A 57,671-nucleotide genomic window follows, 5' to 3' on the forward strand; every position below is an offset into this window, starting at 1 on the left:
CCGGCGCTGGTGGCGCGCATAGCCCAGGGCCTGGGCCTGCGCTACACGCCCGAAAAAGAAGCCACCCCCGGCACCTTTGCCCCCCTGGACCTGCTGGACTATATCTATGCCGTGCTGCACAGCCCCGCCTACCGAGAGACGTATAAGGAGTTTCTGAAGGTAGACTTCCCGCGCATCCCCTACCCTGCAGATGCGGCGGCCTTCGGGCAGCTGGCGGGCCTGGGGGCACAGCTGCGGCAGCTGCACCTGCTGCAGCACCCCGCGCTGGATGAGCCCCTGGCCAGCTATCCCCACCCGGGTACCGACCGGATAGAGACCAAAATAGCCCGCACAGACTGGGAGCTGTACGATGCCGGGCAGCAGCTGGGCCGCATCTGGCTGAATGGCACCCAGTGCTTTGAGGGCATCCCCCTGGTGGCCTGGCAGCACTACATAGGCGGCTACCAGCCCGCGCAGAAGTGGCTGAAAGACCGGCAGGGCCGCAGCCTGGGCTACGACGACATCCTGCACTACCAGCGCCTCATCGCTGCCCTGGCCCACACCCACCGCCTGATGCAGGAGGTAGACCGGGCCATAGACCCGGTGCTAAACCCGGCGGGCTAGCAGCACGGGGCCGGGTGCGGCAGGCGGGGCGGGCGTATTAGGCCGGGCAGGGGCTATTCGGTTGGTTTCTTGGGCAGCTTCTTTGCGTTCAGCTTCTTGTGTGCCTGCTCTATACTGGCAATAAACTGCTTTTCTACTTCAGACAGGTCTTCGGCGGCCTTGCGTGTGTAGGCTTCGTATTCGTCATGGGCCTTCTGCCTGGCCAGCTGTGCCGATATGCTGCCCGCATGGGTCAGCACATCCTGCCTGCTCATGCGGATGAAGCCGTCCAGCAGCGCTATCCAGTCCTGCATGTGCATGGGCCTACGCTGCATGGCGTTTATCTCGGCTATGTCCAGGTAGGCCGAAACAAGGCGGTTCAGCATGGCCAGCTCCTCCTCCGTCAGGTAGTTCTTGGCTATGCTTGTCTCTTGTTTGGTGGGGTGCTTCCCTTTGAATGCCTTTAGCCCCATAAAAGGCTCCTGCGCATTGGCCCGCTCATAGATGATTTCGGCTGCCGTATGCCCATGCGATGCCCAGTGCAGCTTGTTTTGCACGGTCTGGAAAAACTGCTGCGTTAGCTCGGCCCTTGGGTCATAGTCTATGCTGGTGGCGTATATCTCCAGCACCTTGCGGTAGAATATCTTCTCGGACGACCGGATGTCCCTGATGCGGTCGAGCAGCTCCTCAAAGTAGCCGCCCCCCTGCTTCAGCAGGTCGTCGTTCATGGTAAAGCCCTTGGTGAGGTACTCCCGCAGCCGCTGAGTGGCCCACATGCGGAACTGCGTACCCCGTAGCGACTTCACCCGATACCCTACCGAGATAATGACATCCAGGTTGTAGTGGTTGGTATCGTAGTTTTTGCCATCCGCCGCAGTTGTCCGGATTTTCCGGACAACTGCATCTTCCGAGAGTTCACCCTCTTGAAAGACGTTTGCTATGTGCTCCGATATGGTTCGCTTGTCCTTGTCAAACAGCGCTGCCATCTGCGCCTGTGTGAGCCACACGGTGTCTTCTTGCAGCCGCACCTGTATCTTCAGCTGCCCGTCATCGGCCTGGTAGAGGAGTATTTCGCTGGACATGGTTACTCGTTTGGTTTCTTGGGAGGGATGATTTGCCAGTATCCTTTTCTGGGTGTGCCCGTGCGTTGTATTCGCTTTTGGTCTTTAAGTGTTTTTAGGTTCTTTTCAATAGCTGTTGTGCTAATACCTATGTGTTGAGCCATCTCTGGTATAGATATAGCCGGGTTTTGTTGGATAAGCTGAAGTATCTGTGCTTGGCTATCACCCAACCCATCACCCAACCCCGCTAGCGTATGGTGTAGTGTAATGCGCATGCCGCCCTGTTCCGCCCGTATCTCCGGCTCGGGCAGGCCTGCCGCTTTGCAGGCTTCGATAATTTTGAGGGTGCCACGTCCCCACGAGTCAATATATCCAGCCTTGAAGCAGGCATCGGCAATAATGGGGTTGCGAGGGTGGGAGGTGTGCTCCTTGCGTAGGTCGTCCAGGCTCAGGCCCATTGGCAGGGTGCCTTCGTTCCAGATGGACAGGCGGTTGGCCTCTGCTACGCCCACTACTTTGCCCGCATCGTCTTTGCCTATGTAGATGATACCCCCCACCGCATTGGCAAAGCCGCATACCCACTTCAGGTAGTCGTCGTGCCAGTTTTGCTTGTATTCTATGTTGTGGGATTCGGGCATGGGGGATACCATTAGTGATTTTGCCGGGCCATTCGCTTGGGGTTCAGCCCCTGGCGGGGCTCATCGGCGCACAGCGGGGCTGGTGCTTACGGCCTCAAGGCCTATCAGCCGGTCGTAGCGGTCGGTAGGCTGGCGGTAGTATACCAGGATGTGGTAGGTATTACCCGTTTCGCTGAAGCTGCCCTCCAGCAGCTCGGTCTGCGGGCTGCCCTCGGGGGGCAGCAGCACGTACTCATAGTTGTAGATGCCCTGCTTCAGCTTGGTGGTGAGCAGGGCCATGTCGTCCAGGCGGAACAGGCGATAGGTGGGGTCTAGCTGCCACAGGCTGAAGGCACCCCGGATGTACAACTCGCCTGCGGGAAAGCTATCGGGCAGGCGCAGGCTGAAGGTGGTGCACAGGTAGTCGGCCTCCACATCGGCCATGGGGTACTGCCGGGTGCCAATGTAGTAGGCACCGTCGAAGTCGGGCTCGGTAAAGTAGGTGAGCTGCGGCCGGGCTTTGTCTTCCAGCAGCTGCACCTGGTCGCAGCTATCGGTGTAGGAGATGCTGGCCACGCGGTTGGTAGCACGGCTTACGTCTCTCAGGTCGAACCAGCGAAACTCATTTCCGCCGCTGTACTCCAGCTTTCTGTCGAACCGATACTCCAGGTGGTCCGGGTACTGGTAGGCGGGCTCTATGGGGGTGGCAGCGCCCTGCCAGCGGCCATTCTGCACCAGCTGGAACTGTAGCTCGCGGCTGGGGTCGCGCATGGGTACACGGGTGGGGTATAGGCTGAAGTTAACCGTTTGGTAGCCGCGTGTGGCCCCCCGGCTGGGCAGTGTTACCAGGTCGGGCACGATGCGGATGCCCTCCTCGGCCACCACAAAGCGGCGGGTGAGCAGCAGGTCTCGTTCGTTCCCATTTCGATACACCTTCAGCAGGTAGTTTCCGCTTACCTTGAATGCGGTGCCCTCTTTGGGTATCGTCAGCTGGTAGTGGATGTAGGGTGTGCGGGTATTCTGGCTACTGCGGTAGTCATTCATGGGGTTGCCCAGGAAGGAGGAGTAGTACTCGATGGGGATGAGCATGCTACGCTGCCAGTTGGCATCGCAGTGCTCGATGGTGTAAAACAGCTGCTCGGGCTGGGCCTGTAGCATGTCAAACTCCAGGTTCAGGTAGCTGCCCTGGCCCAGCACCAGGTAGGGAAAGCTTAGCTCGTCGTCTTGCCTATACAGCTGCACAGTCCGGATGTTTGCCTCATACACCTGGTCGGCGTACTGCAGCTCCTTGTTTTTCCAGGCCGGGCGCGGCTTTTCGCCACGCTGTGCCAGCATGGGCAGTGGGTGGTGCAGCTGGCACAGCAGCAGCAGGGTGGCTACAGCTGTGCCAGGGTGGCTTCGGCTTCGGCCCATTCGGTCATCAGTTGGTCCAGGGTCTTGCTCAGGGCATCGTGGCGCGCCTGTAGTTCGGCCAGCTTGCCAAAGTCGGACGCATGCTCGGGTCCGGCCATTTTTCCGGCCAGCTCGGCCAGCTGCGCCTCGGTCTGCTCCACCTGTCGCTCCAGGTTTTTCAGCCGGTTTTGGGCTGTTTTCAGCTGCTTGGGGTCGGGGCTTTCTTGGGTGGATTGTTTGGCTGGCTTCTCGGCTGCAGGGGGCTTCTGTGCGGGCTTGGCAGGTGCCGGGCTGGCTGTGGCCTGCCGGGCCTTCCAGGCTTCATATTCGCCAAAGGTGCCGGGGTACTCTCTTATCTGCTGGCCCTCTATGTACCATATCTTGTTCGTTACATGCTGCAGGAAGTATCGGTCGTGGCTCACCACCACATAGCTGCCGGCATAGGTGGCCAGGGCCTGCATCAGGATCTCGATGCTCTGCAGGTCCAGGTGGTTGGTGGGTTCATCCAGCAGCAGGAAGTTGGCCCGGCTCACCAGGGTTTTGGCCAAGGCTACGCGGCTTTTCTCGCCCCCGCTTAGTACTTTTATTTTCTTCTCCACGTCGTCGCCGGTGAAGAGGAAGCTACCCAGGATGGTGCGAATGTAGGTGTCGCCCTTGTGCGGTGCGTGGCTTCGCAGCTCGTCCAGGATGGTATTATCCAGGGTAAGCGACTCCAGCTGGTGCTGGGCAAAGAAGGTGCTGTGCACATTGTAGCCCTCCCGTCGGCTACCCTGGTGTGCCTCGGTGCCTGCCAGTATGCGCAGCACGGTGCTCTTTCCGGTGCCATTTGCGCCAATGAGTCCGATTTTGTCTCCCCGGCGCACCACGGCCTCGGCCTCGTTCAGGATGGGCCTATCGTAGGTTTTGCTTACCTGCTCCAGGGTCAGGATGTCGGCTCCGGGATTCACGTCTATGTCGAAGCGCAGGCTGATGCTGGTCTTGTCTTCCTCGGGGGCCTCCAGCCGGTCCAGTCTGTCCAGCATTTTCATGCGGCTCTGGGCCTGGCTGGCCTTGGTGGCCTTGGCGCGAAAGCGGTTGATAAAGCGCTCGCTCTCCGAGATAAATCGTTGCTGATTTTCGTAGGCCGACTTGTGTATGGCCATGCGTTCCTCCTTTTGCTCCAGAAACTGGCTGTAGTTTCCGGTATAGAAGTGCAGCCTGCTGTGCAGCACCTCCACCACCTCGGTCACCATACGGTCCAGGAAATAGCGGTCGTGGCTTACGATGATGTAGGTGCCGCCATAGCCCTGCAGGTACTGTTCTATCCACTCGATGGAGGGGAGGTCCAGGTGGTTGGTGGGTTCGTCCAGCAGCAGCAGGTTGGGCTTTGCCAGCAGGATTTTGGCCAGCATGACGCGCATGCGCCAGCCGCCGCTGAAGGCGTTGTAGGCCTTTTGGCGGTCGGCCTCGTCGAAGCCCAGGCCATTCAGCACCTCGTGGGCACGGGCCTCCATCTCGTAGCCACCCAGCAGCTCAAAGCGGGTTTGCTTCTCGGCCAGGTCGTGCAGCAGTTCTTCGCTCTGGTCGTGCTCCAGCTGCTGTAGCAGGGCCTCTATCTCCTGCTCCAGGCGCAGGGGCTCTTCAAAGGCGCCCATGGCTACCTCCAGTATATTGGCTGTGGAGCTGAAGGACAGCAGATCCTGATTCAGGAAGCCCAGGCGTAGCTCGCCCGATCGGGTGATCTTGCCCTCCACGGGGGTGTACTCGCCTGTTATCAGCCGCAGCAGCGTACTCTTGCCGGTGCCATTCTTGCCCACCAGGCCTATGCGCTGCCCCTCGCTGATCTGCCAGTTTACATCGCTGTAGAGCACCCGCCCTGCGAAGTCAAAACTTACCTGCTGAAACGTTATCATCTGGCTACAAAGATAGCGCACCCACGGGGGATGCACAAAAAAGGGGAGAAACACCCAGGCCTCTCCCCTACACGGTGCCTCCACCGGCCTGTCTTCTCTGCCCTGGCACTAGCCCGGCGAGGGCAGTACACGTCAGCTGGTGTGCATGGGCACCTGGATGGCCAGCAGCTGGCTGTCTTCCAGGGCATTTACGGTTACGGTCTGTGTCTCCCACACGCCCAGGGCATCCCGCTTATCCAGCGTGTGCGCACCTATCTGCACCCTGCCGTGCAGCAGGAAGAAGTATACACCATTCTGGCTAGCCTGTAGTGGGTATGCCAGGCTTGTGTCGGCTTTCAGGTCGGCGCGGTGAAACCAGGCATCCTGGTGGATCATCAGGCCCGCTTTGCCGGCCGGTTCTACCAGGGTTTGCCAGGCATTTGCGCGGGCTGTGGGCTCAAAGCGGCACTGGTCGTAGCGGGGCTTTACGCCCTTTTGGCGCGGAAAAACCCATACTTGCAGGAAGTTTACCTCTTCCGTCTTGCTGGGGTTGTACTCCGAGTGCTGGATACCGGTGCCAGCACTCATTACCTGAACATCGCCTGTATGAATCACCGAGCCGGTGCCCAGGGTGTCCTTATGCTCCAGGGCACCCCGTAGGGGGATAGAGATAATCTCCATATCCTCGTGGGGGTGGGTGCCAAAACCGGCCCCGCCCGCCACCACGTCATCATTCAGCACCCGCAGTGCGCCGAAGTGCACCCGATCGGGGTTGTAGTAGCCTGCAAAGCTGAAGCTGTGGTAGCTGTCCAGCCAGCCATGGTTGGCATGCCCGCGGCTATTGGCCGCATGAAAGACTGTTTTCATAATGAGGAAAAATCAATGTTCGTACATCAAAACCCCAAAACCTGAATCCTGGTTCCCGTATGATGGCCGTGGGTGCATGCGCCCCGGGCCTAGAATTTGAGGGGCTGGTGTGGAATGTTCCAGCGCAGGCTCAGGGTGGCCCAGGTGGTTCGGTCTGGCGGCGGGCCGGGCACGTCCTGGGCGCGTACAAAGAGTTCGGCATCTACGAATGCGTTTAGCCACCATATCTGGTAGCTTACGCGGCCCTGCACCTGCAGCTGGCGGTAGCGCAGGCCCTGGCCAATGGTGTTTCCGAAGTCATTGGGCTGGGTGCCATTGGCACGAAAGATATCGGCCCCCAGGTTCTGCCCGTTCTGATCCAGGCCCTGATCCAGCCACACTACGGTAGCCTGCACAAAAAAGCGCGGCAGGGGCTGGTAGCGCAGGATGCCGGTAAACTCTCGGAAGTTGGCACCCTGTGGGTGTGCCAGGGGCTGATTGTAGTGTGCGTAGTTGGCGCTGATATTGTAATGCGCGTAGGTGTAGGGGCGGGCCGTGTTGGCCTCCAATTGCATATCCAGGGTTTCTATCCCCAGCACGTCTATATACTTTAGCCCACCCTGTAGGCCGAACTTGTTTCCCCAATAGCCCGAGCCGTTGGCGCGCTGGGCAAAGTTGTAGTCGTCTATCATCAGCTGGCCATACAGCTGCAGGCGTCGCAGCACGTTTACCTTGCCCGTCAGGCCCAGGGTGCTGTTATCGGGGCTACCCACGTACTGCTCTATAGTGCGGTAGAAGATGAGCGGGTTCAGATACTGGATCTCAAATCCCCGGTTGCCATTGGGCAGCACAGGGGCATAGATGACAGACTCGAATATCCCGATGCTCCATTTCTTGTTTGGCCGGAAGGCCAAGTGGTGAAACACCCCATACTTGCGCGGCTGTGCGCCTATGGCGTCCGGCTTGTTGGGGATGAGGTCGATCATCTGGGTGAAGTGGTTCATGTACTCCAGCTTCCAGATGCGGGTGTGGAAGTTGAGCATGTAGTAGTCGGTGGCGTGGTCGCTGAGCAGCATGCTCTGGTAGCCATCGCCCCAGTGCACACGGTCTCGTCCCAGCTTGATGCGCACGGGCTTTACGGGGCTATAGGTCAGGTAGCCCTTGGCACTCAGATAGTCGTAGCCATCTGTCCGAAAAGTTTTGTAGAACCCCTCGCCGGGTATGGCCGATCGGGCACGCACGCGCTCCTGAAAAAAGACCGGAGGCCCTACCTGGTTATCCAGCACCTCGGTATACACACCCACCTTGCCAAACAGGCTGGCCCTCAGGCTGGCCCCTCGGCTATTGCGGTACACCGTTCGGCTGGACTCGGTGCCCAGGTCGGTCTGCTCCAGGCCGTAGCCGCCATACACCACGGGGTTTATAAACACCTTGGCGTTGAAGGGTCCGCCCTTGCGGGCGCGCTTCAGGCCTCGCTCGTCCAGGTAGATGCTGTCTGGCCCCTTGTACACCTGCCAGCTTATCAGGTCGCGGTGGTTGGTGAAGAAGGTGTAGCCCAGCCCCTCGCCTCCGTTTTCGCGGGCATAGTCATCGTCTACCAGTATGCGGCTCCGGTGCTGCCAGCTGAGTGCCCGCCTGCGCAGCCCGGTCTGGTCGGCCTGCCGCAGCCATTCAGTCACGACCTCCCGGCCATAGGGCTTCAGCGTGCTGGGGATAGCCTCGGGCAGGCGGCCCTGTATGTCATATCGGTCTATCAGGTGATAGACCTCGTCATTCAGCGGCAGATCCCCGTCTTGTGCAATACCCCGTGTGATACAGAGCGTAGGTATAAGTGCCAGCAGCAGGTAGCGTATGGGGCCCGACATGGCCGCAAAACTACTGAAAATAGAGACTTCGTGTACCGGAGCAAACCGGATGAAACCTGTACAGTGTTATGTTTGTGAATCTGATTCCAGGCAACCCATGCTTAACCTTATTAAACCCAGGCTGCATCGCTTTGACGCGCTGAGCAGCCTGCCCGAACTGAAGAGAGAGAGATCGGCTCTCGGCTAGATGCGTACAGCATCCTTTCCGATACCTGCGCCATCGAGCGTGTGAATCTGGCCTTTGGCATTATGACCGGCTATCTGCCCGACGAGCTGGACGGGCTGGCCTGGCAGGCGCTGCTAGACCCGGATGAGGTAGAACGCTTTGAGCAGCAGTGGCTACTGCTACGGCTAACGGGTGACTTGGCAGAGAGCAAGTGGCTGCTCCGGCGCAAGGATGATGCGGCTATTCCGGTCATTCTCACCGCGCAAAAATTATTGCTCTCCGATCAAGCCTACCTGATCCTGCTGGCTGAAGAGCTGGGAGAGGAGCACCCCCTGGATTTTGCCATTCTGTAGCCCGGCATGGCCCGGGTGCCTGTGCGGGCATAAAGGCTGCCGCGTATGAACACCCGTTTGCAGAACGCGTGCCGGACCATGGGCTACCAGGGCTGGTACGCAGGGTCTCTACCATCCGGCGTCGTGCGGGCTACGTCCTTGCGAGCCTGGTGAAAGTACTGGATTTTTTCCTTTGCCAGGCGCTGCATCATGGCTTCTATGTCATCCAGGCTCTGCGACTCGTAGGTGGCGCGTTTCCCGTTACCCTCGGTGGGCAGGGTTTGTGGCTGGGGGCTATCCGGCACCTCGGTGGCTGGCGGCGGTGGCGGGCTGGGCGGTGGCGGGTAGCGCCTTAGTAGCAGCTCCAGGTTGTATCGGGCCAGGTCATTATCGGGGTCCAGGCTTAGCGCCCGTATCAGTTGGTTTTTGGCGGCGCGTACGGCGGCCTCGTCGGGCTTAGCATCCTGCTGTAGTTGGGCCCACGCCTGGTTGTTGTGTACGGTAGCGCGGGCCGGGCCGGGCAGGCGCGCGTACAGGCGTGCGTAGCCACTTTCGGCCTGCGCATAGGCTCCGCTTTTCAGCAGCTTCTGGGCCCGGTTGAACTGCCGGGCCAGCTCGTCCTGCTGGGTGCCCACCTGTGCCGTACACAGCAGGTAGCAGCAGGCCAGGCCGAATAGGCGGCTGTAGGATAAAGGGGTGCGACACTGGCTACTCATGTACGCTTCGCTTGGGTACCGCCAGGAAAGATAGCAAAAAGCAGACAACGGCCAGTAGCAACGGATACTGATAGGCCGAAGCCACTGCCAGCCGCCCCGGGGGGTAGTAGCGGGGGGTAGCCAGCACCTCTTGGGCCAGGGCCTGCGCCAGGCTACTATCCCGCTGGCCCTGTAGCCGGTATACCTGCTGGCCAAAGCGCGCTGCCAGGCTGTCCAGCCTTAGCCTATCCGGGCGGCTGATGGCCGGGCTGCCATCTGCCAGCAGGTAGTAGCCAGTGCCATCTGGCCTGGGTACGGGCCCGCCGACCTCGGTGCCTACCAGTACGGGGATGAGCTTTACCCCCATGCCCGCTAGCCGCAATAGCCAGCTCTCATAGCTGGGCTCGCGGCTTTCGGCATCGGTAAACAGCAGCAGCACCCGGCCGCCATATTGCTGCTGGGCAGTGTCCAGGTTCAGGTAGTGGGCATAGGCCTGCCGCAGGGCATAGCGCAGCTGGGTGCGTCCGCTGGAAAACTGGCGGCTGTCCAGGTCCCTCAGGTGTAGCTCAAAGGCATCCAGATCTCGGGTAAAGGGCACATAGGTATAGGGGAAATCAGCAAAGCCAATGAGCCCGAGTTGTTGCCCCTCCAGCTGCCGGGCCACTTGCCACATCAGCTGCCGGGTGGCAGCCAGCCGGCTGGGCTGCAGGTCTTGCACCTCCATGCTCTGGCTGGCATCCAGGGCCATCATCACCTGTAGGGGGGCGGGTTGGCTGGCCGCTGGCTTGGACAGCTGCGGGTCCATCAGGGCCAGTACCGCACAGGCATAGGCCAGGAGTAGCAGCCCGTGCCGCACCCGGGCTAGCCGGAGCACCCGCGGATACAGGCTATAGTAGTGCTGCACCTGCTGCAGCCGCCTGTACTGCCAGCGGTAGGCCAGGAAAAGTAGTGGCAGGCCTGCAAAGGCCCAGGCCGCATGTAGCTGTCCCCACTGCATGGCTGTATCCTAGGGGGCTTGTGGGCTTGGTATGGGTTGAAAGGCGATAACCTCCTCATACTGGGGGGCTACCAGCCAGCTACCATCCTTTTTCAGCAGGCCCCACAGGCCATTCTCCTGTGCCGGGGCTATGCCGCCAGAAAAATTGCGTACTGCCTCAAACTTGAGGGGCACAATAGGCCGCCCATCCAGGTCTATATAGCCCCATTTGCCACGCAGCTTTACGGCCGCTACTGCCTCGGAGTAGTCCAGCACCTGGTCAAAGGCGGCGGGCACTGCTTCGGCCCCCTCCACCGATAGGTAGCCCCAGCTGCCATGCTGCTGGTAGCGTATGCGGCCCTCCACGGGCCACCCACAGTGCTGGTAGCGCAGGCTCCTCAGCCGGTGGCCCTGTGGGTCCATCAGGTGCCAGCCATCTGTGGCCTGCACCACCGTGACGGCCTGGACAAAAGGGGCTGTGCGCCGCAGATCCAGTGGAATGCGCACGGTGCCCGCCGTATCCAGGTAGCCCCACTGCCCGTCCTGGGCTACTTCGGCCAGGCCGCTGTGGTGGGGGTAGGCCTCGTCATACAGCGGCTGGATGGCCCAGCTGCCATCTGGGCGGATAAAGCCCAGTTTGCCATCCAGGCTTACCAGGGCTAGCCCCTGCCGAAAGGGATAGGCATAGCGATAACTTGGCTGGATGATCCAGAATCCGGCGGTGTCTATGTAGCCCCATAGCTGATTTAGCCTGGCGGGTGCCAGCCCGGCGGCAAAGTCGCCCACCTCCTCATAGCGGGGCTTTATCCTGGGCTGCCCCTGGTAGTCCAGGTAGCCCCATTCCTGCCCTAGCTTGATAGCCACCAGCCCGCCCGAGGGGCTGCGTGCCGCATCGTAGTAAAAGGGGATTACCTCCTGGCCAGTGCTGTCCAGGTAGCCCCATTTGCCCTGCCGCATGGCGGGCACCAGCCCGTCGCCAAACAATCCGATTCGCTCGTAGCGAAAGGGCGTAATGGGCTGACCCGACTCCCTTAGCAGGGCGTAGTGCCCCTGCTGCCGGGCGGCACCCCGGTAGATGCGGGCAGGCTGTGCGGCAGAAGTGGCCGGCAGCAATAGGCCCAGCAGGCATACCCACAGGTAGCTCTTGGCCCAATGCAGGGCCGAATCAAGAAAGGAATAGCGCTCCATACCAGACAAGTACCGGAAATTAGATCTGTATGCCCTCGAAAACAAATTTGCCCTGTACCTCCTTATACACCAGGGGTATGGGCAGGGGCTGGCCCTTGATCTCGAACTGGTAGATGAGTACCAGTACAGGCACCCCCTCGGCCAGGCCCAGCGAGGTATTGATGAGCCTGGGGTTGCTCAGGTCGCCCTGCTGATACAGCAGGCTCATGCCTTGGATAAACTGCGCCCTGGGCATCTGCTTCATAGCAGGCCCGGCACGGTCATACAGCAGTCCAGGCTTCTGCTCCATCAGCAGCCTCAGCTCGGTTCGGGCTACGTCTCGGGTAGCTGGTAGCACGCTGCCTTCTGCGGGCTGAAAGCTGATCTGCGATAGGCGAAACTTCCCCGCCGCATCCTTCACATACTCCAGTACCGTGCTGGCGGTGGTGTGTGTGTGCTCGGTCTGGTAGCTTACCTGGGCTACGCTCCGCCCCCCCTGGGCTGGCAGGGGCTGGCAACTGCTTATGCGATAGCGCTTCAGGTCGCCCAGCATGCGGTGGGCAAAGTCCAGGTAGGTAACCAGGTCCTTCTCCTTGTAGGCCTGCCGGAACTCTGGGGCGGCAGTGCCATACAGGGCTGCATGTGCCTGCTGGACCAGTAGCGCCATGGTCTGGTTTGGCGTAGCAACGGTGAAGCCCGGAATCTGGGGGCCGTCGGGCAGCCGCGTATTGCCGCTGCTATCCACCGCTGCGGTCTGTATTTCGGCCCGATAGAGCGGGTGCTCGTCTGCCACCAGGGCACCATTGCGGTAGCGCAGATTTAGCTGTACCTTTTCTCCATCAGCCCGCAGCACCTCCAGCAGGCCATGGGGCTGGCCGTCTGCATAGTGGGTGCGTGCAGTCAGGCGCCCATCGGGTGTGTAGTGGGGGTAGTAGCCGGTGCCATCCCTCAGGCAGGCGCTATCCAGCACCCTGCCGCTGCTATCGCGAATACGCAGTACCGTCAGTAGCCGGCCCTGCTCGTACACCAGCTCTTCAAACGGCTTCCCGTTGGGGAAATAACTGATGTACGGGCCTGTCTTCAGGCTATCTGTATTTAGGCTGTATCGCTCGCTTACCTGCCCATTGGGGTACTTTTTTTCTACCGCCACTGGCTGGTGGCTGCAGCCCACCAGCAGTAGGGCCAGGCAGACCAGTAAAGTTAATCGCATCATAAGGGTTGCAATTTAGGGTTAATTGGGGTTAATCTTGTAGTTTTGCGCTTGCTGGCGTAGTGTCTCCTTTATTTTCTTATTTTCTCAAATAGCACAATCACCCATACCTATTGCCCCTATGGATCCCATGCACGAGCTGATACAGCAATTCTCCGTCCAGATGCGCCGCGCCATAGAGATTGGCGCGGATGCCGAGCTGGAAGGCGGAGCAAACCCGATTCACCAAATTGTAGTGCTGGGTCTGGGTGGCTCGGCCTTTGGTGCAGAGCTGGTGCGAGACTATGGATTTGAGCACCTGAAGAGCCCCATTAGCATCCTGCGGGGCTACGAGCTACCTGCCTTTGTGGGGCCGCATACCCTGGTGATAGCCAGCAGCTATAGCGGTAATACCGAGGAAACCCTGACTACGGTGCAGCTGGCCCATGCCCGTGGCGCACAGGTGTACTGCATTACCAGCGGGGGTGCGCTGGCAGACTTTGCCCGCCAGCAGCAGCTACCCTGCATCCTCATACCGGGTGGGCAGCCACCCCGTGCCAGCTGTGGCTACAGCTTTATCCAGCTGCTGTTTATCCTGCATGCCGTGGGGCAGCTGCCCGACTTCAAGGCAGACCTGGAGGAAGCCGTAACAACGGTGGAATCCTTTGCCGACCACGAGCTGGCACGGGCACTGGCCCAGCAGCTAAAGGATCAGGCCGTGGCCATCTATAGCGGAAACCTGGCCGAAAGCATGGCTATACGCTGGCGGCAGCAGATAAACGAGAACAGCAAGCAGCTGTGCTGGCACCACGTGGTGCCCGAGATGAACCACAATGAGCTGGTGGGATGGGAACACCCGCAGTTTATGACTGGGCAAGCCCAGGTAGTGCTACTCCGCACCCGCTTTGACCACGAACGGGTGCAGCTACGCTGGGGGCTGAATGCGGATATCCTGCGCCAGCGCGGTGCTACGGTGCACACCGTGGAGGCCAAGGGCACAGGCCTGCTAGCCCAGCTGCTGTACCTGCTACACTATGGCGACTGGCTAAGCTGGTACCTGGCCGAGGCCAACGGGGTGGAAGCCACACCCGTAAAGGTAATCGACTACCTGAAAAACGAGCTGGCCAAGTCCATCTAGTTTCTCCACCACCAGCCGGGATGCAGATAGATCGCCCGGCCAGATGCAGCGGCACACCGCAGGCAATAGCCCCGCCGCAAGTAACCGGTGGAGGGCACACAAGCGCCCCCGTGTTCCCGAATAAACTGGCGAGCGGCCGAAGGTCGATGGTCGGGCTGAATTTCCCCCGCCTGAAAAAGTGTACTACCCGAAGGTTCTACAGAACCCTCAAATGGGGAAGAGCAACAAAAAGCTGCTGGGCCACCTCCTCGCGGCAGATCAGCATATTCCGCTCTTTATAGAGATCGCGGACTTGCTCCTTCCGATCAATAGAAATCTCATTCATTTTTCGCAAAAATCCATGCGGCTCAATCTGAAAATATTGGTAGTGAATATGTCCTAAGACCGCTCGAACATTTCTTGCTTCTTCTTCACTATTTACCTCCAGAATTATACTCGGCCTGCATCTCTCCAACACATCCAGCATACCCCTAAATGCCTCAGGCTCATATCCCTATATGTCAATCTTAAGCAGACCTAGATGATGTATGTTCTTTTCTGCCAATAAGTCAGAAACTCGCCGAACCCTTATTTCAGTCTTAACCTCATTCTTACCCACTTGATGCAAAAAAGACCAACCGTTAAATGCTAAAACAGACTCCTCTCTACCTGCAGCAACATTCTCTAACTCAACGTCAAACTTATTAAGTCTGAAATTGGCAGCTGCCCGCTCTGCTATGTTTGAATTTGGTTCGATAGCAATAACTCGCGCAGCAGGATTTGCAAGCTTTGCTTCGAGAGAATAAGAGCCATTATGAGCTCCAATGTCCAAAATGACGGAAGCATCTTTTGTCAACGACCGCCAAATCTCGCGACTCGTATACTCCCAAGGTGTCTTCAGGCCTCCCCAGAAATAACGATTCGATATATGGTCGTTGTAATTAATCATCATGAGCTTATCTCCACCATCCGTAGATATGGAGAATGGCCCTCTGAAATGCAAACGCTGAAAAATGAATTCAGGCGGAGAGATAGGCCTAAGGATGTTTGCCAATGTCCTGCGACAAAAATTGACAATACTATTAATTGTTTTTTTCAAATAAGTAACATTATTGTTTCAAATCCCGGCGAAAGGCTGGCATACCGGTTACGTCCATACCCGTTATCAGCAGGTGTATGTCGTGCGTACCCTCGTAGGTTATCACGCTCTCCAGGTTGGCCATGTGGCGCATGATGGGATACTCCCCGGTTATGCCCATACCGCCCAGCACTTGGCGTGCCTCGCGTGCAATGTGTAGGGCCATGTCCACATTATTGCGCTTGGCCATGCTTATCTGGGCACTGGTAGCTCTGCCCTCGTTCTTCAGCTGGCCCAGGCGGTAGGTTAGCAGCTGTGCTTTGGTTATTTCAGTCAGCATTTCGGCCAGCTTCTTCTGGGTCAGCTGGAAAGAGGCAATGGGCACGTCGAACTGAATGCGCTCCAGGGCATACTTCAGGGCTACGTCGTAGCACTCCATCGCCACGCCAATGGTACCCCAGGCTATGCCGTAGCGGGCACTATCCAGGCAGCCCATGGGGCCTTTCAGGCCGCTTACGTTGGGCAGCAGGTTGGCTTTGGGCACCTTCACGTTGTCAAACACGAGCTCCCCGGTGGCGCTGGCGCGCAGGCTCCACTTATTGTGGATCTCGGGTGTGGTAAAGCCCTCCATACCACGCTCCACGATCAGGCCGTGGATGCGGCCCTCTTCATTCTTGGCCCACACTACTGCTATTTGCGCAAAGGGGGCGTTGCTGATCCAGAGTTTGCTGCCATTCAGCAGGTAATGGTCGCCCTTGTCCTCATAGTGGGTGGCCATGCCACTGGGGTTGCTGCCAAAGTCAGGCTCCGTCAGGCCAAAGCAGCCCATCCACTCGCCACTCGCCAGCTTGGGCAGGTATTTGCGGTGCTGCTCCTCGCTGCCGTAGGCATAGATGGGATACATCACCAGGCTACCCTGTACGGAGGCCATAGAGCGTATGCCACTGTCGCCCCGCTCCACCTCCTGCATGATGAGGCCGTAGGCCATATAGTCCAAGCCTGCACAGCCATAGGCCTCGGGCAGCATGGGGCCAAATACCCCCAGCTCGGCCATCTCGGGTATCAGGTGGGTGGGGCACTCGGCCCGCTGCGCATAGTCCTCTATGATGGGCTTTAGCTTTTCATCCACCCACTTGCGCACACTACTGCGTATCAGCTTATACTCATCGGTTAGCAGGTCGTCCAGCTGAAAGTAGTCTGGGGCGGTGTATGTGGCGGTTTTTGTAGCGGTACTCATGGTTCTTGAAAAGACAATAGATGGGGGGAAGCCTGATTAAAGATCAAGCCCCGGTAAAGACGGGGGTACGTTTTTCCAGGAAGGCCGATGTACCTTCCTTACCATCGTGGCTATTGGCTGTTTTGGCAAACTGGGCAGCCTCTACCTGATAGCCATCCTGGGCGGGATCAAAGGCCGCATTCACACTGGTAATGGTGGCGGCTACGGCCAGCGGGGCCTTTTGGTAGATCTTGCCCAGCAGCGCCAGGGCATAGTCCATGGCTTCTTCCTCGGGCTTCACGGCGTTTACCAGGCCCAGGCGCTCGGCTTCCTCAGCCTTTATCATGTCTCCGGTAAGCAGCAGCTCCATGGCCTTGGTCTTGCCGATCAGGCGGGGCAGGCGCTGGGTGCCCCCATAGCCGGCTATAATGCCCAGGTTTACCTCGGGCTGGCCAAACTTGGCCTTGGGTGTGGCCACACGCAGGTGGCAGGCCATGCTCAGCTCGCATCCGCCGCCCAGGGCAAAGCCATTTACCAGGGCAACAATGGGCTTGGCAAACTGCTCGATACGCGCGAAAAGCTGCTGACCATAGGTACTGAACGCTGCTACCTGGCTCGGCGATAGTGCCTTGATCTCGCTAATATCTGCTCCTGCTACAAAGGCCTTGTCTCCTGCGCCGGTGAGTATGATACCCTGAACGCTGGCATCGTCTTCCAGCTCGTCCAGGGCATCGGAAAGCTCCTGGAGCACCGTGCGGCTAAGGGCATTCAGCACTTCGGGCCGCTGTATCCGCAGCACACAGGTTTTACCGGTTCGGACTAGCTCTAAAACTGTATACGGCATAGCACTGCAACTAAAGTCGTTTAGTGCACAAATATACAAAGGCTTTTCAGACTATATCGGGCTGAGAGACACCATTGGCTAAACATGCGGGGCGCTTTCTTCTTCGGCCTCGTCTTGGCCCTCGCCTTCGCCAGGATGGGTACGTTTTACCACGTCTACCCCTTTAAACTTCTTGTCGTCCACCTTTTCGTCCAGAAACTGGTTTAGCTTATTGATGTCGTAAGAGGAGACAATCTCCCCAAAGGCATTGATCTCTACATCAAAGCCCTTCAGTGCTGCATTTACCTGCGGTTTCACTGCACCTCGTATTTTTCTAGCCATTGTAATACTACTAATTGGTATGCGGGCGGACAGCGTAAGAACAACAAATTGTGCCCGTTTGGTTCCATCCATTTTTGTCCGGGATTACAGGGGCATGGCTCCCTGTGCGGGGCCTTGCACTTCCTGCTGTAAATACAAAGGAGCCCGATGCGTTCGGGCTCCTTTGGGTACAGTTTAGGACACGTATCTGCCCACACACCTGGTGGAGACAAGACCCGCGTCTTACCGATTTAGCCCTGGCAAGTTAGTAGCCGATCTTCATTTCTCAAACGCAGGTGCCTACTTAATATCCACCAACGGAGAAGGGGGCTGTGGATGCTGAGTGGTGCAGGCCTTCCACTGCTGCCGGTAGTAATCCCGCTGCTGCTGTAGCTGCAGGATTGCGCGTTCCTGTTCCGCATACCGCTGCCAAAGCCCATCCTGCTGCTGCTGTAGCAGGACGGCCCACAGCACAGCCGCCACAGCCACTATGCCCAGCATGCCTATCGCCAGTATCCTTTTCATGCTGCAAATCTTGGGAAAAAAAAATCGCCCCGGCCCTTCGGCTGCCTCCATGAGGGGTGTGGTGTGGTAGATCAAGGGCCCAAGAGGCAGGCAAATCGCGACAGAGAAGAGGTGTCGGGGTGTTTGAGCATAAAAAAAGGCCACCAGATTGGCGGCCTCCTTATCTGTATCTGTCTGGGGGGGGCTTATTCCGCGTCATCGGGCAGCTCGCTGTCCGCCGCCTCCTGGTCCGTAACCTCTCCCGCTGGCAGGTCCGCGTCCAGTGCCGTGTCAGATGGGCTGTCGCTGGCGTAGTCTGCATCCTCTTTGTTCAGGCTATCCAGGTCTGCCGGCACACTTTGCTTGTTGTTCACAATGGCAATGCGTGCCAGGCGGCGGGCATAGCGTGCATGGTGGATGGCAGCCCGGTAGCGGCCCTGTACGTGCAGGGCGCGGGCATAGCGCTGGTGGCGCACTGCACGGCCCAGATGGCCCGTATAGTTCTTCCCGCTCTTTACGGCTAGCTGGGCATGCCGGATGGCCCGATTGGTGCGGCGCAGGGCCTGGCGGCTGTCATCGCGCAGTGTGGGGGTGCGGTTGTTTCGCACGCCGCGCTGGGCATAGGCTTCGGGTAGAGATACGGCAAAGAGCAAGGCCGCAAGCCCGATGAAAAGAAAAGATTTTCTCATGTTTCGTTTAGATCAATGAAGGGTGGTTCTATACCAGGAGCACGGCAAATTTCATGCCAAACGCACAGCGCACCAGAATCTGTACCGTGGGCAAAGGATCAGCCGTGCATCCACTGCTGCTTGGCTAGCAGGGTTTCGGCGGCCTCCTCATGCTCGGGGTCGGGCACGCAGCAGTCTACGGGGCATACGGCCGCGCACTGGGGTTCTTCATGAAAGCCCATACATTCGGTACACTTGCTGGGCACAATGTAGTACAGCTCCTCAGATACCGGGACCTGCATGTCCTCTGCCCCGATCACCACCCCGTTGCCAAAGTCAATCTGACCCTTCAGGTGCGTACCATCGGCATAACTCCACTTGGCCCCCCCCTCATAAATGGCCGTATTGGGGCATTCCGGCTCGCAGGCACCACAGTTTATGCATTCCTCTGTTATCACAATAGCCATCTGTATCTTCCGTTTTGGTTCTTTTGGCAACCGCCTGGGCGGCTGTATAGCAAAATACCGGCTGTAAAAGAATAATTCCGCTTTGCGCTGCAAATATGAGGCAAATTTTCAGTTTACACGATTCCGCAGGGGCACGAAAACACCTCTACAAGGCCCGAACTAAACCCAGATGTAATTATTTTATGGTATAATATTTTTAAATAGCACAAAAAAATTTATATTTTCAATTTAAAATTCCGCAAAAACAACGAACGCTTACCAAAACGAGACCGGTCTCCTTGCATACAGGCTTCCCTTTATGCTAAGCAAGAAACCACAAACAACCCGCCACACATACCCCCCCGAAATGCTTCAGACTGAAATAGACAGCTTAATCCACTCGCTCGTAGGATTGTCCGAATCGGATGCCCTGCAGCTGCTGGTGCATCAGCACCCAGGCACGGCCGTGTTCAGTACGGCACTGGGCCCCGAGGACCAGGCAATTACCCACCTGCTGGCGCAGGCAGCGCTGCCAGTGCGGATATTCACCCTGGATACTGGCCGCCTGTTTGCCGAGAGCTATGAGCTGCTAGACCAAACCCGCAGCCGCTACCCGGGCCTACCCATACAGGTCTACTTCCCGCAGCATACGGCAGTAGAGCGGCTGCTGAGTGAGCAGGGCCCTTTCAGCTTCTACGAAAGCGTGGAGGCCCGCAAACACTGCTGCCATATACGCAAGGTAGAGCCGCTGCAGCGTGCCCTGCAGGGTGCCAGCCTGTGGATAACCGGCATACGGGCCGAGCAGAGCACCCACCGCAGCGAAATGCAGCCCCTGGAGTGGGACGAAACGCATCGGGTGCTCAAGTTTCACCCCATCTTCTACTGGACCGAGACGCAGCTGTGGAACTATATTCATGCCCATCACATCCCCTACAACAAGCTGCACGACCAGGGATACCCCAGCATAGGCTGCCAGCCCTGCACCCGCGCCATAAGCCCGGGCGAAGACCCACGGGCCGGGCGCTGGTGGTGGGAGCAGAGCCAGAAGGAATGCGGCCTGCACGAACACGAGTAAGCTGGCTGTTCCGTAAATTTGATCCCGCAAAACGCACGCCATACGGCCCTATATCCTGGCCCACAAGCCACCCCACCACACATGTCAACACACGCACCCACCCAAGCCCTGCTGCACCTGGACTACCTGGATGCCCTGGAGGCAGAAGCCATTTACATCCTGCGCGAAGTGGCAGGCCAGTTTGAACGGCCTGCGCTGCTCTTCTCCGGCGGCAAAGACTCCATTACCCTGGTGCACCTGGCCCGCAAGGCCTTTGCGCCTGGGCCCCTACCCTTTCCGTTGGTGCACATAGACACTGGGCACAACTTTGAAGAAGTAATTGCCTTTCGCGACCAGCTGGTGAAGCAAACGGGCGCGCGGCTGGTGGTAGGCTATGTGCAAGACAGCATAGATGCCGGCAAGGTGGTGGAGCAAACGGGCAAAAACGCCAGCCGCAATGCCCTGCAAACCGTTACGCTGCTAGACACCATACAGGCCCAGGGCTACGATGCCTGCATAGGGGGTGCCCGCAGAGACGAAGAAAAGGCGCGGGCCAAGGAGCGGGTATTCTCCTTTCGGAACAGCCTGGGGGCCTGGGACCCCAAGCGCCAGCGCCCCGAGCTGTGGAGCCTGTACAATGGAAAAATAAACCCCGGCGAGAATGTACGCTGCTTCCCCATAAGCAACTGGACCGAACTGGACGTGTGGAACTACATCCGCCGCGAGCAGATAGCCCTACCCACCCTCTACTTTGCCCACACCCGCCAGGTAGTGCGCAGGCAGGGGCAGTGGCTGGCTGCCCACCCCATCCTGGAGATTGACGGAGCGGACGAAGTAACAAGCCTGCGTGTACGCTTTCGCACGGTGGGAGACATCTCCTGCACCGCAGCCCTGGAGTCTGAGGCCGACACCCTGGATACCGTCATCGAAGAAATAAGCCAGGCACAGATAACCGAGCGCGGCACCCGGATAGATGACAAGGCCAGCGAGGCAGCCATGGAAGACCGAAAAAAAGGCGGCTATTTTTGAGTAAAACCGCACAAAACAACCACACACACCGGCATAAGCGAGCCCAGGCAGCGGCGGCGCAACGATAGAAAAAGAAAGACGGTATACCCCCAAAGAGAAAAAATGGAGATTCTACGATTTTTGACCGCAGGCAGCGTGGACGACGGCAAAAGCACGCTGATGGGCCGCCTGCTGTACGACAGCAACAATGTGCCGCTGGACATACTGGCAAGCATCGAGCGCGGCTCGGTAGGCAGAACAGATGGCTCGCTGGATCTTTCGCTGCTGACTGACGGCCTGCGGGCCGAGCGCGAGCAAGGCATAACCATAGATGTGGCCTACAAATACTTCCATACCCCCACACGCAAATTCATCATAGCCGACACGCCCGGCCATGTGCAGTACACCCGAAACATGGTAACCGGCGCCAGCAATAGCGAGGCCGTGCTGCTGCTGGTGGATGCCCGAAATGGCATAATGGAGCAAACACGCCGCCACAGCCTTCTATGCCAGCTGCTGGGCCTGCGGCACTTTGTGCTGTGCGTAAACAAGATGGACCTGGTAGACTACTCCGCCAGCCGCTACGAGGCTATTTGCGCAGACTTCCGGGCTATGGCAGCCCGCATGGGCCTGGCCGATGAGCAGCTGTATACCCTGCCCGCCGCCGCACGCACGGGCCAGAACGTGGTGCACCCCGCCCAGGCCGACATGCCCTGGTACACAGGCCCCACCCTGCTGGGCCTGCTGGAGGCCCTGCCTGTGGGCCAGCCCAGAGACCTACCCATGCGCTTTCAGGTGCAGGGGGTTATCCGCCCACAATCTGCCGAACTGCACGACTACCGGGGCTATATGGGCAAAGTGCTAAGCGGAAGCCTGCGGGTGGGAGACACCATCACCGCACTACCCAGCTACATGCCCGCCACCATTACCCACATTAGCCTGGGAGACAAGCAGCTGGAGCGTGCCATAGCGCCCGCCTCCGTAACCCTGGAGCTGGATACCCAGATAGACATTAGCCGGGGCGACCTGCTGGCGGCCAGCGAGGCACTGCCAGAAGAAACAAGCCTGCTGGAGGCCAACCTGTGCTGGATGGACCCACGCCCGCTGAAGCCAGGCACGGCACTGATCCTGCAGCACAACAGCCAGCGGCTGCCCTGCAAGCTACAGCAGATTGTACACAAAGTAGACATAGAAACCCAAACGGAAGTGCCCGATGTGCCCCAGCTGCAGCTAAACGACATTGCCCGTGTGCGCCTGGCCCTGGGTGGCCCCGTATTTGCCGATGCCTATACGACCAACCCCGCCAACGGAGCCTTCATCCTGATAGAACCTACCCGAAATGACACGGTGGCCGGCGGCATGGTTCTGGCTTAAACCTGTGGTTCATGCGGTCCGGCCCGGGTATCCGGGCCAGCAGGTCAGTTGCGTGCGATGCCTGTGCCCGACAATAATGGCCGCCCAGGCTACTCAGATACCTCCAGCGGCAGGAAGCGGCTCAGCCAGCTGCTGGCCATGGTGGTGCGTAGCCCATCCAGCGAACCCCGGTGTACACAGGTAATGTCCAGCACCTGCGTGTGGGGTGCCAGCACACCGCGCTGCAGCAGGTCGGGCACCTGGTTGTAGTGGCATTCGCACAAGCGGTCGGCCCGATAGTAGAAGACGGTACTGGCATCCAGCAGCTGATTTCCATGCCGGGCCACGCGGGCTAGCACCATCTGCGTCATCCAGTCTATGCTACAGCCACTCTTTTCGTCCAGTGCCTCTACCACCAGCAGCCTGTCTTCTACAAACTGCATCCGGCTAGGCACAGGCTTACCGTGTGCCTTCCAGCCCGCCAAAACCTGTTCGAGTTCCGAGCGAAGATCCTCACTGGCCTTGCGTGCCAATGGGAAGATCCATATATTTTGCATAACGCAAATTTAACATGTTATCTCAACTACCGGTTCAATTTCGGGGCTTTTTGCTGCTTTTGCTGCTGCTAGCAGGTAGCTGGCTGCTGCAGCACTGGCCCCCCCGGGCACCCGCAGAGGTGCTGGGCCCTGCGGCGCAGCCCTTCCGGCTGGATGTAAACACGGCCTACGAGGCCGAATTGCAGCGGCTGCCGGGTGTATCGGCACGCCTGGCGCAGCAGATTGTGGCGTACCGGAATGCACACGGCTACTTTCACGCAGTATCGGATCTGCAGCAGGTGCCTGACATGGGCCAGCACTGGCAGCAGCTGGCACCCCTGCTGTATGTAGATACGCTTGCGCTGCTGCGGCTGAAGGAAGCCGACACCCTGGCACCTGGGCCACACAGGCGGCAGAACCTGAACTATGCCAGCGCGGAGACCCTGAGCCAGCCAGGCCTATTGCCCCGCAAAACTGCCGCCCTGCTGGTAATGACCCGGCAGCAGCAAGGGCCCTACCGCCACTATGCAGACCTGATGCAGCGCGTGCCGCTCAGCGCCCACGAGCGGCGCGTCCTGGAGCTGTACTTCTACTGCGGCAAGACAATCCCGATCCTGGACCTGAACCTGGCAGACAGCGGCAGCCTGCGCCAGCTGCCTGGCATAGGCCAGAAGCTGGCAGCGCGCATTGTGCGCTATCGGCACACGCTGGGCTACTACCACGCGGTGGAACAGCTGCGCGAGCTACCACGCCTGAGCGAGAAGAACTATCGGCGCATGCAGCCCTACCTATATGTGCGGCAGCGGGCGGGGGTAATGACGCTGGACTCGCTGCGCCGGGCTACCCGGCTCCGCCACCCGTACTTTCGGGGTAGCGAGATGCCCCTGCTGGAGGCATGGGCACTGCAGCTAGACTCGCTGAACCGACCCACCTTTGACCATGCACCCGTATCCGAAGCATGGCGCAGCAGGGCCTTGCCCTACATGGCTTTTCGCGTGTACCCGGAATGAAGCGAGATAAAACAAGACCATACCCTAGCCTGCCGCCTCGCCGTTGCAGCTCGCTGTGCCCTGCTTCCGGCCTGCTGCTAGTGCATCCAGCTCTGCCAGTAGTTCTCGTCCTCTATGGCACTGGCCTCTTTGGTAAGCCATAGGGTACGGAATGTATCCACCATTACGGCCAGCTCCTCGGTACTCTTCTGGCCGATGGAGCGCTCCATGGCCCCAGGGTGTGGCCCGTGGGGGATGCCCATGGGGTGCAGGGTTATCTGGCCCTGCTTAATGTTGTTGCGGCTCATAAAGTCGCCATCCACATAGTACAGTACCTCATCACTGTCTACATTACTGTGGTTGTAGGGTGCGGGTATGCTCTGGGGGTGATAGTCGTACAGGCGGGGGCAGAAGCTACAGATGACAAAGGTATTGGTCTCAAACGTCTGATGAATAGGCGGGGGTAGGTGTAGCCTGCCGGTAATGGGCTCGAAATTGTGGATGCTGAAGATGTAGGGGTAGAAGTAGCCATCCCAACCTGCGTAGTCGAATGGGTGGGTGGCATAGGTGTAGGGATGCAGATAATGCTCTTTTTTGATCTGGATCAGAAAATCTCCCTGCTCGTCGTGGGTCTCCAGTGCCTGGGGTGTGCGGATGTCGCGCTCATAGATGGGGCTGTGCTCCTCAAACTGCCCATAGCGGTTCATGTAGCGCTTGGGGAAATAAACAGGCGTAAAAGATTCGATGATAAAGAGGCGATTGTCTTCCGTATCGAATTCAAACTGGTGTACCACCCCGCGCGGGATATGGAGATAGTCTCCGTAGGAGAAGGTCAATGAACCGAAAGGCGTCTTTAGGGTGCCGCTGCCCCGGTGTACAAACACCACCTCATCCGCACTGGCATTCTTAAAGAAATACCCCTCTGTACCACGGCGGGGGGCTGCCAGCAGGATTTGCACGTCTGCGTTGGCCAGCATAATCTTTCGGCTTTTGATGTAGTCGTCTGCGGGCGCTACCTGAAAGCCCATGTAGCTGCGGCTCTGCATGTTGTGTTCCACATCTATATCTGGGCCACAGGGGCGCGCGGCACCTATGTGCTTCACCATAGTGGGCGGATGCACATGGTACACCAGGCTGTATATATTGCTGAATCCCTCGGTGCTTACCAGTTCTTCTTGATATAGTGCACCATTGGGCTGGCGCATCACCGTGTGGCGTTTGGGCGGAACCGTTCCCCGGAATTGGTAGTGTGGCATGGTATGTAGCGCGATGATTTGTGTACTTGATTATACTCGTTTCTCGATTATTTTTCAAAAATGTATCGAGCCCGAATTGTAACGGCAAGCTAAGATAGCTGTTGGAAAAAAAGTATGACTTTTGTCACCTATGCGGCTGGCAGACCTATGGCACAAAGCCCGGCACCCCGAATACTGGCCCACGGCTTTGTTTTACGCGCCTGTAATCGTGCAGTGGCTATGGCATAGCCTGCGGGCAGGCAGCCTTACCTGGCCCATACTGGGCAATCCGGGCATCTATCTGGGTGGTCTGCTGGGCGAGAGCAAGCGCGAGATCATGCAGCTGATACCCGATGGGGCCAAGCCACACACACTAGACCTGCCTGCGGGTACCGATGCGGCTACGGCCCATGCAGGGCTGTTGGCAGCCGGGTTGCACTTCCCGCTGGTAGTAAAGCCAGACGTGGGAGAGCGCGGCACCGGCGTGGAGAAGCTGGAGAGCCCCGAGCAGCTGGACAGCTACCTGGCACGGGCGGGCACCAGGCCCCTGCAGGTGCAGGCCTTTATAGACTGGCCGGTGGAGGCCGGGCTCTTCTACATACGCCAGCCCAATGCGACCAAGGGCACACTAAGCAGCGTGGTGATTAAGGATTTTCTGCACGTAAAGGGGGATGGGGCACGCAGTGTACGTCGGCTAATGAACGAGCTGCCACGGGCGCGCTTTCAACTACAGCGGCTGAGCACGACGCGCCTGGACCTGGACTACATACCCGCCCCGGGGGAACAAATGCTGCTGGAGCCCATAGGAAACCACTGCCGTGGCACTACCTTCGTAAACGGCCAGGCCCTACGCAGCCCCGCACTCAGCCAGGCCGTACACGAGCTGGCGATGCAAATACCGGGTTTCTACTACGGCCGCTTCGATGTAAAAGCACGCAGCCTGGCAGACCTGCAGCAGGGCCGCTTCCAGGTAATGGAGCTGAATGGGGTAGCCAGCGAACCCGGGCATGTGTACGACCCCGATTATCCGCTGCGCCGGGCCTGGAAAGACCTGCTGTGGCACTGGCGGCAGCTGTACCGCATCTCGCGCCAGCTGCATGCCCGTGGCCTGCCCTACCCCCACAAACGCACGGTATGGAAGGCCGTCCGGCAGCACAAGGCACAGTAATTTATCCGGAAGACCTGTTTCCTCACGTCCAAAAATGCTAATTTTGCAGGCGTTTAGATAAACTGTTTTTGTTACCCCACAACGTATCTCCACCATCACCATGGCAGGAACCATTACTTTCTCGATCATCAAGCCGGATGCCGTGGCCAAGGGCCATGCAGGTAAAATTCTGGATCAAATCCTACAGGCAGGTTTCCGGTTGAAGGCCCTGAAGCTGATGCACCTGAGCCAGGCCGAAGCAGAAGGCTTTTATGCCGAGCACCGGGCACGTCCGTTTTTCAGAGACCTGGTAGACTTTATGACCAGTGGGCCCTGCATACCCCTGGTACTGGAGAAGGAAAATGCGATAGCAGACTTTCGCCTGCTCATTGGTGCCACCAACCCGAAAGAGGCGGCAGAGGGCACCATACGCAAGCTGTATGCAGATAGCATAGATGCCAATGCCATACATGGCAGCGACAGCGATGAAAACGGCCTGCGCGAAAGCCGCTATTTCTTCTCGGAAATAGAGGAAGTGAGCGTAGAAAAAGCCATGGCCTAAACAGCCCGCTGGCACACAAAATAATAAAAGCCCCCCAAAGGGGCTTTTATTATTTTGTGCTCAGCCTGTTTTGTACGCAGTGGGCAGCATGGAAGTGCGCCGACAAAACTGGTATTACCAACCGTGGGTGCGTTCGCGCAGTGCTGGCTAGCGCAGTCACCTGCGCCTCCCGCCCATGGTGCTAGCAACGCAGAGCGTGTACAAAAAACAGCTGCTACTCCAGGCAAGTGCTTGCGTAGGCGGGCAGTGCCCTGGCCCCCAGCCGGTGGGCAGTGCGAAAGTCTCGGCAGGCAGACTCCGGATTATTCAGGTACTCCTGTAGCAGCACCGCCCGGTTCTGGTAGGCCTGTGCATTCGTGGGGGCCTGCTCTGTGGCCGTAGTCAGGTCGTAGTAGGCCTGCACGTACTCCCCCATTACCTGGTACACCAGGGCACGCTCCACATACAGCTCATCGGCAGTGGGCTGCAGGGCTATGGCCTGGTCCAGGTCCTTCAGGGCATCGGCGGTGTTTCCGCGTGCCTTCTGTAGCCTGGCCCGCAGGTGCAGGCAGGGAACACAGTCGCGCTTCAGGCTCAGTGCCGTGTCCAGGCTTCGCACAGCGGCAGCATAGTCATACAGGCTGGTATGGCCGGGCAAAAAATCCAGTCGATAGTCCTTTTGCAGGCGAGCCAGGTAGGCCTCGTCGTATATTCGGTCGTTCTGGAAGAGCGTGGGCTGTAGCTGCTCGTATTGATCGTAGTGAGCAAGCAGATAGGCCCGCAGCAGGTAGGCATAGTCATTCTTCGGGTCCAGCCGGATAGCCTGGTCGTAGTCGGCCAGGGCCATGGCCTCTTGCCCCAGGCCCTGGTAGCAGCTAGCCCGCAGGGTGTGCGCGGCCGCATTGGCGGGGCTCATGGCCAGGGCACTATCCAGGTACACGATGGCTGCCTCAAAGCGTTGTGCCTCCTTCAGCCTGGAGGCCTGCTCCAGGTAATAGGTAAGCCTGGGACGATCGGCTACATATACCGAACAAAGCGCAAGAAGTGTGTAGATCCACAGCATGACGACCGAAACTTGAAGTTACGTATAGCGATTGGATTTATAAAGCCGGGCCTTAAAATCTGAAAATGTACGAGCCACGTAGAACAGCCGGGCCTTGCGATCTGCGAGGGAGATCTCAGCCTGATCCACCTCCTGCTCCGCGTCCCAGAAAAAGATCTCGCCGGTATCGGTGTCTATGCACATCACATTCCGAAATTGGTCGAAAGCGATGGGCAGCAGCGACTTGGCCGGAAGTCGCCGTCGATACTCCTGGTAGTTCTTGCTCAGGTCCTCGCTACCGTCCGGATTAACGCTAAGGAATTTACGTATTTTGAAGTGATAAAGATGCCGACTGTCTATACCGGGGTCGGCATACACGTCGCAGTCGTGGTCGGCATAGTGCAGGTACTCCCTACTTTTAAGAAAATCAATATAGCTGGCCGGAATTTCGCCCGTTACCTTCCTGGCCAGGCGCTGAATGTGCTTCTGAACCACACGCTCCCATTTATTGGGTGGCAGCCCGCGCATTCGGTGGCCATGTCTGCGGTCCTTCTCGGGGAAAAAAGCCATGACGAGGGGGCCACAATAGCTTAGTTAGGGAACTGTAGGCCAACGAGCAGGATGTCGTCAATCTGCTCATACTCTGTGCCCATCCAGTCTTCTATGGCCTTAATTAGCAGCTCGCGCTGGCTATCCATGGGCATGGTCGAAACTTCTTGCAGCAGCTTTTTCAGCTTTCCTACCATAAATTTTCGTCCCTCGTCTCCACCAAACTGATCCTGAAATCCATCTGAATACAAATACATGGCATCCCCTGCCTGCAGGCTATGCTCCTGCAGGGTAAAGATACGCTGCTCTTCCAGCTGCAAGCCGCCGACGGACATCTTGTCGGGCTTATATTCCAGGATCTCTTCGCCACGTATTACTACAACCGGATTATTTGCACCCGCCAGATATACTCTGCCTTCCTCCTTATCCCACATCATCAGGGTGATATCCATACCGTCTCGGCTCTTGCTACCCTCCTGGTCTTGCCTAAGGGCCTTTCGTACGCCCAGGTGAAGCTGATTGAGGATCTGATCGGGCATATTGGTATCCTCCTGTAGTACAATCTGGTTCAGCAGGGTATTCCCGATCATGGTCATGAAGGCCCCGGGTACGCCGTGGCCCGTACAGTCGGCCACGGCCAGGATCTTGTATCGATCCTTGGCTGCATACCAATAGAAGTCGCCCGATACAATATCCTTGGGCCGCCATAGCACAAAGGATTTTTCGAAGGTGCGGCGGATATCCTCTACGCGGGGTACAATGGCATTTTGGATACGGAAGGCATAGTTGATGGAATCGGTTATTTCTTCCTGCTTCTCCTCAATAATTTTGTATGCCTCTTCCAGCTTCTTCTTTCCTTCTTCTATAATTCGCTTTTCGCGCTCTACAGCATCCCGTTCTTTCTCGGTCTTTTCTCGCTCCAGGTTGATTTTCAGAGCCGCCATTTCCTTTTGCTTGCGCTGGTCCTCCTCCTTTTTCCGGTCGGTTATATCCCTGGAGTTCAGTACAATGCCCGCTATGAGCGGGTTATCTAGCAGGTTAGTACCGTTGCTTTCGAAATAGAGCCAGGTACCGTCTCGATGCTGGATGCGGAAACTAAATAAGAAGGTGTGGCTCTGCCGTTCCAGGGCATAGCGCAGGATGGAATGATCTTCGGCGTGAATAAGCTCGAAAATAGACTGACCCACCAGGTCATCTGGCATATAGCCCAGCAGGCGCTCGATAGAGGGACTCTGGTACTGGATATTGCCCGCAGTGTCTATAATGGTGATAATATCCAGCGAGTTCTGGATCATTACCTTATACTTACTGTCCTCCACGGTCTCGGCCTTGGTTACCTTGCGGCGGTCGTCCAGCTTCAGGCCGCGCGTCAGGCCACTGAGGCGCATGGTAACAAAGAGCACCGTGATAAAAGAGAAGAAGGAGAGGAAGCCGGCCACAATGCCCTCTACATATATTTCCTTGCCCGTCTTCATAAAGTCGGTGCCCAGGCTCATCACCACCGTCAAATAGCCGATGAGGACAACCATGACGACAATCAACACTCGGTTCAGGTTGCGGATGTTCTTGCGCAACATGCGCATTCTCCGAGATCTTCTGCTTGCAACACTCATTGCTTTTCAGTAGTAATAGTCTGGTTAGAAGCTGGGGAATGGATGGGCAGAGCCGCGATAATTTTGCCCCCCCACCAGGTAGCTGACCATGACCTGCAGGCCACCATAGCTGTTGGGGGCGAGGGTTTCGCTGGTAATCAAAAAGTCGTAGCCAAAGCCCACGGTCAATGCCTTCTGTAGCTGGAAACCGCCAAAGGCCGTAATGACCTCGGCATTACGCAGGGTGCTACCCAGTATGAAGGCTGCCTTCTCTCTACCAAACCACACGTTGTTTTCGTAGAGCACAAAGCGGGTAAAGAAAGAGGCGCTCCACAGGTCGCTGTTGTTCTGGGTTTGGTACTGCAGGTGCAGGTTTAGGTCAAAAGGCGTACGTGTGCGCAGCCTGCCCCCGCCCACAAAGGTGTTGCGCATATTCAGGCGTGCGCCCTTTCCGCGGTCAAAAAACTCAACAACCGGGCGATTAATGTGGTGTACGGAGAAGCCAAGATAGTGGTTGAACTCCGGATTTCCCTTGATCTTCTGAGTCCGATACCACATAAGGCCCAGGCTGATGTCGGGGTATAGAATGCTGAGGTCGCTCAGGTCCTCGCCCGTAGGGCGCGAGAAGCCAATGCCGTCAAACTGGTCTTCGAACCGGTAGTCACCCTTTAGCAGCTGGCGCTGCACGAGGCCAAACTGGAAGCCGGCACGCAGGTGGTGGTAGCGCACCTTGGTGCCCAGTGGTGCCTCGTAGGCAAAGGCAAACTGCCCCTGTGTGGTGCGTATTCCGCCGGCTTGGTCAGTCTGTAGCAGCATGCCCACACCACCATAGGCAAAGCTGGTCTTGACCGGCAGGTTGGCCGACAGCGTGCTGGTGTTGAACTTCTCTGTGGGCGTGGTGGTACGCACCCGGTGGCTCAGGGTAGCATTGAAGGTGCCCTCGGCTAGACCTGCAAAAGACGGAGTGAGGATGAGGGGATGGCTATAAACAATGGCATAGCTGGGGTCTTGGGCACGGACGCACAGTGCTGCCAGAAGAAAAGTGAGGAGAATGACCAGTAGCTGTTTCATCCGGCTTATCGGATCAGGGTGACCGCCCCCTCATAGAGGATCGGTGCCCTGTTCTCGCGGTTAATTTTTGCCTTGTAGGTATACGTACCCGGATCGAACGGGCGGCCCGAGCTGTCGTTTCCATCCCAGCCAGTACGCCTGTCGGTCTCGAATATCATATTCCCCCAGCGGTCAAAAATACGAATGTACTCCACAGTAGGCTGGCCCGTGAGGGGTAGCGGACGGAATAAATCATTCATATCATCCTTGTTTGGCGAAAAGGCCGTGGGGAAAACATATTCTTCCTCGCGTATTTCTACATAGTCTTGCCGGATCAGGATGTCTTCGCAGCTCTGCAAGGGTGCGCCCAGGCCCCTGGGTACTAGCTCGGTAATGATCTGGAAGATGGTAAACTTACCTGTCCGGCCGTAGGTAATGAGCGGGTTCAGTTCATTAGAAATAAACTCCCCCCCCCGCTGTAGCGTATCGCCCACATACCACAGCACACTCAGCGAGTCGGAGTCGAAACCAGCCTGTACGTTGGTTACGTTGGTCCTGAAGGCACTTACAATCTGTATATCGGGCGCATAGATGGGCGAAATAGGCAGGCGAGCCTGCCCCCGGGGAATGATGGGCGGGATGCCCTCTTCCTCCTCCTGCACCTTGGGGTAGGCATAGAAGCCTGCTGTGGGGGTAGGGGCGGCCCAGATAGAGTCTTCCACCAGAATCTCGCAGCCGGTAGCCGGATCGGTGCAGGCCACTACGTAGTTGAAGCGGCCCAGGGTAGTAATGGGGAAAGGTACGGTGTCTCGCGCCGCTGTGCTATTGCTCAGCAGCGGATTCAGGCTTGTGCCGGTCTGTACTTCCTCCAGGGTGTTTCTGTACCAGGTACGCGTTTGGCAGCTAGCCATGGTGGTAGGGTCGGTGGTCAGGAAGTAGTCCTCAAAGGTGCCGCATACGTCCCGGTTCACCAGGTCAAATCTGGGATTCGTAAAGGGTGCCACATTGATGGTGATGCTAGCCGTATTTCGGCATCCATTTGAAGTGGTGGCACGCACCAGGTAGTTGGTATTGGCCAGCGGGCGCACGATAGGGTTCAGCGGGTCGGACACATCAAAGGGGGTGGGGCTCCACACCACATCCGTGAGCGGCCCGGCCGGACTCTGGCTCAGCGTGAGCTGTAGCACCTCGCCCGGGCAAATACTGGTAGTGGTAGCAGATATGGCAATGGGATTCGGAGGGATAACATTGACCACGATATTGTCCACTATTACGCACCCACTAGGGTCAGAGATTGTCACCTCAAACTGCTGGCTAGCGTTGGGATAGACAATGATCTTGCTCTCGCTGCTGGTGGTAGATTCTATCTGAAAGCGTGTGGGATCTGAAGTAGTCCAGGAGAAGCCCGAGCCTGGCAGGCCCACAGCCGTTATGCGCAGGCTGTCTTCCTGGCAGATGGTAACCGAGGGCGAAGCGGGTGTGCTGATGCCCGCCACGGCAACACCTGATACGACAATCGACTGTGTGAAGTCTACAGAGTCTGAAATACAGTTTCCGTTCCCCACACGCCAGGTCAGATGTATGGTGCCAGTAGCGGCATCGGCATTCGTACTGTGGTATGAGGCACCGGCTGTGGTGGGGCTGGGCAAAAACTGGCCGGTACCATTGGTGGTAAACCAACGTCCGCCCGTGGCACCCGCACCCAGGAAGGCTGGCAGTGTGCTGGTAGAGGAATTGGCACAGATAGTGATGGGGGTGAAGAGCGAGAATCCCCCCTCAGGCAGCTTAAACTTGGGTAAGGCCTGGGTGTAATCCACAGGGTCGCAGCTGCCATTGCTCACGCGCCAGGTTAGCACTACGTTGGTAAGGTCGTCAGACGGTACCGATTGGTAGCGTGCAAGGGGGTCTGTGGGATCTGGAAGGAAGGTTATTGGATCCACAAATGTTCCGCCCCCGTTTGTGCTCCACAGCCCGGTAGCACCCAGGGTGGTAATGCTGGCACCCAGCGAGATGGTGGGATCACCCGGGCAGATCGTGGGGATGGGCGTAGTAAATGTTCCCTCCGGCAAAGCATCCACGATGATATTTTTGGTGTAGGATACATCGGGGCACTCGCCATTGCTCAGCGTCCAGCGGAGGGCAACGTTGGTGCCGCCATCGCCCTGTACCGGTATAAACCGGGCATTGGGATTGGAGGTGGGGCTGGTAAAGCCGCCCGAGCAGCCAACGCAGCTCCACTGGCCGGTGCCAACCTGCTGTGCAATCGGCGTATTTCCGCTACCGGCTAGCATAGCACTTAGCTCGCCCACGCATACGGGGGCTATAGCCGGCCCCGCATCTCCATTGGGTGGGACATCCACCTGAAGGAGCTGAGAATAGGGTATAGTCGCGCAAGCCGCATCACTCTGTACATTCCAGATAACAGTTACTTGCTGGCCTGCATCTGCCAGAGTGGACTGGAATTGTGCATTCTGGGTATTTACATTAGGCAAGAAACTGGCAGCGGAGCCGGCACTACAGTTCGTACAGCTCCAGTAGCCCGTACCATCGGTAACGAAGGGCACCAGGAGGGACGTGGAATATCCGGCACAGACGCTAAACAGGTTGGTAGAGAAGCCACCGGCAGGCGTGTTGCTGATATTCAGCTGGCGGGTAATGGAGAACTCTGAACAGGCACCATTTTCTACCGTCCAGCTTATGTTTACCGGCACCAGGCCGGTGCTATTGGCGGGGAGTACGGGCGTAAAGGTTGTGTTGCCAGCTGTGGCTGAACCCGTGGCGTTGAAAACAGACTGCGCGAAGGTGCCATAACCCGCAGGGTCTACACTCCAGGTGCCGATGGAACCGCTGGGCCCCACGGTGGCCACCAGGTTCAGTACATCCGTTTCGCAGATGGTAGTCTGGGCCAGTGCATCAAAGGTGCCATTCAGCGCGGTATTCAGCACAGATACGAAGCGGGTGTTTACATCGGCTGGGCAGATCCCGTTGCTCACCGTCCAGCGCAGCTCAATGGTTTTGCCTCCGTCCAAAGCATCCGAGCGGTAGCGCGCTTGAGGGTCATTGGGTGCCGCGCCACCAGCCGAATCTACAAAGCTGCCAGCCACCGGCACATTGGTAATGGCCTCTACAGCCGTCCAGGTTCCGGTCCCCAAGGATGCGGTCGCGTTCAGAGGCGGCGTCTCCGATCCAGCACAGATGGGATCCTGTGGGGTATTAAAGACGCCCACCGGGGGCTGCACCATATTCAGGGTGATGGTCAGAGTTTCGGGGGTGCAGGGGGCTGACTCGGTTATCCAGTACAGCTGCACGGTGGTACCGGCATCTACTGGGCCCGGCACATAGCGCACCTGATTGGGGGTAGCGGTAGCTACAAAGCCCCCCCCGCCCACTGCGGGCGAACTGGAGGCCCAGCGGCCACTAAAGCCCGTCACCACAGTGCCCGTCAGTATGGGGGTAGTGGCACCAGCCTCAAAGCAGATGTCGGCTAGGGTGGTGGGCGTAACGGTGCCCGAAGGAATGGGTGCAACAACAAGCTCCTGGCTAAACGCCGCCAAACCGCACGGACCAGGGCCGGGGGAGGCCTCCACCGTCCATACCAGCTGCACGGTGCCCGAGCTACCCACAGGCGGCGTGTAGGTGGCATTGGGGGTGTTTACTGAGGGCGAGAAAGTACCCCCGAAAGCAGCAGGACTTACACTCCAGGTACCCTGAAAGCCCGGGCCCGCCATAGCACCCAGACCTGCCGTAGCTGTATTGACGCATATGGCCTGAGGTGCCGTGCTAAAACTTCCGTCTATCACGTCTGCGGAAACAAAAAACTCATCGGTAGCGGTGGTACAACCGCAGCTAGGCTGACATACCTCATACTCCACTTGCACAAATTTTCCGGCATCTGCTGCCACCGACACATACCGGGCATCCGGGCCCGTGCCACCATTGGGGCCAACGAAAACACCCTGGCCTGTATAGTTGCCTGCCGTATTGAGTATGGTACGCCAGGTTCGGGTTACCGGGGGCACGTTGCCCGTATTGGTAAGGTTGGTACCGGTAACATTAAAGGGGTCGGTGGTACCATTCACACAAATATTGGGCACTGCTGCTATGCCGGTAATAGCAGGGTCATCGCCTATCTGTACCACTCGGTCTACCGTCTGGGGTGTGCAGGGTGGATTGGCGGTGGTAAAGCGGATCACAACCTCTTGTGCGTCATTGCCCGCACCATCCACCGGGGGGGTGTATAGGCCAGTGCTGGTAATGCTGCCGCCCCCCGATACAAGAGAAAAACTACCCGTACCGTCTACAGCCACGCCCGAGAACTGCACTGCCGCACTGCCCGCACAGATGGGGTTGGGCTGATCAAAGGTGCCAAAGGGGTCTTCGTTTACGGTAATAGGGCGGGTAATGACCAGGTTATTGCAGCCCGCAGTAGCAACCGTGTAGGTAATGGTAATGGGTAGTCCCCCATCCGAGTTTACCGACTGATAAAAGGTGCCTGCACCTGTGGCAACAATGCTGCCATTGCCGTTCTCCAAATACGCTTCGGTTCCGCCGCTGGTTGTCGTTCCATTAAGGGGACCAATCAGGGCTCCGGCACAGTATGGGCCGGGCGACAGGGTGAAGCTGCCATTCACCACCTGTGGCAGTATGGTTACATCCTGCTCATAGGGTACGGAGCTACAGCTACCGTTGGTAACCGTCCAGCGCAGTGTGCGGGTTGTACCCGCGTGCGTGGGAAGCGAGAGGTAGACAGCATTGGGGTCCAAGGCCGGATTGGCAGCATATATTGGATTCGTTGTTACAAAGGTGCCGGCTGCACCCGGACTCACATCGGTCCATACCCCGGTGCCGTGTATAGCCGTGACACCCAAGCTGCCGGTGCTGCCCCCCCCACAGATGGGGGCAGGTGCGGTGGCAAACGTACCCTCGGAGGTGTGGTCGATGGTGATCTGCCGCTCCAGCAGCAGGGCATCACAGCTGCCGGAGGTAACCAGGTAGTAGAGGGTTACGGTCTGCTGAGAGCCTGCTATAACCCCCACATCGGTGGTAAAAGTCGCATTGGGGTCTGCCTCGGCGCTAAAGTCGCCATAGGGGCTGTCCAGCCAGAAACCATTGCCTGCCGTCAGGGTGCCACCCAGTGCAGGCGTGGTGCTACCTTCGCAGAGGGTTATCGCCGTATTTGCCATGGTAGCTACTGGCACGGGGGCCCGCGCGACAAACACCACATCGCCAATGGCGGTGCTACAGACCTCTTGGATGAGCACCCGGAAATACGCATCGGCCGTAATGGCACCCGTTGTGTAGGTAGAGGTACCGGCTGCAGTGTTGTTTACCACTGTTCCATTGTTTGGGTAGGCACCACCGCCTGTGGCGGCCGTCCAGCCCGAGGTTCCGTCGGCCGAGGTCTGCCAGGTGATGGTGGTGCCCGTACTCAGGGTGCCGGTATACAGCAGGCTGGCCGTGGTGCCCTGGCAGTAGTCACCGCTGCCTACAGTGAGGCCGCGCTCAGGTGCCGGGCCTACGGTTAGCGCGAAAGAGGCATTGGATACATCCGTGCAGGTGCCGTTCAGGTCTCCGGCCACGGCGCGGTAGTAGTAGGTGCCCAGCGCCGTGAGCGGTAAAGTTATCAGGGTGGCAGACTGTGCTCCCTCGTCAATGAACTGCCAATTAGCATCGCCGGCGATGGTGGGGGGATTGGTGGTCAGGTTGACTGTACCGACGAAATTAGTCGTGGTCGTGCTCTGCATCCAGTACAGCTTTTCGCCCACAAAGTCGTCTATCACCACCGTGGCTGTGTTTCCGATACACACATTAGCTGTGGAGGAAGCCGGTACATAGTTCCCCACTACGGCATCGCATAGGTTCAGGTTTACAAACACGGTATCCGTGTTCACACATCCATCAAGACTCGTAGCCCTTACCACAATGGTGTCTCGGAAGTTTGCACTGCTGACCGGCGGTAGGCCAAAATCGATCTGAAAGCCTGCGGCAGCCGGGTCTGCATCGTTCAGGGCCTCGGGTGCAGCGTTGCCCTTGCGCCGCTGCCAGTCCAGTCCCGCACCATCGGGGTTAGTTGCCGTATACGTACGGCGCGTTGTGCCAGCATTGGGTATCACCACGGTTACCGGGCCTGCCAGGTCTATCCTGGGCAGCGGGTTTACAGTAACCGACACAGCTGGGGTGGTAGTGGAGCTACAGCCGTTTCCGGCATCCGTGTTCGTAACGCGCACGCTGTAGTCTCCTGTTTGGGTAGCGCGGTAGGTATCATTGGTGGCACCGGCTATTGTGCCCCCATTCAGCAGCCACTGGTAAGCAGGAGCTGCGCCGCCACCGGCATTCAGGGTGGCTGTTAGCTCAACCCACTGGCCAGCGCACACTGCAGCCGGATTCAGGGGAGCCACAGACACCGAGGGCTGAGGCCGCACCGTAATGTCAAAGAGATCCACACACAGGCCCGGTGTAATTGCCTGTACCTGGTCCGTCAGATCAGCGATCGTGATATTCTGGCCCGGGTAATACAGTACAGCCGGCTGGTCAACTACGTCGAACGTTGCGGGTGTGTTGAAGTAGCCACCCGAGTTATTTGCGGCAAAGCTCCAGTCGGTGCCTGCCACGCCCGTGCTAAGTAGATAGGGCCCAGACTCTGGGCAGATGCCACCCACAGTGGCATTGTTGAAATCCTGAATGGGCTGAAAAGCCAGCACCGTGATCAATAGGGTATCGGAACAGCCATTGGCGGTGGCTATCAGCGTATCTACCCGATCTGCGGGAGTAGGGCCAAAATTCACGGTAACATCGGTTACACCATTTTGTGTACCCGTACCCGTTCCGGCAAACACCGAGGCTGTGCCGATGGCCGGGCTTATAATCCTCCAGTTGCTGGCCGCTGCAACCGTAAAGTCTTCGCTGGTAGCACCACAGGCCTGATCTACGCCTACAATATCCACCACAGGCCGAGCCTCGAAGTAGAAGGTGGTAGAGCCGCCACAGGCAGCGGGATCCTGGAGGGTAATGGTCTTAACACCGGATGCAACCGTAGCATCAAACTCCACGGTGAGTGTAGAAGCATTGTTAGTCGTCGTAATGGCCGTTACATTGTCGGCTGGCAGCGTCCAGTTTACGGGCCGATTAGCCACCAGGGTAATGCGCGTGCCGTCGCAGGCTATGTAGGGAGCTGCCACCGTAGTGGCGCCATAGGGGGCATTCAGGCTAAGGGGCGGATTGGGCAGCACATCTACCTCCAGCACATCGGTACAGCTGCCCAGGGTAAACCGCACCTGAACGGTCTGGCTGCTAGTAATGGCGGCGGCGTTCAGGTTCAGGGTTACCTGATTCGAAGCCAGAAGCGTACCGGCCAGCTGCCCCACTGTGGAGCCTGACAGGATAGTCCAGTCTCCGGCGGCATTGCCATTGAGCACAATACCAGTAGTGCCCGCACAGTAGAAAGGATCCAGAGCTGCCGCCGGGGTGATGCGAGCACCCGCAAAAATGGAGACGGGGTCTACAAAGTTGGCATTGGGCTTTATGTTTGCCAGACCAATGGGGGAGATGACCAGCGGGAAAGCCGTGATGGAGGTAATGTTTCCAGTAGTGGTTTCCCATTCCAGGTTTATGTTGTCGGTGCAGGCGGTGGCTTTTACGGTGGCGAAGATGCGGGCAATGCGCTGCTTGGTACCGTCTACCACGGGTGCTGCATTGGTAATACCGGGCTCGGGGGACACAGTCAGGTTCAGGATGTTCCGCGCCGGGTTGGTACCCAGAAGAACATCCTGGTAGTGTCCGGCGGCGGCGGCAGAGAATACACCTTGGGTTTCGATACCGAAGTTGACGCCACTCAGGTCGAGCACATTGGGGTCTATACGCAATACGAAGTTGGAGGGGCCCAGGTAAAAATTGGCCCCAGACGTGCGCTCAATAGATACGTCGATCCACACCCGGTTCCCTACCTGCCGGCTTAGCTCCGCCGTAAGATTATAATTATCCTGTGCATAGGCCCGGCTACCAAGTACGGAAACACTCAGCCCAAGAGCAAGGAAAAGAAACGACAGGTACCTCATGCTTTTAGTCAGTTTTTGTGTAGCTTTTAATCAAAGATGCTCACTTGATAGAAAAGACCAGATAGCTCATGCGTAAAGATGCACTTTTTCTCATTCCGATCTACCTGCTGCGTGCAGCAGCCCAGCACTTGTACCTAGGCATTAGCACCCTGCCACTGCCCTATGGCACCCGTGTTATTTGTAGGGAGAAGTTATTTGTCCGGGTCCGGTTCAAGTCCGTAGCATTTACGTTTCCATCCAGATTCGCATCCTCCTGGATGTACACGTTTGCGGGGATACTGTTGTTTTGCACATAGCAGTTAAAGTAGTCGGCTGCATTTACGGCACCTACATCCTGGAAACTGGGCAAGTCTACATTATTGCCTGCAAACATGGCCGCTACCACATAGCTGGGCCCATTTGCTACCAGGTGCCCATTGGTTTCTCCGGACACGGTGAAGATGCTGATTGGATTCGTCAGATCCAGCAGCGGGGGGCTCGCTGCCGTAGAGACAGCATAGGGCTGGGCAGACATGATAGCCAGGTGATTGCGGTGGCTTACCACCACGTAGTAGTTCCCTGCCGCTGCCAGGCCGCAAAAGTCGACCCCGGCTCTGCTCGCCGTGGCAAAGTCTACCACCGTACCATCGGCCCGCAGCCACGCATAGGCTTCGTCAGCCACCACTGGCGCGGCCGTGGCATCGCTGCGGAGCGATACCTTGATCAGATCTACCACATCATTGATGGGCAGGTTGCTTATAGCCATATTCGACCCGGGTGGGTTCATAAATCCGGTAGGATCTACGGCAGCTGTACCCAGGCCAAAGATGTCCTCCAGCAGGTCCTCCACACCATCCCCATCATTTCCATTGTTTAGCCTTGCCCGCATCTCGGGCACCGCACCCGACACATTGAGGGGGCCTTCCAGCATCACCTTCAGGGCCAGCCGGTATGCAGGAGTGGCCGTTATGGGAACCGTATTGCCCATGGGAGCAGTGCAGGTGGCATTCTGGGCCACGATGCGGAAGGTAAGGGAGCCTGTAGTGGGGGGCAGGAAACCGAAGGTGAGCGCTCCGCCGGTACCGGCGGTAGTGGTTCCGGCTATGGGGTTAGCGCCGTACCATACTGTATAGTCATAGCCCGCCTGCGAAGATGCCAGCTGCAGCACCACCGGCTCGCCCGTGCAGTAGGGGCCAGCGATCTGCTCGGTTACGGCGTAGGGCTCGGGACCGATGAACGTGATCTTGATGGTATCGCGTATCACGCAGCCATTAACGGTGACAGAAAATTCGAGGCTATCGGCCCTAGGGGTGGGTGTAAGGATGGTGGCCGTATAGGTGGGTGTAAGACTGGTGGCGCTGTTTACCGAGGCACCGGGCGAAATAGGAGTCCAGGTGGGATTGATATAGCCCGCCGGGGGGGTGGGCGCAGTAAGTTGTACGCTGGGCTCGCATAGGTCTGGTATATTGGCCATGGGCGTCTGGAAGAAGTAGAAGGTGCCTACCACACTGTCTTTCAGCTGAGCGCCCGAGCAGAGCACGGTATTGTTGGATGTCCAGAAAAACTTGTAGACACCCGGCACGGATACCCTTACGCGTGCGGTAGGGCTGGTGTTATCGTTAAACTGCGCCGAACCGGGGTTGGATGCATGGGCGGACCAGGTGCCACCGCCCACTGTAGTGGCATCCTCGGCGGCCAGGGTCCGGGTGCGGGTATTGCAGGCGGTGAAGTTGGGCCCGGCATCCAGGTTTACCACCGTGGCGGTAAAGGAGCGCTCATACACGCAGTTGTTCCCTGTGGTAGTAACCCGCCAGGTCAGCACATTCTGGTTCGTCGCGGTTGTCCCCAGGTTTCGGGCTACCGCATTGTGCACATTGGCCGATGGGGTGAAGGTAACCACGGTGGGGTTATCGCTTATCCACTGGCCTGTGGCCCCCGGGCCTGCGGGGGCGGCAGCCAGCTGCAGGGTATCGGTATTGCACACCGTTATGTCCGAGCCAGCATTGCGCACCAGCTCCAGGCTCAGCGGGGTGGTCAGGTTGGTGCGGGCTACTACATAGGTGTAGTTCACGGCCGTGGGCCCGGGCGGGTGGTTAAAGTTGCGCGAGCGGGTGATGGGGAAATCGCAGTCTCCATCATTCAGATCCTGCCAGGTGCAGATGATGCCCTGTTGATTGCCAGCAGTTACGAAAAAGGTGGGTAACAGGTCATCCATGCACTGGCCTGCCCCTATGCGCAGGGCCAGGGCCACCAGCTGCCGCTTCACGGTGCCGTCCGGGGTACCGGTAGCATCAAAGGGGAAGGGGCTGTTCAGCACGGTCCCGGGTGCACTGCGCGTAATGGAAATATTGATACGGGGGTGCGCGGCGTTTCCACCATACTGTGCACCAATAGGTGCATAGTCTCCGCTGCTAAACTGAGTAGGCGAGCTGGGATGGATGCCAATCGTACTGCCAATGGCCGGCGAACCCAAGTCAATCCTATCATCTGCCGATAGACTAAAAGGGATGTCGGCGGCACCCAGTTGTAGCGCATTAGTGGGGTGCCGGTTCTCCAGATACACCCGCATGATAACCGTATCGCCATTGCCACGCTCCAGGGTGTAGCTCAGTTCATAGTCCACATCGTAGGGTAGCACCTGGGCACGTACCGAGAGCCCCAGTAGGAGAGCAAGACTGCAAAAAATAAGCCGCTTCACAATTTTGATGCTTGGGGTACGGATTAAGCGGGACTATCGGGTCAGCTCGATGATCTTGCGGGTATAGGTTATGCCATCCAAGCGGACAGACAGGGTGTAGGTGCCGATGCCCTGCACCTCCGAGCCAAAGGGAAAGCTGTGAGCACCGGGCTCTAGGGGTCCATCTTGCAGGGCTGCCACGCGCTGGCCCACCATATTCAGCACCTCTATCACCACATAGGTAGTGCGCTCCAGCTGGCAGTGTATGGCTGTCCGGCCAGCGTAGGGGTTGGGATATACATTCAGGCTAAAGCCGCGCTGTGGGTCTACCACACTGGTTACCTGGTAGTCAACAGGCTCGGAGGTGGCCGCTCCGCACTCGTTTTCCACACGCACGGTATACAGGCCGGGGCCGGGTGTCTCCAGGGTTTTTTGGATAGCCCCGGGTATGGGTGCCCCATCGCGGTACCACTGCAGGCTGTCGGTCATATCGGCTACCAGGGTATTTCCATTTATTAAAATAACCGGCTGCGAAACGGCAGGCTGCATCTCCAGCAGAATGGCTGCCGATGGGGCCGAGCGGCACACACCGTCCAGGTATCGGGCTGTGTAGGCACCAGAGGCTGTGGCCACCAGCTCGCTACCCGTTTCGCTCAGCTCCACATTGTCTCGGTACCACGCATGCGTGCCCACCAGGCTGGAGAGGATCAGCACCTGGTCTCCCTCGCACACCACCGTATTGGCCGACGTACTTAGTACCGGGCTGGGTATCACCCGCTCGGCCAGGGTAATGGCTGCGGAGGGGGCCGACAGGCAGCTACCCTGCTTCATGGCGGCGGTGTAGCTACCGGGCTGGGTAGCCTGGTAGGTAGGGCCATTGGCACCGGGTATGGAGACGCCCGACCGGTACCACACATGCTCGCCGGGCTGATCTGAGCTGAGTGATACGGCTTCGCCCAGGCAGATCTCGGTACTGGCCTGGCCTAGCAGTGGCTGCTGCACACTGGCGGGCAGGATGGTAACCGTGGCGGGCACAACCCCACAAGTGGAGTGGGCCATGGCGCGGTATTCGCCGGCCTGGCTGGTGGTAACGCTAGCACCACCGGTCTGGATAAGGTTGTTGTTGAGATACCAGTCGTGGTCGCCCACATAATTGGATGTGATGGTAATCGATCCGCCCGCGCACAGGTAGTTGCCCCCCTGGCCGGCAATAAGCGGGGAGATAATGGGTGTTACATTCACCGCCACGGCAGCCGAAAGGCTGCTGAGGCAGCTGGGGCCTTCCCTGCGCGCGGTGTAAGAACCCGTTTCGGTAACCGTGAGGCTAGGTTGCGCCTGGCCAGTTAGCAGGTTGCCATCCCGGTACCACACATGTGCACCGCTGAGGTTGGACTGTAGCACCACCTGGTCGCCCGCGCAGATGGACGTGGCGGTAGCCGCCGTAACCACTGGGGCCGTGGCATCGAAGTTGGCCAGTGTAAACACCTCCGACACCTCGGAGGCGCAGCTGTGAAACTTGGATATGGCCGTGTAGTTGCCGGCCTGGCTGGCCACCAGGGTGCTGGTGTTCTGGCCAGTAATTAGGCTTCCATCCCGGTACCACTCGGTTACACCCGCATAGCCTGTGGAGAGGGTAACCTCGCCACCCGGGCAGAGCACCCCGGAGCCGGAAACAATCTGGGGACGGGCGGGTGTGGAGCACAGCGGAAAATTGGGGGCAGGATCTACGAAGTTTGCATGGTCCTGTATCTCGCTCAGGTCCCAGGCCGTAATTGCTATGGGGCCAGTCCGCCAAGTCAAGGTGTTGAAGCCAGCAGGATCCACAATGGGAACCACCAGGCGGCCCACCCGGGTGCGGGTGTCGGGGATGGCGTAGCCCTCGGTAGCGGTACCCGATTTGCTATTGATATTGAGCACCAGGTAGTTGCTTCCGCGCCCGGTGCTTAGATCGAAATAGTGTACCGGCCGTGTTTGCACATCCCACGGGCCATCCTGGCTATGGTCTATGTACGAGCCCCCCAGGTTCAGCGCAGTGGGGGTCATGAAGAAAGAAAAGTTGCTGGAGGCAAGGGCATAGCTGGGCCCATCTGTGCGCTGCAAGTACACATCCACCAGCAGATTACTGCCCGAAACCTGCTGCTCTACCTCTACGTCGAAATGGTAGGGCTGGGCAGTTCCCACTGCAAACAGTAGGATACACGACAGAAAAAGAGCGGCAAGGTGCTTAATGCGTAGTAGTGTGGCCATGCGGTTAGCTTTAGTTCGGGATGTTGGTTACTTTCAGTTGAAAAGCATTTCTTTCTACCTGATTTCTATCCGTTGCGTTAACAAGCGCATCCATCGACAGATCCAGCCTACGGTATCTTGCATCGGCGGGCAGTGCGTTGTTCTCGATGATGACTACGAATCGGTCTGCCGAGTTGACCGCCCCCACATCCCCAAATGCGAGGTTGTCTACCGCATTTCCGGCCAAGAGGGCGGCTTTGTTATCTGCAGTAAACAGGCGCACGTATTCGGCATCCACGGTGCCAGGAAGGGTAAAATCTACGAGGTTGCCAGGCTCATACGTGCCTGCAGAGATAGCCCCCAGGTGGTTTCGGTGGCGCACCGCCACCCGGTACTCCGTGTCGGGTGTTGGCACGAAACCACAAAAGGCTACGTCACCAGCCAGGCCATTTACAAAGGGCCGGGTAGACCCATCGGGCATCAGCCAGGCCAGAGATTCCGAGATCATAGCAGTACCTCCGGCATCCCAGATCTCTATCCTTACTACATCCACGGCATTTGCGGGCACATCCACGCTGCGGTACATCTTGGGGTAGTTGCCGCCCTGATCGCTGGCAACTGCCGGGAACCGCCTACTGTAGACCGAATCCAGTAGGGAGTAGACCAGATTGGCCACCATTTTTCTGTCGTAGTAATCTTTACGCATGGTGCCACCAGCCTGGTACGCGCCCTCTAGCAGGAGTTTTACCTGCATCCGCGCAGCGGGCCGAATGGTAATATCCAGCCGGTCCGTGGTGTCGGCCCCACAGGCATTAGCTATGGTGGCTAGCGCCACGGCGTTCACAGCGGGGCTGAGGGTGCCAACGGTGTACAGCACGCGCGAGGTTTGGCCCGAGATGGCTGTGTAAGTAGTACCGCCGTCTGTAGACTGCAACCACTGAAGACCCACAGCTGGGTCTACACCGCTCACGTTGGCCCGTATGCTGTCCAGCTCGCACACATCGGCTGGGGTTATCAGGCTGGGTAGCCCGGCATAGTAGGCACAGCGGCCCAGGGCAAAGTAGCCTAGGGTGCCATCTGCAACCGGGTCGCTCTTTACCGCGTAGATGACTGGCACACCCGTACCAATATCCACTCCGGCGTTGCCGATATCGCTCCAGGTGCCGTTAATAAGTGCTGCCGATCGGGCTACCCGCAGGTTTACGAGGTCTGCCTCATTAACCCCATACAGATTAGAAAAGCTGGGCATGATGCTGCCCATGGTGGTCAGGCTGCCGCGCAGCATTTTTCCGTACCAGACGTTTTCCTCGGGTTCTATTCTGCTGATTCCGTTGCCCCGGCTGCCGGATGGAACCGGTGTAGGCAGGGCCGCAAAAACCATGATGGGTGTGGGCCCTGCCGCGTAGCCTATGCCCTGCAGGGTCACCCGGTTGTGGTCATCACCATTTCCGATCCAAAAGGTCTTGCTGGCCGAGGCTGAGCCGGCAATGCCCAGCTGGCCGTCTACATAGCCGGTGGTGCCAAAGTCTTGCACGGCATTTTCGTGCAGAATCAGCAGGTTGCCGGGCAGGGTGGCGCGCACCCGCCTTCCACCTATACTCAGGGTGCCGGCAATGTACAGGGTATCGCCCACCTTCAGGTTCTGGCCATTGGTATACAGGGCCCCCAGGGTGTCTCGCTTGCCCGCCTTGTACAGGTGCTCGCTACTGCCTGTGTAGCGGATAACCGCATCGGCGGGCGCATTGTGGCGCTGGTCGCCATTGTTTTCAAAGCTATTCCGCAGCCGCAGCTCGCCTGCGTGCAAAAAGGTGGCACCAGCATTTACCACCACATCACCGGACACGCTCAGCTGGGTACCATTGGTGAGGGCAAAGATCCCCCCCGCTACACGCAAGTCTGTCTGTGCAGAGAGGCAGAAAGGCAGCCCAAGCAGAAGAAGAAGAAAGGTATGGGGGAGGAAGCGCATCATGCCTGTCCAAAATTTTGAAGATTGTAACAACTGGTATAAACTATATACGGGCGCACAAAAGACAACATGCCCCAGAGCCCGGAAACACCGCGCCGAAACAGACAGCAAGCAGGAATGGGCATCATAAATACTTTGAATTACACTATTTTGTTACGTCAGACATACAAATATAAAGAAAAGGGGCATTGGGCCCCTCTTCTATTTCCACACCCAGGCTGTCCTATTTCGCCTTTAGCAGCAGCTTTTGCCCCACCTTCAGCTCGTTGGAGGTAAGCCTGTTTAGCGCCTTCAGCTCAGATACGTCCATGCCATACTTCCGCGCGATGATGAAGAGCGACTCGCCCTCCTGCACGCGGTGGAAGCGGGGCCTGCGCTCGTACTGCCGAACGGGGTCTAGCCGGTCTTTCGATTCCAGTTCTTCCTCTGTGTCTAGCAGGGTGCCATCCAGGTTATCCTTCACATCGGCATTGGGCTCCAGGCTCAGGTCTTCCTGTAGGAAGAAGAAGTCTTTCTCGGTTTGTGTCAGGTCTCGCTTCTTCAGGTTCTTGCGTACATAGTCTAGCAGTTCCTGGCGGTCTGGCAGCACCTTGTACACCTGTATGGAGAATCTGGGGTCGCGCGGGAAGCGCGAGACGGACATGGCAATCTTGCTGCCATCGGGGCTAAACACGGCGTAGTAGCCATTAGCATCATGGCCGTCGTAGGTGGCCAGGTGCACGTAGCTGCGGGCATCCCACAGGCGGGCGGTATGGTCGTCGCTGCTGGTAAGGATATGCTTGCCGGTGCTGCTGAACTCGGCATGGTACACCGGCCCGCCATGTGCCCCCACCCCTTTCAGCTCACCCAGCATCTTGCCGTTGGCCGTACTCCACACTTTCGAGCTGAAGTCGGTGCTGCTGGTTACCACCTTCTTATTGTCGGCACTGAAGGCGGCGTGCAGCACAGCGGCCTCGTGCCCCTTCAGCCTACTGCGGATGTTGCCATTCACGCCGTCCCAGATGATGGCGGTTTTATCTTCGGACGTAGTTACCACCATACTGCCGTCGGGGCTGAAGGTGGCAAAGGTAACGGGGCTGCCGTGGCCCCTCATATCGGCCAGCAGGGTTCCACCCTCGGCTTCCCACAGCTTCACCATCCCATCTGCCCCGGTGGTTACCAGGCGGGTACCCTGGGGGTTGAAGGCTACATGCAGCACAGCCTCTGTGTGGCCCTGTAGCACGGCTATGCGTCCGCCATTCTCGCCGAAGAGGAGAGCCGTTTTATCCTTGCTGGCAGTAGCTACCCGGCGGCCATCCGCCGATAGGGCTGCGGAGGTAAGCAGATCCGCATGTCCGCGGAATACGGCCACTTCTCTGCCCGCCTCCAGTGCCCACAGGCGGGCGGTGAAGTCCTCGGCCAGGGTAACCACCTGGCGGCCGTCGCGGCTAAACACGGCATTGTCTACAATATGGGTGTGCTTATAGTAGGTGGTTTTCAGCTTGTTGGTACTCAGGTCCCACAGGCGGGCGGTTTTATCCATGCTTGTGGTAATCAGGTACTTGCCGTCGGGGCTAAACTGGTTGTACACCACCTTATTCGTGTGGCCCAGCAGCATGTTTTCGGGCCGATCGCGGTTGTTCATCATCCGGTCGGCCGCGTTGTACAGGGCTCCCTCTGCCTCTGCCACATAGGGTCTGCTGTCCTTGCCGCCTATGGTTTCGGGCATGGCGCGCAGGGCTATCAGCAGCCCCAGTTCATACTGGCCCTGCTGCACCTGTTCTTCGGTCAGGTTAGCCAGGAAGCGGCTCTGGTTTTCCTGAGCGCTGTTTCGCTGTACACGGGCCTCCTCCAGGGCCTCCTCGGCCTTTCGGCGTTGCAGCTCGGCTATCTCGGTTTGCTCCTGGGCTACGCGTGCGCTCTCTTCGGCTTCCTTCTTGCGCAGTAGGGCTATGCGTGCGTTTTCTTCTGCCAGGGCTTTCTGCTTCTCCGCGTAGCGCTTGCGTTCTTCTGCCGTTATGCGTTCGCGGCGCGCTACCTTTTCTTGCATTTTGGCTTGCAGCAGGTTTATCTCGGCTATCAGCGTTTGTCGGTCGGCCTTGGCGCGCTGTAGCTCGGCCAGGGTTTTCTGGCGTTCGGCCTCTTTCCGCTGGTTGTCGACCTCTGTTTTTTGGGCAATAGCCAGTTGTTCTTTCTCCTTGGCTATCTCGGCCTGCTGTAGGGCAAAGATGGTCATGGCTATGGCTGCCAGCAGCAGGGCCAGGATGACGACCAGGGCAAAGATGGCGGCCCTGCGCTGCCGTTCCAGCTTTTCCTGGCTTAGCAGCAGGAACTCGTCCAGATCCTCCAGATAGAGCTCGGCCTGCTCGGTCACATCCATCTCCGGCAGGATCTCCTCCGGTGCTATGTAGCGGCGTATCCAGGCCGTGGTGGGCCGGGTATCCTCATACCAGGTGCTGAAGTAGCTGTAGGTGCCTCGGTTCAGCAGGTACTTGGGCCGGCAGTCGTGGTCTAGCCAGCGGTTTAGCTGCACCTTTACATCGGCATAGGTAGCCACGCGCTTATGCTCGCGCTCTGCCCATTCTATCAGTTTGTCCCAGTTTCGTATCAGGGCCTCGTGGGTAATGTCTAGCACCACGCTGGGGGCCAGGTCATAGGGCTCGGGCTTTTCGGGGTCTATGTAGGGCTGGATAAAGGTATTGCCCGGCTCGCGGAAGATGTTGAGCACCCGGCCCACCTTCAGGTAGTCTACCTCATCGTTGCCAATCAGGTCTGCAATCTCCTCCAGGGTCATGCGGTTCCGCACGGCCCGGTTTTCGTCTATCTTGGTCAGGCCGGTAAAGGCATAGCGGATGACCTCCTGTGCTTCCTCTTTGGTAATCTTGTCGTCGTGGCGTGCATTGTAGTACTCGTGCGCCACGGCATACAGCAGGTTGGCATGCCGGTTCAGGATGTTGCGCAGGGCAGGCTTGGCATACAGCTCGCGTGTTTCTTCGTTCAGCTTGCTAAACCAACGCTGATAGTCTTCTACCTCGGCCCTGGGCAGCTTCAGCTCTGCCAGGCCGCCCACCTTGGCATAGTGTATCAGGTCCAGCTCTTCCTTGCCCGCGTCTGCCTGCGTCCATATCTGGTGCAGGGCGTGCTGTAGCACCGGCAGCTGGTCCAGGCCGTCGCCCAGGTCATTCAGTATACGCTGGCTCAGGCGCACGCTCAGCCTATTGCCATTCAGGTATGCGGGCGCATCTATTACCTCCTGTATCTCTTCGCGCTTTAGCCTGGGCACAAAGTAGGTGGCATTGCCAATCAACTCGGCAAAGCCGCGAAATGCCACGCACTGGCCGATGAAGTCGGACCGCATGGTGAAGACCACATAGACAGGCAGCCCCTCCTGGCGGGCTATGCGGATAGTCTCCAGCAGTACGTTTACTGTAATCTGGGCTGTGGGGCTAGCCACACCATCGCGGTAGTTCTCGGTATTGGTAAAGAATTCCTCAAACTGGTCTACCAGTATCAGCAGGTTGGCCGCCTGGCGGCGCATCATTTTTCGGGTCTCCTCATCGCCCTCCAGATACTCATTGCTGGTAACGTCGCAGTACAGGTCGCTTTTTTTGTACAGGTCCACTAGGGCCGAGAAGCCGTAGCTCAGGGCACTCTCCACCTCGTCGGGGTTGCGCAGGCGCAGTTCTTTGCCGATGGCGATGCTGAGGTTTCGCAGGGGCTGCCGCTCGGGCCGGAAGTCGGCCACCGCCCACTTGCTAAAGCTGGTAGACAGGAAGCCCCCCTTGAGGCTGGGAACCAGGCCGGCAAAAATGAGCGAGGATTTCCCGTCGCCAGAGGAGCCGGTTACCATCACAAACTTCTCCTCGCCCAGCATGCGCAGGATGGTGTCTACGTGCCTTTCGCGCCCTTTGAAGAAGATGGATTCATCTTCGTTGAACGGGCGCAGGCCGGTGTAGGGGCAAAAACTGGTTTCGGTAATGCGGCCGGTTTCGGCCACCCGGGCGTGCACGGTGGTAATGGCCGACAGCAGGTTGCGCTTCTTAACCACCTCCAGCAATATCTGCGGTGCACGAAAGCGCAAGAAGCGGTTTCGGCGCGGCTCATCTTCGCCAATCAGAAGGAAGGGATTGTTTGACGAGGCACCGCCTACCACCTTCCACATCTGTTTCACAAAGCTGATGGCCCAGTCTGAAGACTCTTTGAAGTAGATGACTGTAAGGCGTGAACGGATGATCCGGCCCTGGGCTTCTTCCTTGTAATCCACCTCCGACTCTGGCACCACCGTTAGCGTAGTAACCCGCAGGCTCTCGCTCAGCTTCTCTATCGTCTCGTAGCAGTCTGCCGCATCCTGTATGTTGCTGATGAAGGCGAGGTCGTACTCTTTTTTGATGACCTCCTTCTGGCCGATGCGCTCCAGAAAGCCCTTGAGGTCCTGAATGAAATCGGAGGCAGAATTGACATTGGAGAACATCATGTCCTCCGTCAGGTGGTTCTGGATAAAGTTGACCAGCTCCTGCTGCTCGCCTAGCAGCAGCAGCCCCTCCAGGGGCAGCTGCCAGAAAAACACCTTGAAGCTGCCGCCCGTCATGCGAGACTGGCCGATGGCTACCTCGTACTGGTATCGGGTGTGGCTTACGCTAGAGTCTGCATGCAGGGTACGGCCATACTCGCCGCCTAGCATGATGACGGCAAAGTCGGCCCGGCGCACATAGGCCTCCGTCTTGTCGCGCAGCTCCTGGTCGGTCTCATAGCGCTCATCCAGGGCCAGCACCTCATAGCCCGCTTTTTGCAACATAATGCCAAAGTCGGCCCGGCGCGCCCCTATGTCCTCGGTGGTCCAGGCCAGGAAGACCACGGGCTTTTTGGCCTGGCCCCGGGCCTCTGCCCCCTGTGCCTGGCTGGCACCAGCCTGGTCGTTTACGAGAATAGATTCCGGATCATTCATAATCTTGGTGCAGAAGCTATGGACAGAACACGAAACGGCACAACTTCAGGCCTAAAGATACCAATTTTCTGGTAAAAGAATAGCAAGGCAGGTGTCAGCTACTTGCCCACATGTGCCCCCCTAAATATCGGCCCTGGCTGTCAAGAACGCGCTTGTTTAACATAACCGGCATGTATTGGTAGAAGAAGCGCGCTACAACCCGGCTACCTGGCCTACAGCGGCCCGGGTGTGTGGTACGGTACCCTAGCGGGCGCGTGCTTTCCGGATGGCCTCTTGCACTGCCTCAGGCAGTGCCTCGCTACCCTCCGGGTTGCCAGGCGTGCCCTGATCCTCGAGGAAGATGATGGCCTGCTTGCACACCTGCGCATGGGCCCCGTCCGGATACTCGGCCAGGTAGGCCTTGTAGAGCTTGAGTGCGAGCTCGGGGTTTTTCATCTCCACCTGGGCAATGCCGGCCATGCGGATAATTGCCTCCGGGCGGTCTTTGGCTTTTGGATATTTCTCGGCCAGGCTGTTGTAGAGGGTGAAGGCCCTGGAGTAGTCTCCCAGCCCACTGTGGTAGAGGGCAGCGGCTTCCATTAGCTGCTGGGGGGCCTGCGCGGTGCCTGGCCGCTGTGCCACCAGGGCCTCCAGGGCACGTGCCAGCTGCATCATGGCCAGCGAATCGGGCTGGGCCTTGCCCGCAGCTTGCCGTTCGCGGTTTTCTGCCAGCCGCTCACGCAGCTGCTCTACCCGGGCTTCTGGCCCGGTTTTATCCGAGCAGGCCAGCAGGCCCATGCCTAGTATACAGGCCAGTAGGACAATAGGCTTCATGTGTTGGTGATTCTAGGGAGCTAAAATAGCAAACTGACCCTCTACTTCGCCACCGTTGGCATCTTCTACGCGATAGAGATACACACCTGGCTGCACCGTTCGTCCGCTGGCATCGCGCAGGTCCCACTGCAGGCCGCCGTCGCCGTCGGTCTCTTGCAGGCGGCGGATGGGCTGCCCCAGTGCCGAATAAACCGTAACGGTGCAGCGTGCGGGCAGCTGGGCAAAGCGGCAACCCTGCACAAAATCATTGGGCCGCACAGGGTTTGGATACACATACACGCCAGCCAGGCTTTGTGCTGGCTCGTAAAAGGTAGCTGCATCGCCCTGCTGGGGCACCAGCTGCTGGCCCTGGCTGCCCTGTAGCCCGGAGAAGCGTAGCGTAACCGGGTAGCCGGCCGTGCCCAGCACCACCTGGTCTACGCGCAGCCACAGCTGGTCTGCGGCCTCCTGCCGCACTTCTACCACCGATCCGGTGGGCGATAGCAGGTACTGCGCACCCGCCAGGCTGCCCGGGGCCAGGGGGGCACTCCAGCGGATGCGGGCCGTCTTTTCGTCCAGGCGCTGGGCCGTGCGTATGTATAGCAGCTGGCTGGTATCGGGCAGGTAGATAAAGCTGAGCTGGCGAGCAGCGGGGTCCAGGCGTGCGCCCGCTGCATCAAACAGCAGGGTATCTACCTCGACTGTATGGGTGCCGCTGGCAAGGGGCCTATCCAGCTGCAGCACCACGCGGGTGCCGCTGGCCGCAATGGCCTGGCCGGGCGTAGTGCCATCGATGCGGTAATAGCCCAGGTCTGTACGGCGGGCCGCCATCTGCTGCGAGAAGGTAAGGGCTAGGGTAGTGGCATCCAGGGCCTCGGCGGCTAGCAGGCGGGGCCGGGGGTGGGTGCGCACCTCGGCCAGGTTGCTCACAGCCAGCAGGTTGCCCGCCGCGTCATAGGCCTCCAGCACATACACCCAGCTGCGCAGGCTGGGCCCGCTGGCATCCAGCGCGGCCACCTCCGTACCGGCCAGGGTGAGCAGGAGGGGTAGGCTCTCTGGCAGCTCGGCCTGCGCCACCTGCCCGCGGTATAGGCGGTAGCTAGCCACCCCGGGCAGGGCATTCCAGCCTAGCCGTACCTGGCTGGGGCCCAGCACCTCGGCCTGCAGGGCCAGCCCGCTGCTGCTGGGGGTGTAGCTGGCATCCTGCTCGTAAAACCGCAGGCTGTCGCCAAAGGCGATGCTGAACTCGGGTATGCCATTGCCATTGTAGTCGCCCGCGCCATGGGCCGTACTCAGGCTGCCCTCCAAGTACCAGCGCCAGTAGTAGCGGCTGCCGTCATGGTCCAGCAGGTAGGTGCGGGGGAAGATGCTGAGCAGGAGCTCGGCAGCCGGGTCCTGGTCCAGGTTGGCCGCATAGCTGGTGTTCCAGCTGGTGCTGGCCAGGTTGTACAGATGGTCTTGCCACACCAGCTGGTAGCGGTTGTTTTCTGTAGCCTTGAATATGCGTACCCACCAGTAGAGCGGCAGGTTTTCAAAGTCCTGCTCATCGCGCAGGGTGCTGGTGTGCGCAGCCACAAATAGCTCGGGCTTTCCATCGCCGTCAAAGTCGCCCAGCTCTATAAAAGGGGCCGTGTTGGTAAGGCGGGTGGTATCCAGGTAGCGCAGGGCATACTGGCCGCCGCCGCTGTGCTCGTAGATATGGAAATCGCCCTCAGCATCGCCAAACACGATTTCGGGTTGGCCATCTCCATCCAGGTCGGCCACGGGCGCACTGGGGGCAGCGCTCAGGAAGAAGTCGCCACTGGCATCGGGCAGGGTGGCTGCCAGCACCCAGTCTGTTCCCTGCCGCTCCCATACCTCATAGTCTCGCTGCGTTTTTTGGATCAGCTCGGGGTTACCATCGGCATCGGTATCGGCCAGGCCAGCCGGGAAGCGGCCCTGCTGCCGGAAGTACTGTAGCCGGGTGGGATAGGCAGCTGGCGTGGGCGGGGTGTAGAGGAAAACGGAGTCGGTGAGATTTCCCAACAGCTCGGGGCTGCCGTCACCGTCTGTATCGGCCACGCCCTTGGGGATAAAGCGGGTTCGGTCGGCCAGGCTGTCTTGCAGCACCAGGCTACCCCCATCCCATTCGTAGAAGAGGAAACGCCCTACGGTCAGGTTCTCATCCAGCCGGCTCATGGCCCACTCTAGTCGGCCATCCTGGTCAAAGTCTGTGGGGGCCTCCAGCGGTACACCGGCAGGCAGGCGCTGGGCCAGGGGGCGAAAGCCTACACGGTTCAGATACTGGGGGGTATAGTCCAGGGTATCCAGCACGGTGCGCACGCTGTCTCCGGCTGCGTTGGTGGCGCGCAGGTACCAGGCATAGCTGCCTGGGGCCAGCTCTAGCAGCAGCTCGCTGTTTCGCAGCAGGCGGTCGCTCTCGGTATACTGCCAGGCACCGGCTGGCAGGGCACGGTAGTACAGCCGCACGCGGGCGGGGTCGCTGGCACGCCAGGCCCAGTACTGCTTGCGGCTGGCGTTCTCCCATATGGGTGCCACCACCCGCAGCTCCAGGGTGGGGGGGCTTCGGTCTACCACCACCCGCACGCGGTCCTCCACGGCCTGTCCGTTGGCCAGCTGCACGCGCACCCGCAGGGTGTAGTCTCCGTCGGCCAAGCTGGCTATATCCCACACGGCCAGGGTATCGGCCCACTGCTGCGCGCTGCCCTGGGCCAGGGGGGTCCAGTTTGCCCCACCCTGTATACCTGGCTGCCAGCTCAGCGTCCAGCCCGAAAACTGGGGGTGCAGCAGGGTGGCCACAATGGGTAGCTGGTTGGCCTTTGTGCCTGCATCATTGGCCGGATTCAGAATTTGCACCTGGCTACCATTGGGTAGCTGTAGGGCACGCTCCAGGTTTAAGCGCCCGGCGCCGGTAAAGTGGTCCCAGCCGGGGTCTAGCAGGTCGTCGGCGGTGGAAACCAGCACGCCCCGCACCTGCTGCGGGCTCAGGCCCGGCTGGCGGGCCAGCAGCATGGCAGCAGCCGCGCTAACCATAGGTGCCGAGGTGCTGGTGCCGCTGAAGAAATCGAATCGAAGTTCGCCCGTTTCGGGGTCCGACAGGTCGGGCGCGAGGATGCCGCTACCCGGCGCGCACAGGTCTACCGACGTGCCAAAGCTGCTGAGGGGCCACAGAAACTCGCTGCGGCTGCGCGCATCGTAGGCGCTGGCACTCACACTGATAACCTCGGGGAAGCCGGAGGGGTAGTGCAGGTTATCGCCGGTTCCGTTTCCGGCGCTGGCCACCATCACCACGCCGCGTGCAGATGCATAGCGGATGGCGGCGTGCATCATCTGGCTGGGGTAGATGTCGCCAAAGCTGAAGTTGAGCACCTGTGCCCCCTGGTCGGCAGCGTACAGGATGGCCCGGGCTATGTCATCGTCCTCCCCCACCCCCTCGGCGCTGAAGGCCCTGAGCACCATGATCCGAGCATCGGGCGCTACACCATAGCCGCCAATGCCATTGTCTGCCCGGGCGGCCAGTATGCCGCTCACCAGGGTACCGTGCTGGTTGTCATCCACCGGGTCTCCGTCCTCCCGGCGGCCATCGCCGGCACTGTACAGCTCGGTCTGGTCTACAAAGTCGAACCCAATCACGTCGTCTATCCGTCCGTTGCCATCCTCGTCCAGGTCGTTCAGGTCGGTAGCATCCAGGCGGCCATTGTGGTTCAGGTCTTCGGCCGGGTTTACCCACAGCTGCCTCTCAAACTCGGGATGGTCATACTCCAGGCCGGTATCCACCACCCCCACCACAATGCCGCCGCCACGGTTCTGGCCCCAGGCCTGGCGGGTGCGGATCAGCGGGTGGTAGTACTGCTCGGCAGCACGGGGATCTGCGGTGTGGAGTACGCGGCTGCGGTTGGGCTCCACCTGGGCAAAGCGCGCATCGGCCTGCAGGCCAGCCAGCCTATCTGCCGGGCTGGCAAAACTGAGGGTGAACCAGAAACCGGCCTCATCCCGCAGGTTGCGGCCCAGGGGCTGCACACGTGCGGTACCCAGCGGCCCCAGCGGCAGGCTATCGGCACCGCGTAGGGCGGCCTGCCAACGGGCAGCCTCTTGCCACCCCGCCAGGCGTACATTGTAGCTGCGCTGGGCCCAGGCAGCCGGAAAGGCCAGGCTGAGCAGGCAAAAGCTGAGGAGTATTCGTTTCATGCCGGTTCTATCCCTTGGCTAAAACGCAAATACGTAGAGTTTTTCATACAAACCTATGGGTTTTTGTCGAACTTTGGGGCCATGCGGCCCGATGTACAGCTATCCAATTATCAGTACAACCTGCCGGATCGGCTCATTGCAGCCTACCCACTGCCCATGCGCGACCAGAGCAAGCTGCTGGTGTATACGCAGGGCCGTATACAGGACATGTACTTCTACAAGCTGCCGGAGCTGCTACCGCCGGATAGCCTGCTGGTACAGAACGACACGCGCGTAGTGCCCGCCCGGCTGTGGTTCCACAGCGACCATGGCGCAAAGATTGAGATCTTCTGCCTGTATCCGGATGAGGCAGACCCCGGTACGGCCCTGGCACAAACCCGCCAGACCACCTGGATATGCCTGGTAGGGAACAAGAAGCGCTGGCGCCAAGAGGAGCTGACCATCCCCCTACCCGGTGGGGGCCTAACGGTGCGCTACCTGGAGGAAGTAGCGGGGGGCCACCGCATCCAGTTCGACTGGCAGCCAGCCCGCCTCAGCTTTGCCGATGTGCTGGACCTGGTGGGGCGCATACCCCTGCCCCCCTACCTGCAGCGCGAGGCCGACGAAAAGGACCGCGAGCGCTACCAGACCGTTTTTGCCGAGGTAGAGGGATCGGTGGCGGCCCCCACGGCCAGTCTGCATTTTACCAAAGGCGTGCTACAGGCTATGGACAGCAAGGACCTGGCCCGCACCCTGCTCACCCTGCATGTGGGGGCAGGCACCTTCCTACCGGTGAAGAGCGAGCGGATAGCCGAGCATGACATGCATGCCGAAACCTTCACGATCCGTAAGCAGACGCTGCTCCGGCTCATTGCCCATGTGGGGCCCATTGTAGCCACCGGCACCACCACCATGCGGGCCCTGGAGAGCCTGTGCTGGCTGGGCACCCGGCTGGCACACACGCAGCAGGCACCTACCCTACTGGGCCAGTGGGAGGCCTACGAACTGGAACCCCTGCCACCCGGCGAAGCACTGACCCGGCTGCTACACTACATGAACGAGCAGGGCCTGGAAGCCCTGACGGGGCAAACCCGGCTGCTGATAGCCCCGGGCTACCGCTGGCAGCTGTGCCAGGGATTGGTTACCAACTTCCACCAGCCGGGTAGCACGCTGCTGCTACTGGTGGCTGCCTTTGTGGGAGAAGAGCGGTGGCGCATGATATACGACTATGCCCTTGCGCGCGAATATCGTTTCCTGAGCTACGGGGATGCCTCTCTGCTGTGGAGGTAGGCCTGCAGTTGTGCAGGCATCTGGCTGTGGATAGCCTGTAGGCTGGCCAGCACCTCGGCTGCCAGCACCGCGTAGGGCGGAAGCGCGGACTGCAAGAATATAATCTGTATTGCCCAGCACCCACCCTGGTCAAGCTCTCCGTCCGGCACCGGTACCGGATATAGGCAGGCCTTTTGCAGGCGGTAGGCTTCGCGCAGCTGGCGCTTCACACGGTTCCGGTCGGCTGCGCGCCTCAGCCGCCGCTTGCCCACCGATAGCAGCAGCTGTATGGGGGCTGTAGCGGGCACCGGGGTTGGGAGCCAACAAAAAAGCACACGCACCCACCGGCCCTTGTAGGCTGTGTGTGCGTGCGCACGCAGAAAATCGATCTGCCGATTGTGATGCAGGCGCTCCGCCTTGGTAAGGCGAGCCCGGTACCTATCGCTTATGACGAGGCTCGTCACTCACGCTCAGTTTCTTGCGGCCTTTGGCACGGCGGCTGGCCAGTATTTTTTGTCCATCCTTATCGGCCATACGGCTGCGGAAGCCATGCTTATTGCGGCGCTTACGGTTGCTGGGCTGGTAGGTG

43 protein-coding genes (1 of these 43 running past the window's edge) are annotated in these 57,671 nt (G+C 58.8%); 10 read left to right on the plus strand and 33 right to left on the minus strand.

What is annotated here, in order from left to right:
* The coding region (locus tag LW884_07410; protein MCE3008153.1) for a DNA methyltransferase at nucleotides 1-603 on the plus strand (603 nt) is incomplete at its 5' end.
* Nucleotides 604-656: 53 nt separating this feature from the next.
* On the opposite strand, the gene LW884_07415 is transcribed toward LW884_07410, so the two are convergent.
* The 6 genes from LW884_07415 to LW884_07440 all read right to left on the minus strand — a co-directional run bounded on the left by LW884_07415 (nucleotide 657) and on the right by LW884_07440 (nucleotide 8,234).
* Nucleotides 657-1,664 (minus strand): virulence RhuM family protein, encoded by a 1,008-nt coding sequence (locus LW884_07415; protein MCE3008154.1) that lies wholly within the window; start codon nucleotides 1,662-1,664, stop codon nucleotides 657-659.
* Nucleotides 1,665-1,666: 2 nt separating this feature from the next.
* The gene (locus LW884_07420) at nucleotides 1,667-2,281 is read right to left on the minus strand and encodes a putative DNA binding domain-containing protein (protein MCE3008155.1); all 615 of its coding nucleotides are present in this window, start codon (nucleotides 2,279-2,281) and stop codon (nucleotides 1,667-1,669) included.
* Between the two features lie 60 nt (nucleotides 2,282-2,341).
* Complete coding sequence (locus tag LW884_07425) at nucleotides 2,342-3,673, minus strand: DUF5103 domain-containing protein (protein MCE3008156.1); 1,332 nt, start codon at nucleotides 3,671-3,673, stop codon at nucleotides 2,342-2,344.
* A complete protein-coding gene (locus tag LW884_07430) occupies nucleotides 3,637-5,544 on the minus strand; it encodes an ATP-binding cassette domain-containing protein (GenBank protein MCE3008157.1) in 1,908 nt (635 codons plus the stop codon). The genes LW884_07425 and LW884_07430 overlap by 37 nt, the downstream gene beginning before the upstream one ends.
* Before the next feature lie 132 nt (nucleotides 5,545-5,676).
* Nucleotides 5,677-6,390: a pirin family protein gene (locus LW884_07435; protein ID MCE3008158.1), complete on the minus strand. Its 714-nt coding sequence runs from the start codon at nucleotides 6,388-6,390 to the stop codon at nucleotides 5,677-5,679.
* A gap of 89 nt (nucleotides 6,391-6,479) precedes the next feature.
* A complete protein-coding gene (locus LW884_07440; protein MCE3008159.1) occupies nucleotides 6,480-8,234 on the minus strand; it encodes a hypothetical protein in 1,755 nt (584 codons plus the stop codon).
* Nucleotides 8,235-8,462: 228 nt separating this feature from the next.
* Between LW884_07440 and LW884_07445 the strand changes: the two genes are divergently transcribed.
* Nucleotides 8,463-8,753: a PAS domain-containing protein gene (locus LW884_07445; GenBank protein MCE3008160.1), complete on the plus strand. Its 291-nt coding sequence runs from the start codon at nucleotides 8,463-8,465 to the stop codon at nucleotides 8,751-8,753.
* A gap of 83 nt (nucleotides 8,754-8,836) precedes the next feature.
* Here LW884_07445 and LW884_07450 read toward each other — a convergent pair whose 3' ends face one another.
* Genes LW884_07450 through LW884_07465 form a run of 4 tightly spaced genes read right to left on the minus strand, consistent with a single transcriptional unit; the run spans nucleotide 8,837 to nucleotide 12,783 of the window.
* On the minus strand, nucleotides 8,837-9,448 hold the full coding sequence (locus LW884_07450; protein ID MCE3008161.1) for a hypothetical protein: 612 nt from the start codon (nucleotides 9,446-9,448) through the stop codon (nucleotides 8,837-8,839).
* Complete coding sequence (locus LW884_07455) at nucleotides 9,441-10,424, minus strand: VWA domain-containing protein (protein MCE3008162.1); 984 nt, start codon at nucleotides 10,422-10,424, stop codon at nucleotides 9,441-9,443. The genes LW884_07450 and LW884_07455 overlap by 8 nt, the downstream gene beginning before the upstream one ends.
* A 9-nt stretch (nucleotides 10,425-10,433) precedes the next feature.
* Nucleotides 10,434-11,591: a WG repeat-containing protein gene (locus LW884_07460; GenBank protein MCE3008163.1), complete on the minus strand. Its 1,158-nt coding sequence runs from the start codon at nucleotides 11,589-11,591 to the stop codon at nucleotides 10,434-10,436.
* A gap of 19 nt (nucleotides 11,592-11,610) precedes the next feature.
* A complete protein-coding gene (locus LW884_07465) occupies nucleotides 11,611-12,783 on the minus strand; it encodes a hypothetical protein (protein MCE3008164.1) in 1,173 nt (390 codons plus the stop codon).
* 118 nt (nucleotides 12,784-12,901) lie between these two features.
* Between LW884_07465 and LW884_07470 the strand changes: the two genes are divergently transcribed.
* Nucleotides 12,902-13,897 (plus strand): bifunctional phosphoglucose/phosphomannose isomerase, encoded by a 996-nt coding sequence (locus LW884_07470; protein MCE3008165.1) that lies wholly within the window; start codon nucleotides 12,902-12,904, stop codon nucleotides 13,895-13,897.
* 196 nt (nucleotides 13,898-14,093) lie between these two features.
* Here the strand turns inward: LW884_07470 and LW884_07475 are convergent, their stop codons facing one another.
* The 8 genes from LW884_07475 to LW884_07510 form a co-directional block, all read right to left on the minus strand.
* The gene (locus tag LW884_07475) at nucleotides 14,094-14,363 is read right to left on the minus strand and encodes a hypothetical protein (GenBank protein MCE3008166.1); all 270 of its coding nucleotides are present in this window, start codon (nucleotides 14,361-14,363) and stop codon (nucleotides 14,094-14,096) included.
* A gap of 27 nt (nucleotides 14,364-14,390) precedes the next feature.
* A complete protein-coding gene (locus LW884_07480) occupies nucleotides 14,391-14,975 on the minus strand; it encodes an FkbM family methyltransferase (GenBank protein MCE3008167.1) in 585 nt (194 codons plus the stop codon).
* A gap of 10 nt (nucleotides 14,976-14,985) precedes the next feature.
* Nucleotides 14,986-16,191, minus strand: a complete 1,206-nt coding sequence (locus tag LW884_07485; protein MCE3008168.1) for an acyl-CoA dehydrogenase family protein — start codon at nucleotides 16,189-16,191, stop codon at nucleotides 14,986-14,988.
* Nucleotides 16,192-16,234: 43 nt separating this feature from the next.
* Entirely contained in the window at nucleotides 16,235-17,014 is a 780-nt protein-coding gene (locus tag LW884_07490; protein MCE3008169.1) for an enoyl-CoA hydratase-related protein, read from the minus strand.
* Nucleotides 17,015-17,092: 78 nt separating this feature from the next.
* The gene (locus LW884_07495; protein MCE3008170.1) at nucleotides 17,093-17,335 is read right to left on the minus strand and encodes a hypothetical protein; all 243 of its coding nucleotides are present in this window, start codon (nucleotides 17,333-17,335) and stop codon (nucleotides 17,093-17,095) included.
* Between the two features lie 279 nt (nucleotides 17,336-17,614).
* Nucleotides 17,615-17,839 (minus strand): hypothetical protein, encoded by a 225-nt coding sequence (locus tag LW884_07500; GenBank protein ID MCE3008171.1) that lies wholly within the window; start codon nucleotides 17,837-17,839, stop codon nucleotides 17,615-17,617.
* A gap of 185 nt (nucleotides 17,840-18,024) precedes the next feature.
* Nucleotides 18,025-18,507: a hypothetical protein gene (locus tag LW884_07505; GenBank protein MCE3008172.1), complete on the minus strand. Its 483-nt coding sequence runs from the start codon at nucleotides 18,505-18,507 to the stop codon at nucleotides 18,025-18,027.
* A gap of 98 nt (nucleotides 18,508-18,605) precedes the next feature.
* Complete coding sequence (locus tag LW884_07510) at nucleotides 18,606-18,953, minus strand: 4Fe-4S dicluster domain-containing protein (protein MCE3008173.1); 348 nt, start codon at nucleotides 18,951-18,953, stop codon at nucleotides 18,606-18,608.
* A gap of 346 nt (nucleotides 18,954-19,299) precedes the next feature.
* Between LW884_07510 and LW884_07515 the strand changes: the two genes are divergently transcribed.
* The 3 genes from LW884_07515 to LW884_07525 all read left to right on the plus strand — a co-directional run bounded on the left by LW884_07515 (nucleotide 19,300) and on the right by LW884_07525 (nucleotide 22,368).
* On the plus strand, nucleotides 19,300-20,007 hold the full coding sequence (locus LW884_07515) for a phosphoadenylyl-sulfate reductase (protein MCE3008174.1): 708 nt from the start codon (nucleotides 19,300-19,302) through the stop codon (nucleotides 20,005-20,007).
* 81 nt (nucleotides 20,008-20,088) lie between these two features.
* A complete protein-coding gene (gene cysD, locus LW884_07520) occupies nucleotides 20,089-21,015 on the plus strand; it encodes a sulfate adenylyltransferase subunit CysD (GenBank protein ID MCE3008175.1) in 927 nt (308 codons plus the stop codon).
* 102 nt (nucleotides 21,016-21,117) lie between these two features.
* A complete protein-coding gene (locus LW884_07525) occupies nucleotides 21,118-22,368 on the plus strand; it encodes a GTP-binding protein (GenBank protein ID MCE3008176.1) in 1,251 nt (416 codons plus the stop codon).
* A gap of 89 nt (nucleotides 22,369-22,457) precedes the next feature.
* Here the strand turns inward: LW884_07525 and LW884_07530 are convergent, their stop codons facing one another.
* Nucleotides 22,458-22,904, minus strand: coding sequence for a hypothetical protein (locus LW884_07530; GenBank protein ID MCE3008177.1), 447 nt, complete (start codon nucleotides 22,902-22,904; stop codon nucleotides 22,458-22,460).
* A gap of 59 nt (nucleotides 22,905-22,963) precedes the next feature.
* On the opposite strand from LW884_07530, the gene LW884_07535 reads away from it, so the two are divergent.
* Nucleotides 22,964-23,893: a helix-hairpin-helix domain-containing protein gene (locus LW884_07535; GenBank protein ID MCE3008178.1), complete on the plus strand. Its 930-nt coding sequence runs from the start codon at nucleotides 22,964-22,966 to the stop codon at nucleotides 23,891-23,893.
* A 77-nt stretch (nucleotides 23,894-23,970) separates the two neighbouring features.
* Here the strand turns inward: LW884_07535 and LW884_07540 are convergent, their stop codons facing one another.
* Nucleotides 23,971-25,128, minus strand: coding sequence for a homogentisate 1,2-dioxygenase (locus LW884_07540; protein ID MCE3008179.1), 1,158 nt, complete (start codon nucleotides 25,126-25,128; stop codon nucleotides 23,971-23,973).
* Between the two features lie 130 nt (nucleotides 25,129-25,258).
* Here LW884_07540 and LW884_07545 point away from each other — a divergent pair, with 130 nt between their 5' ends.
* The gene (locus LW884_07545) at nucleotides 25,259-26,275 is read left to right on the plus strand and encodes a hypothetical protein (protein ID MCE3008180.1); all 1,017 of its coding nucleotides are present in this window, start codon (nucleotides 25,259-25,261) and stop codon (nucleotides 26,273-26,275) included.
* Nucleotides 26,276-26,375: 100 nt separating this feature from the next.
* Nucleotides 26,376-26,816, plus strand: a complete 441-nt coding sequence (gene ndk / locus LW884_07550) for a nucleoside-diphosphate kinase (GenBank protein MCE3008181.1) — start codon at nucleotides 26,376-26,378, stop codon at nucleotides 26,814-26,816.
* 214 nt (nucleotides 26,817-27,030) lie between these two features.
* Here the strand turns inward: ndk and LW884_07555 are convergent, their stop codons facing one another.
* The 11 genes from LW884_07555 to LW884_07605 all read right to left on the minus strand — a co-directional run bounded on the left by LW884_07555 (nucleotide 27,031) and on the right by LW884_07605 (nucleotide 55,834).
* Complete coding sequence (locus LW884_07555) at nucleotides 27,031-27,858, minus strand: tetratricopeptide repeat protein (protein MCE3008182.1); 828 nt, start codon at nucleotides 27,856-27,858, stop codon at nucleotides 27,031-27,033.
* A gap of 18 nt (nucleotides 27,859-27,876) precedes the next feature.
* Entirely contained in the window at nucleotides 27,877-28,407 is a 531-nt protein-coding gene (locus LW884_07560; GenBank protein MCE3008183.1) for an SMI1/KNR4 family protein, read from the minus strand.
* 20 nt (nucleotides 28,408-28,427) lie between these two features.
* A complete protein-coding gene (locus tag LW884_07565) occupies nucleotides 28,428-29,963 on the minus strand; it encodes a PAS domain S-box protein (protein MCE3008184.1) in 1,536 nt (511 codons plus the stop codon).
* 60 nt (nucleotides 29,964-30,023) lie between these two features.
* The gene (locus tag LW884_07570; GenBank protein ID MCE3008185.1) at nucleotides 30,024-31,049 is read right to left on the minus strand and encodes a PorP/SprF family type IX secretion system membrane protein; all 1,026 of its coding nucleotides are present in this window, start codon (nucleotides 31,047-31,049) and stop codon (nucleotides 30,024-30,026) included.
* 5 nt (nucleotides 31,050-31,054) lie between these two features.
* Nucleotides 31,055-39,082, minus strand: coding sequence for a gliding motility-associated C-terminal domain-containing protein (locus LW884_07575; GenBank protein MCE3008186.1), 8,028 nt, complete (start codon nucleotides 39,080-39,082; stop codon nucleotides 31,055-31,057).
* 160 nt (nucleotides 39,083-39,242) lie between these two features.
* The gene (locus LW884_07580; protein ID MCE3008187.1) at nucleotides 39,243-41,759 is read right to left on the minus strand and encodes a hypothetical protein; all 2,517 of its coding nucleotides are present in this window, start codon (nucleotides 41,757-41,759) and stop codon (nucleotides 39,243-39,245) included.
* 33 nt (nucleotides 41,760-41,792) lie between these two features.
* Nucleotides 41,793-43,985 carry a T9SS type A sorting domain-containing protein gene (locus LW884_07585; GenBank protein MCE3008188.1) on the minus strand — a complete coding sequence of 731 codons (2,193 nt, stop codon included), beginning with the start codon at nucleotides 43,983-43,985 and terminating at the stop codon, nucleotides 41,793-41,795.
* A gap of 10 nt (nucleotides 43,986-43,995) precedes the next feature.
* Nucleotides 43,996-45,933 carry a hypothetical protein gene (locus tag LW884_07590; protein MCE3008189.1) on the minus strand — a complete coding sequence of 646 codons (1,938 nt, stop codon included), beginning with the start codon at nucleotides 45,931-45,933 and terminating at the stop codon, nucleotides 43,996-43,998.
* 220 nt (nucleotides 45,934-46,153) lie between these two features.
* The gene (locus LW884_07595; GenBank protein ID MCE3008190.1) at nucleotides 46,154-50,854 is read right to left on the minus strand and encodes a LysM peptidoglycan-binding domain-containing protein; all 4,701 of its coding nucleotides are present in this window, start codon (nucleotides 50,852-50,854) and stop codon (nucleotides 46,154-46,156) included.
* Nucleotides 50,855-51,097: 243 nt separating this feature from the next.
* Nucleotides 51,098-51,667, minus strand: a complete 570-nt coding sequence (locus LW884_07600; GenBank protein MCE3008191.1) for a tetratricopeptide repeat protein — start codon at nucleotides 51,665-51,667, stop codon at nucleotides 51,098-51,100.
* 12 nt (nucleotides 51,668-51,679) lie between these two features.
* Nucleotides 51,680-55,834 carry a S8 family serine peptidase gene (locus LW884_07605; protein MCE3008192.1) on the minus strand — a complete coding sequence of 1,385 codons (4,155 nt, stop codon included), beginning with the start codon at nucleotides 55,832-55,834 and terminating at the stop codon, nucleotides 51,680-51,682.
* A gap of 81 nt (nucleotides 55,835-55,915) precedes the next feature.
* On the opposite strand from LW884_07605, the gene LW884_07610 reads away from it, so the two are divergent.
* Nucleotides 55,916-57,103 carry an S-adenosylmethionine:tRNA ribosyltransferase-isomerase gene (locus tag LW884_07610; protein MCE3008193.1) on the plus strand — a complete coding sequence of 396 codons (1,188 nt, stop codon included), beginning with the start codon at nucleotides 55,916-55,918 and terminating at the stop codon, nucleotides 57,101-57,103.
* Here the strand turns inward: LW884_07610 and LW884_07615 are convergent.
* Both LW884_07615 and rpmH read right to left on the minus strand, forming a co-directional pair.
* A complete protein-coding gene (locus LW884_07615; protein ID MCE3008194.1) occupies nucleotides 57,073-57,546 on the minus strand; it encodes a ribonuclease P protein component in 474 nt (157 codons plus the stop codon). The two genes, LW884_07610 and LW884_07615, sit on opposite strands and share 31 nt — an antisense overlap.
* Nucleotides 57,521-57,671, minus strand: partial view of a 50S ribosomal protein L34 gene (gene rpmH, locus LW884_07620; protein ID MCE3008195.1) — the 3' portion only. It continues 8 nt past the right edge of the window; 151 of the gene's 159 nt are visible here — the last part of the coding sequence; its start codon lies beyond the right edge, outside the window — the gene reads right to left on this strand; the stop codon is at nucleotides 57,521-57,523. The genes LW884_07615 and rpmH overlap by 26 nt, the downstream gene beginning before the upstream one ends.

The organism is Bacteroidota bacterium, from assembly GCA_021300195.1.
Taxonomy (GTDB): Bacteria; Bacteroidota; Bacteroidia; order J057; family JAJTIE01; genus JAJTIE01.

What these genes read in the sequence shown, in the direction of transcription:
- LW884_07570 (MCE3008185.1), bottom strand. Translation starts at nt 31,049, where the DNA reads ATGAAACAGCTACTGGTCATTCTCCTCACTTTTCTTCTGGCAGCACTG.
- LW884_07575 (MCE3008186.1), bottom strand. Translation starts at nt 39,082, where the DNA reads ATGAGGTACCTGTCGTTTCTTTTCCTTGCTCTTGGGCTGAGTGTTTCC.
- LW884_07605 (MCE3008192.1), bottom strand. Translation starts at nt 55,834, where the DNA reads ATGAAACGAATACTCCTCAGCTTTTGCCTGCTCAGCCTGGCCTTTCCG.
- LW884_07490 (MCE3008169.1), bottom strand. Translation starts at nt 17,014, where the DNA reads ATGCCGTATACAGTTTTAGAGCTAGTCCGAACCGGTAAAACCTGTGTG.
- LW884_07450 (MCE3008161.1), bottom strand. Translation starts at nt 9,448, where the DNA reads ATGAGTAGCCAGTGTCGCACCCCTTTATCCTACAGCCGCCTATTCGGC.
- LW884_07465 (MCE3008164.1), bottom strand. Translation starts at nt 12,783, where the DNA reads ATGATGCGATTAACTTTACTGGTCTGCCTGGCCCTACTGCTGGTGGGC.
- LW884_07435 (MCE3008158.1), bottom strand. Translation starts at nt 6,390, where the DNA reads ATGAAAACAGTCTTTCATGCGGCCAATAGCCGCGGGCATGCCAACCAT.
- LW884_07545 (MCE3008180.1), top strand. Translation starts at nt 25,259, where the DNA reads ATGCGGCTGGCAGACCTATGGCACAAAGCCCGGCACCCCGAATACTGG.
- LW884_07560 (MCE3008183.1), bottom strand. Translation starts at nt 28,407, where the DNA reads ATGGCTTTTTTCCCCGAGAAGGACCGCAGACATGGCCACCGAATGCGC.
- LW884_07505 (MCE3008172.1), bottom strand. Translation starts at nt 18,507, where the DNA reads ATGAGAAAATCTTTTCTTTTCATCGGGCTTGCGGCCTTGCTCTTTGCC.
- LW884_07585 (MCE3008188.1), bottom strand. Translation starts at nt 43,985, where the DNA reads ATGGCCACACTACTACGCATTAAGCACCTTGCCGCTCTTTTTCTGTCG.
- LW884_07590 (MCE3008189.1), bottom strand. Translation starts at nt 45,933, where the DNA reads ATGATGCGCTTCCTCCCCCATACCTTTCTTCTTCTTCTGCTTGGGCTG.
- LW884_07500 (MCE3008171.1), bottom strand. Translation starts at nt 17,839, where the DNA reads ATGAAAAGGATACTGGCGATAGGCATGCTGGGCATAGTGGCTGTGGCG.
- LW884_07510 (MCE3008173.1), bottom strand. Translation starts at nt 18,953, where the DNA reads ATGGCTATTGTGATAACAGAGGAATGCATAAACTGTGGTGCCTGCGAG.
- LW884_07475 (MCE3008166.1), bottom strand. Translation starts at nt 14,363, where the DNA reads ATGCTGGATGTGTTGGAGAGATGCAGGCCGAGTATAATTCTGGAGGTA.
- ndk (MCE3008181.1), top strand. Translation starts at nt 26,376, where the DNA reads ATGGCAGGAACCATTACTTTCTCGATCATCAAGCCGGATGCCGTGGCC.
- LW884_07495 (MCE3008170.1), bottom strand. Translation starts at nt 17,335, where the DNA reads ATGGCTAGAAAAATACGAGGTGCAGTGAAACCGCAGGTAAATGCAGCA.
- LW884_07610 (MCE3008193.1), top strand. Translation starts at nt 55,916, where the DNA reads ATGCGGCCCGATGTACAGCTATCCAATTATCAGTACAACCTGCCGGAT.
- LW884_07470 (MCE3008165.1), top strand. Translation starts at nt 12,902, where the DNA reads ATGGATCCCATGCACGAGCTGATACAGCAATTCTCCGTCCAGATGCGC.
- LW884_07425 (MCE3008156.1), bottom strand. Translation starts at nt 3,673, where the DNA reads ATGGGCCGAAGCCGAAGCCACCCTGGCACAGCTGTAGCCACCCTGCTG.
- LW884_07565 (MCE3008184.1), bottom strand. Translation starts at nt 29,963, where the DNA reads ATGTTGCGCAAGAACATCCGCAACCTGAACCGAGTGTTGATTGTCGTC.
- cysD (MCE3008175.1), top strand. Translation starts at nt 20,089, where the DNA reads ATGTCAACACACGCACCCACCCAAGCCCTGCTGCACCTGGACTACCTG.
- LW884_07415 (MCE3008154.1), bottom strand. Translation starts at nt 1,664, where the DNA reads ATGTCCAGCGAAATACTCCTCTACCAGGCCGATGACGGGCAGCTGAAG.
- LW884_07460 (MCE3008163.1), bottom strand. Translation starts at nt 11,591, where the DNA reads ATGGAGCGCTATTCCTTTCTTGATTCGGCCCTGCATTGGGCCAAGAGC.
- LW884_07420 (MCE3008155.1), bottom strand. Translation starts at nt 2,281, where the DNA reads ATGCCCGAATCCCACAACATAGAATACAAGCAAAACTGGCACGACGAC.
- LW884_07600 (MCE3008191.1), bottom strand. Translation starts at nt 51,667, where the DNA reads ATGAAGCCTATTGTCCTACTGGCCTGTATACTAGGCATGGGCCTGCTG.
- LW884_07440 (MCE3008159.1), bottom strand. Translation starts at nt 8,234, where the DNA reads ATGTCGGGCCCCATACGCTACCTGCTGCTGGCACTTATACCTACGCTC.
- LW884_07455 (MCE3008162.1), bottom strand. Translation starts at nt 10,424, where the DNA reads ATGCAGTGGGGACAGCTACATGCGGCCTGGGCCTTTGCAGGCCTGCCA.
- LW884_07540 (MCE3008179.1), bottom strand. Translation starts at nt 25,128, where the DNA reads ATGCCACACTACCAATTCCGGGGAACGGTTCCGCCCAAACGCCACACG.
- LW884_07595 (MCE3008190.1), bottom strand. Translation starts at nt 50,854, where the DNA reads ATGAATGATCCGGAATCTATTCTCGTAAACGACCAGGCTGGTGCCAGC.
- LW884_07515 (MCE3008174.1), top strand. Translation starts at nt 19,300, where the DNA reads ATGCTTCAGACTGAAATAGACAGCTTAATCCACTCGCTCGTAGGATTG.
- LW884_07525 (MCE3008176.1), top strand. Translation starts at nt 21,118, where the DNA reads ATGGAGATTCTACGATTTTTGACCGCAGGCAGCGTGGACGACGGCAAA.
- LW884_07485 (MCE3008168.1), bottom strand. Translation starts at nt 16,191, where the DNA reads ATGAGTACCGCTACAAAAACCGCCACATACACCGCCCCAGACTACTTT.
- LW884_07430 (MCE3008157.1), bottom strand. Translation starts at nt 5,544, where the DNA reads ATGATAACGTTTCAGCAGGTAAGTTTTGACTTCGCAGGGCGGGTGCTC.
- LW884_07530 (MCE3008177.1), bottom strand. Translation starts at nt 22,904, where the DNA reads ATGCAAAATATATGGATCTTCCCATTGGCACGCAAGGCCAGTGAGGAT.
- LW884_07555 (MCE3008182.1), bottom strand. Translation starts at nt 27,858, where the DNA reads ATGCTGTGGATCTACACACTTCTTGCGCTTTGTTCGGTATATGTAGCC.